Genomic DNA, 51,626 nt, shown 5'->3' on the forward strand with positions numbered 1-51,626 from the left:
CGACCTGCTGCCGCAGTCGAAGGCGCTGCTGCGCCACCGCGCGCACGCGACCGGCATCGAGCTCGTGGAGCTGCCGCTCGCCGACCTCGCCCCGGCCGACCTGCCCGAGTCGTTCGGCGTCATCGCCCAGCTGCCCGGCGCATCCGGCCGCGTGTGGGACGCGAGCGGCATCTTCGACGCGTCGACCCGCATGGGCGGCGTGCCCGTCGCTGCCGCCGACCTGCTCTCGCTCGCGCTCATCGAGGCACCCGGGCAGCAGGGCGCCCGCATCGCGGTCGGCTCGTCGCAGCGCTTCGGCGTGCCGATGGGCTTCGGCGGACCTCACGCAGGCTTCATGGCCGTCGCCGACTCGCTCACCCGGCAGCTGCCGGGTCGCCTCGTGGGCGTCTCGGTCGACGCCGACGGCTACCCCGCCTACCGGCTCACGCTGCAGACGCGCGAGCAGCACATCCGCCGCGAGAAGGCGACGAGCAACATCTGCACCGCGCAGGTGCTGCTCGCCGTGATGGCGTCGATGTATGGCGTCTACCACGGCGCCGAGGGCATCACGGCGATCGCCGACGGCGTCCACGGCGTCGCGACGCGCTTCGCGCGGGCGGCGCGCGACGCGGGCGTCGAGCTCGTGCACGACGCGTTCTTCGACACGGTGCGGATCCGCGTCCCCGGCCGGGCCGCGCAGCTCCAGACGACCGCGGCCGACGCGGGGGTGCTCGTGCACCGCGTCGACGACGACACCCTGCACGTGAGCTTCGACGAGACGTGGATCGAGGACGTCGACGCGTTCCGGCTGCTGCTCGAGGCGCTCGAGATCTCGGAGGCGCCGAGCACCGACCTGGGCGGCGGCAGCGCCATCCCCGCCTCGCTCGAGCGCCGGAGCGCGTTCATGCAGCACGAGGTGTTCCGCACCCACCGCTCGGAGACGCAGCTCATGCGCTACGCGAAGATGCTCTCCGACCGCGACTACGCGCTCGACCGCGGCATGATCCCGCTCGGCTCGTGCACGATGAAGCTCAACGCCGCCGCCGAGATGGAGGCCATCACCTGGCCCGAGTTCTCGCAGCTGCACCCGTACGGTCCGCTCGAGGACGCCGAGGGCACGCTCGCGCTCATCGACCAGCTGAGCGACTGGCTCGCGCGCATCACCGGCTACGACACCGTCTCGCTGCAGCCGAACGCGGGCGCGCAGGGCGAGCTCGCGGGGCTCATGGCGATCCGCGGCTACCACCGCTCGCGCGGCGAGGAGCACCGCGACGTCGTGCTCATCCCGGCGTCGGCGCACGGCACGAACGCGGCGTCGGCCGTGCTCGCCGGCTGCCGCGTCGTCGTGGTCGCGACCGGTGCCACGGGCGACGTCGACATCGCCGACCTCGAGGCGAAGATCGGCACCCACGCGGGCGACCTCGCGGCGCTCATGATCACGTACCCGTCGACGCACGGCGTCTACGAGTCGGGCATCCGTCGCATCACCGAGCTCGTGCACGCCGCCGGCGGCCAGGTGTACATCGACGGCGCGAACCTCAACGCCCTGCTCGGCCACGCGACCTTCGGCGACATGGGCGGCGACGTCTCGCACCTCAACCTGCACAAGACGTTCTGCATCCCGCACGGCGGCGGCGGCCCCGGCGTGGGCCCCGTGGCGGCCAAGGCGCACCTCGCGCCGTTCCTGCCGCGCGACCCGCGCGAGGAGGGCGAGCTCGTCGACGGCCTGCTCGTCGGCGCGAACCCGATCTCGGCGGCGCCGTGGGGCTCGGCCTCGATCCTGCCGATCTCGTGGGCGTACGTGCGCATGATGGGCCTCGACGGACTGACGAAGGCAACGGCGAGCGCGGTGCTCGCGGCGAACTACGTCGCCGCGCGCCTGCGCGAGCACTTCCCGGTGCTCTACAGCGGTGCCAATGACGCCGGCGAGCACGGCCTCGTCGCGCACGAGGTCATCCTGGACCTGCGTCCGCTCAAGGAGGCGACCGGCGTCACGAACGACGACGTCGCGAAGCGGCTCGTCGACTACGGCTTCCACGCCCCGACGATGTCGTTCCCGGTCGCGGGCACGCTCATGGTCGAGCCGACCGAGTCGGAGGACCTCGCCGAGATCGACCGCTTCATCGACGCGATGATCGCGATCAAGGGCGAGGCCGACGCCGTCGGTCGCGGCGAGGTGCCGCTCGCCGAGAGCGCGCTGCGCCGGGCGCCGCACACCGCGGGATCGATCGTGCACGGCGAGTGGGAGCGGCCGTACTCGCGCGAGCACGCCGTGTTCCCGGTGCCGGGGGTCGAGCGCGCCAAGTACTGGCCGCCGGTCGCCCGCGTCGACCAGGCCTACGGCGATCGCAACATCGTCTGCAGCTGCCCGCCCGTGGAGGCGTTCGCCTGATGCCGGCACCGGCACGTCCTGCGGTGCGCCGCGCCCTGCTGGCGACAGCGGGCGCGGCAGCCGCGGCGATGCTGCTGGCAGCGTGCGGCCCGCAGGTCGAGCCGCGCGTGGAGCCCGGCTCGAGCGTCGAGGTTGCGTGGTCGGGCGAGCTGACCTCCGCGAACGCCGCGAGCGTCGCGGGGCGCACGCCCGGCAACCTCGACGTCGCCGCGATGACCCGCGCGGCCTTCGCGACCGTCGGGGCCGACGGCGAGGTGCGCGAGGACCCGTCGTTCGGCACCGCCTCGATCGTCGCCGACAGCCCCCTGACCGTGCGCTACGACCTCGCCGACGGCATCCGCTGGTCCGACGGCGTGCCGATCGACGCGGCCGACCTCATGCTCGCGTGGGCGGCCGCGTCGAACGCGCTCTCGACGCCCGACCTCGAGCTCGACGAGCTGCGCGGCGCCGACGGCGCGCTCGAGCTGCCCGAGGCGACCGTGTGGTTCGACACGGCCTCGCCCGGCGGGCTCGCGCGGGCGACGGAGGTGCCGCTGCGCGACGACTGGGCGCGGTCGATCGATGTGCGCTTCGCGCAGCCCGTGCCGGACTGGCGCACGGCGCTCGACGTCGCCGTGCCGGCGCACGTGCTCGGCGAGCGGGTCTTCGGCGTCAGCGACCCCATGGAGGCGAAGCAGCGCGTGCTCGACGCCATCGACCGCGCCGATCCGCTCGCGCTCTCCACGCTCGCGGCGGCCTGGAGCACCGAGCTGCGGGTCGATGCCGCCGCGCTCGACGATGCCGCGCGCATCTCGAGCGGTCCCTACCGGCTCGAGTCGGTGCAGGGCGGCCGCGTCGAGCTCGTCGCGAACGACGCGTACGTGGGCGCGCAGCTGCCGCAGGTCGAGCGGATCGCGCTCGCCTCGACGGCCGACGACGCCGCGGCGCTCACGGGCCTGACGGCCGGCGAGCTCGACGTCGCGACCATCCGCCCCACCGACGCCGACCGGTCGGCGATCCGCGACCTCGACCGCGACGACGCGACGCTCTCGACGGCGGGCGACGGCACCCGCTGGGAGCTCGTGCTGCGCGCCGACCGCGCCCCGCTGCAGCCGGTCGAGGCGCGCCGCTCGTTCCTGCACGCGATCGATCGCCGCGGCATCGCCGAGGCGGCGCTCGGGGAGGCAGCTGCCGACGCGACGAGCGTCGATGCCGTGCTCTTCCGCCCCGGCACCCGCGTCTACGAGTACGCGCTCGAGGATGCCGGCTTCCCGCAGGCCTTCGGCGGCGCCGACGAGGAGCTCGCCGCCGCAGAGCGCGACGCGCTCGGGATCGCGGCGGGCACCGAGCTGTGCGTGCGGTACGACCGCGCGGATGCCTTCGCCGCGGCCGCGATCCCGGCCATGGCAGCGCAGGCCGCGCTCGCCGGCTGGGGCGTGCGCGACTGCGGCGTCGACGACCTCGACGAGGGGCTCGCGCAGGACGACTGGCACGCCGTGCTGCGGCTCGTGCCGGCGCCCGCCGATGCGGCGCAGGTCGCGGAGCGCTGGCGCGCGGGCGGGCTGACCGCCGTGTCCAACCCCGCGCGCGAGACGCTGCTCGACGAGGCGCTCGCGACGGCCGAGCAGGATGCGCTCGAGCAGACGCTGCTCGAGATCGAGGCGTCGCTCGTGGCCGACGCGGTCGTGCTGCCGATCCTCGAGCCCGAGCAGCTGACGATCAGCGCCGCGGGCGTCCAGGGCGTCTCGCCCCGGCCCGGCCACGCATCCCTCACCTGGAACGCGTGGGAGTGGGCCGTCGAGACCCCCTGACCCCCCGCCCGACCCTGGGTGGTCACGACACGCCGCGCGGGCGCCGCGGGGTGGTCACGACACGCCGTCTCGCCCGACCCGGTGACGGCGTGTCGTGACCACCCGGCTAGCCGAAGAGCTGCGGGAAGGTCGCGTAGGCCCAGGGGTAGCCGACGAAGACGGCGACGTCGATGAGGGTGTGCGCGACGACGAGCGGCACGAGCCTGCCGGTGCGCGCGTAGAGCCAGCCGAACAGCACGCCCATCGCGACGTTGCCGAACAGCGCCGGCACGCCCTGGTAGAGGTGGTAGACGCCGCGCAGCAGGGCCGCCGCCAGGATGATCGGCCACATGCCCCAGCCGAGCCGCTTCAGCCGCTCGAAGACGTAGCCGATCACGATCACCTCCTCGGTGAGGCCGGCCCGCAGCGCCGAGAGCAGCAGCACGGGCACCGTGAACCAGTGGGCGTCCAGCGGCGAGGGCACGACGTCGACCGTGAGGCCGAGCTGCCGGCCGACGAAGTACAGCGCGATGCCGGGGATGCCGATGACCGCGACGAGCGCGACCCCCGAGAGCACGTCGCGCACGGGCCGCGCCGCGTCGATCCCGAGCGCCCCGAGGTGCGGCCGCCGCGACCGCCACAGCAGCCAGCACACGAGCGCGACCGGCACCAGATCGAGGAAGATCCCCGTCAGCTGGTAGAGCAGGTCGAGCCACGCGCGGTCCGACCGCGCCGGGTTGAGCGCGACCTGCTGCTCGCCGATGGGCGCCGCCCGGGTGTTGAGGTCGACGAACTGCAGCACCGACCACAGCGCGCTCGCGCCGAGCGACAGCAGCAGCACGATCGCGAGCTCTGCGACGAGGCGCCGCTGCGACGGCACGGGGGCGGCCCCTGCGGGCGGCAGCGGATGCGCCCCGGGCACGGGCGGGGGAGCGGGCAGGGGCGGATGCACGCACCCACGGTACGGGCCCGAGGCCGTGGGACGTGTTGGCACCAACTTGGTAACGATCGTGTTGCCCGGCGCGCCCGTCTGGAGGCCCGTGCATACACTCTGGGTATCCAACGAGCAGTGCGGCTCATGCGGCCGCGTGCTCACCTTGCACAGGAGGAAATCAGTGACAGACATGAACAGGCGTCGCGGTCGCGCGCTCGCCGGGCTGGCCATCGGCACTGCCGCTATGGTCGCGCTCGCGGGCTGCACCACGTCCACGCCGGCCCCCTCGGAGTCGGGCTCCGCCGCACCCGGTGCGGGCACCGGCGGCACGATCAGCGTCGCGCAGACCAACGCTGTGACCGCCCTCACCTCGGCGACCCCGGACACCAACCTCAACACCAACGGCATGGTCGACTACCTGACCGGCAACGCGACGGGCCCCGGCTCGTTCCTCTACGTCGACAGCGAGTTCAACGTCGTGCCCGACGAGACGAACGGCACGATCGAGCTCGTCAGCGAAGAGCCGCTGGTCGTCCAGTACACCCTCGACCCCGAGGCTGTCTGGTCCGACGGCACGCCGATGACGACGACCGACATGCTCCTGGCATGGGCGATCGGCTCCGGCTGGTTCGACGACGCGACGCTCGACGAGGAGACGGGTGAGGTCACGCAGGGCAACCAGTACTTCCAGCTCGCTGGATCGACTGCAGGCCTCGACACGACCGAGTTCCCCGAGATCGACGCGGAGGCTGGCACGCTCACGCTGACCTACGGCGAGCCGTACGTCGACTGGAACCTCGTCAACCTGATCGGCAAGCCCGCGCACGTGTTCGCCGAGGCCGCTGGCTTCGCCGACACCGACGAGCTCGCCACCTTCCTCGAGGAGACGCCCGCCGGTGACCCGGCAGCGCCCGCAGCCGCGAACGAGCAGCTCTCGGCCATGGCCGAGCTGTGGAACACCGGCTACAACATCACCGCGATGCCCGAGGACGAGAACCTCCTCGTCTCGGCCGGCATGTGGGTCGTCAAGGACTTCCAGGCCGACGACGGTGGCTTCATCTCCTTCGAGCCGAACCCCGAGTGGCGCGGCGAGATGAGCCCGTCCTTCGACGAGCTGATCATCCGCTTCATCGGTGACCCGAACGCGCAGATCACGGCCCTCCAGAACGGCGAGGTCGACATCATCGAGCCGCAGCCGTCCGCTGACACGATCGCGGCGATCGAGGCCTTCGGCGGCACCCTCATCCAGGGTCCGCAGCTGTCCTACGACCACCTCGACCTGACGATGGACTCCGAGGTCTTCTCCGACCCCGTCGTCCGTGAGGCCTTCCTCAAGACGATCCCGCGCCAGGCCATCCTGGAGTCGATCATCACGCCCATCCAGCCCGACGCCGAGGTCCTCAACTCGCAGCAGTTCGTCCAGAACCAGCCGCAGTACGAGGACGCGGTCGCGGCCAACGGCTACGCCGACTTCGCCGAGCCCGACATCGAGGGCGCTCGCGAGCTCCTCGCCGGTGCCACGCCGACGGTCAGCATCCTCTACAACACGAACAACCCGAACCGCGTGGACTCGTTCCAGCTCATCCAGGCGAGCGCGCAGGAGGCCGGCTTCGTGATCGAGGACGCCGGTTCGCCTGACTGGTCGAGCCTGCTGGGCAGCGGCACCTACGACGCGTCCATCTTCGGCTGGATCTCGCCCGGTGTCGGCTACGCGAGCCTGCCGCAGATCTGGCAGACCGGTGGCGGTGGCAACTACAACGGCTACTCCAACGCCGAGGTCGACGCCCTCGCCGACGAGTCGCAGGTCACCATCGGTGACGAGGAGCGACTGACCGAGATCCAGATCGAGATCGACCGCCTGAGCCGCGAGGACTTCTACGGCCTCCCGCTCTTCCAGGTCCCCGGCCTGGTGGCGACCAACGGCACCGTCGACGGCGTCGTGTACAACGGCGGCCAGACCGGCGCCATCTGGAACACGTGGGAGTGGACGCCCGTCAGCTAGTCTGACGGTCACCAACTCGATGTGAGTTCGACCCGGCCGTGATTGCCGGGACCTCGGTCCCGGCAATCACGGCCATCCCATGTCCGTCCCTCGACCGCGCAGCCACAAGCCACGCGATCTCCGATCGATCGGAGCTGTCCGAGCCGTGCTCAGCTTTGTCGTGAGGCGCATCATCGCCTCCATCCTCACTCTTCTCGTGGCCTCGTTCCTCATGTACGTGCTCGCCGCGAACTCGGGCAACCCGCTCGAAGACCTCCAAGCCTCCAACGCGCCGAACGCGCAGCAGCTGATCGGCGCGCGCATCCAGCGCCTCAGCCTCGACGTGCCGCCGCCGCTGCGCTGGTTCGGCTGGCTCGCCGGTGCCGCCGGCTGCCTCGTGCCGTTCGGCACGTGCGACCTGGGCGTCGACCTCAACTTCACCCCCGTGACCCAGCTGCTGCCGGGCGCCATCTCCTCGACGGTGAGGCTCGTGGCGGCGTCGACGATCCTCGCGATCCTGCTCGGCGTGATCACGGGCATCGTCTCGGCGCTGCGGCAGTACTCGGCGTTCGACCTCGTGATGACGTTCGTGAGCTTCTTCCTGTACTCGCTGCCGTCGTTCCTCGTCGCGGTGCTCCTCAAGGAGTTCATCGCGATCGACTTCAACAACTGGCTCTCGAGCGGCGACTCGAGCTTCGGCATCGTGCCGACGGTCGTCATCGCGCTCGTGCTCGCGTTCATCCTGCAGGCGATCGTCGCCGGCTCGATGCGCAACCGGCTCATCACCTTCGGGGTGTCGGCCGCTGCCACCGTCGCCGTGCTCGTCTACATGGACGCGTCGAACTGGTTCCAGATGCCGGGCCTCGGCGCGGTCGGCCTCTTCCTGCTGATCGGCGGCGTCGTCTTCGGCATCGTCGCGCTGCTGGCCGGCTTCAGCCACAAGCGCGCGCTGCTCGGTGCCGTCATCGCGGGCGTCCTCGCCTACGTGTCGTACTTCCTGCTGCAGCCGCTGTTCGCGATCTCGACGATCTGGACGGTCATGATCCTCGTGCTCGCCGTGCTCGCGGTGTGCTTCGTGGTGGGCTGGCTCATCGGCGGACCGGACCGCAGCCTCGTGATCCGCGTGTCGATGCTCGTCGGCTTCATCGCCTTCCTGCTCGTCGTCGCCGACCGCTTCCTGCAGGCATGGCCGGGCTACATCTCGCACCCGCGAATCAACAACCGTCCGATCGCGACGGTCGGCGAGGCGACGGTCGGGCTGCAGGGCGACATGTGGTTCATGGGGCTGGATGCGTTCACGCACTTCCTGCTGCCGACCATCTCGCTCACGCTCATCTCGTTCGCCGGGTACACGCGCTACGCGCGCGCCGGCATGCTCGAGGTGCTCAACCAGGACTACATCCGCACCGCGCGCGCGAAGGGCCTGTCGGAGCGCACGGTCGTCACGCGCCACGCGTTCCGCAACATGCTCATCCCGATCACGACGATCGTCGCGGCCGACATCGGCGCGCTGCTCGGCGGTGCGATCATCACCGAGCAGGTCTTCGCGATCAGCGGCATGGGCTCGCTCTTCGCGAGATCGCTCGGACCGGTCGACGTGAACCCGATCATGGGCTACTTCCTGGTGATCGGCATCACGGCGATCCTGTTCAACTTCATCGCAGACCTGAGCTACGCGCTCCTCGACCCGAGAGTGAGGGTGAAGTGACGACCGTGGCACCCGACAACGGCAAGACCCAAGAGCACACCGTCGGCCAGAGCCAGAGCCGCGTCATCCTGAACCGCTTCGTGCGGAACAAGACGGCCATGGTCTCGCTCGTGCTGCTGCTGCTCACCTTCGTGTTCTCGGTCTCGGCGATCGGGCTCGGCCCGATCCCCGGCTGGTGGAAGTACGACTACGTGACGCCGGGCGCGCCCTTCGACAACGGCCGGCCCACACTGTCGCTCATCCCCGGTGAGGGCTTCGGCCTGGGCGAGCACCCGTTCGGCCAGAACCGCATCGGCGTCGACTACTTCGCGATGACGATGCGGGGCGTGCAGAACTCGTTCCTCGTCATCATCCTGCTCGCGGGCGTCGCGACGACGCTCGGCACGGTCGTCGGCGCGCTCGCCGGCTACTACCGCGGCTGGATCGACGCGATCCTCATGCGCATCACCGACGTCTTCATCGTCATCCCCGCGATCGTCGTCGGCGCCGTGGTGGGCCGCATGACGGGCGGGCTCGGCGTGCAGTTCCTGGCCATCACGCTCGGCCTCGTCACGTGGATGGGCATCGCGCGACTCGTGCGCGCGGAGTTCCTGTCGCTGCGCGAGCGCGAGTTCGTCGAGGCCGCTCGCGTCGCGGGCGCGTCGGACATGCGCATCATCTTCAAGCACATCCTGCCGAACGCGATCGGCGTCGTCATCGTGGCGGCGTCGCTCATCGCGGCGGCGGCGATCCTGCTCGAGACGGCGCTCAGCTTCCTCGGCTACGGCATCCGCGCACCCGAGTCGTCGCTCGGCCTGCTCGTGTCGCAGAACCAGTCGGCCTTCGCCACCCGGCCGTGGCTCTTCTGGTTCCCGGCCGCGTTCATCGTGCTGCCCGCGCTCATGATCAACTTCGTCGGCGACGGCCTGCGTGACGCGTTCGACCCGCGCCAGAAGCGCTTCTCGGTGCGTCGCACCAAGGAGCTGCCCGAGGGTGCGGAGCAGCGCCAGTGACGCTAGACGAGCAGCGGCACGGTCGACGCGAGCACGGGACCGAGCACGAGGGCGGCAGCGCGCGCCCAGTGCACGGTGACGGGCACCGCGATCGCGTCCGCGTCGGCGCTCCGGTCGGCGCGCTCCGCCCAGCGCCTGCGCACGAGCGCGGCGGCGTCGCCGGACTCCGTGCCGGGAAGGTCGCCGACGCGCACGCCCGTGTCGAGCGGGCTGCGGGGGGCGCTGCGGTCCTCGTCGCGCGAGCGACGAGCGGCGCGGCGCGCGGCGAGCGCGCCGGGCTGCGGCGCGACCCACACGGGCCAGCTGCGACCCGGCGTGAAGAGCGTCAGCGCGTACTTCGTGTCGACGTGGATGAGCGCATCCCACACGACCTCGATCGTGCGGAGCGGGTTCCGGATGCGCGACGCGCGGTCGTCGACGACGAGCGCGGGCGCCCACAGGAACACCAGCACCGCGTAGCCGAGCCACAGGGCGACGATCGCCGCGGCCACCGCGCCGCGCGGCTCGGACTGCAGCACGAGCAGCCCGCCGATCGCCGCGATGAGCGCCCAGCACGCGATCGCCGCACCGCGGTTCACGCGAGAATGGATGGTCACCGTATGCAGATCGTCGTTCGCCACAGCTTCATCGTCGCAGGCGCCTCGTCGCGCGACGACTCCGACACCCCGCTGCAGGAGGCGGCATGACAACCCACACCAGCACTGACAGCCCCGCCCTGCAGATCACCGGCCTCAGCGTCGACTTCGCCGTCGACGGCTACTGGGTGCCCGCCGCTCGAGAGGTCTCGTACGAGATCGGCAAGGGCGAGGTCGTCGCCGTCGTCGGCGAGTCCGGCTCCGGCAAGAGCGTCTCGTCGATGGCGATCCTCGACCTGCTGCCCAAGAACGCCCGGGTGCGCGGCTCGATCAAGCTCGACGGCCAGGAGCTCATCGGCATCACCCCGGCAGAGATGCGAGAGGTGCGCGGCAACCGCGTCTCGGCGATCTTCCAGGAGCCGATGACGGCGCTCAACCCGGTCTTCACCGTGGGCTTCCAGATCATGGAGGCGCTGCGCATCCACCGCAGCATGTCGCCGAGCGACGCGAAGGCGCGCGCGCTCGAGATGCTCGACCTCGTCGAGCTGCCAGACGCGATGAAGGCGTTCAAGTCGTACCCGCACCAGCTCTCGGGCGGGCAGCGGCAGCGCGCGATGATCGCGCAGTCGCTCGCGCTCGACCCCGAGCTGCTCATCGCCGACGAGCCCACCACGGCGCTCGACGTCACGGTGCAGGCCGAGATCCTCGAGCTCATGCGCGACCTCAAGGACCGCCTCGGTTCGGCCGTGCTGCTCATCACGCACGACATGGGCGTGGTCGCCGACCTCGCCGACTGGGTCGTCGTCATGGAGCAGGGCCGCATCGTCGAGCAGGGCCCGGTGCGCGAGATCTTCGCAGCGCCCAAGGCCGCCTACACGCAGATGCTGCTCGCCGCCGTGCCGCGGCTCGGCCAGGGCAGCGGCGAGGGCGAGGCGATCGACCTCACGGCGTCGCTCGCGCTCGTCTCGAACGAGGAGGTCGTCGACGAGGAGCTCGCGCAGCGGGTCGAGGCGAACGCCCGTGCCGCGCAGCAGGCGAAGCAGGCGCAGGCCGCCGTGTCGAAGGCACCGCCCGTGCTCGTGCTCGAGGACGTCGCGATCGAGTACGGCAAGAAGGGCAAGCTCGGCACCTTCCGGGCGGTCGACGGCGTCTCGCTCGAGATCCACGCGGGGGAGGTGCTCGGCCTCGTCGGCGAGTCGGGCTCCGGCAAGTCGACGATCGGTCGCGCGGCCATCGGCCTGCAGCCGATCGCCGAGGGCCGGCTCGAGGTCGCCGGCGTCGACATCTCGAACATCGACCGGAAGATCGCGCGCAGCCTCAACCGCAAGGTCGGCATCGTCTTCCAGGACCCGTCGTCGTCGCTCAACCCGCGACTGCCGATCGGCGAGTCGATCGGCGAGCCGATGTACCTCGCGAAGATCCACCGGGGCAAGGCGCTCGACAAGCGCGTCGAGGAGCTGCTCGACGCGGTGCGCCTGCCGCAGGCGTACCGCAACCGCTTCCCGCACGAGCTCTCGGGTGGCCAGAAGCAGCGCGTCGGCATCGCTCGCGCGCTCTCGATGAGCCCCGAGCTGCTCGTCGCCGACGAGCCGACGAGCGCGCTCGACGTCTCGGTGCAGGCGACCGTGCTCGAGCTGCTCAAGGAGCTGCAGCGCGAGCAGGGCTTCGCGTGCCTCTTCATCAGCCACGACCTCGCGGTCGTCGACCTGATGAGCGACCGCATCGCGGTCATGCACCACGGCAAGATCGTGGAGCAGGGCACGCGCGACGCGATCCTGCGGGCGCCCGAGCAGCCGTACACGCAGCGGCTCATCGCCGCGATCCCGGTGCCCGACCCCGACCAGCAGGCCATCCGCCGCGGCCTGCGGCAGCAGGTGCTGCTGCAGACGGCGCAGGAGTCGCCCGAGACCGACGTCCCCGCCGCGGCGGACCCGGATGCCCTCGTCGAGGAGCGCAAGGACGTGCAGGCCGTCGAGGACGAGCGCAACATCTGACGCAGCACCCTCTCGACACGACGGCCGCGGTCGCCCGCTACACTGGGCGCCGCGGCCGTTCGTCGCGCAATCCCCCATTGGAAGGCACCTGCATGCCGATCGCCACGCGATCAGACCTCCGCAACGTGGCGATCGTCGCCCACGTCGACCACGGAAAGACCACCCTCGTCGACGCGATGCTGACGCAGACCGGTTCGTTCGGTGCGCACGACACGCACGACGAGCGGGCGATGGACTCGAACGAGCTCGAGCGCGAGAAGGGCATCACGATCCTCGCCAAGAACACGGCGATCCGGTACGAGGGCGCGCACGCGACCGACGGTCCGGTGACGATCAACGTCATCGACACCCCCGGTCACGCCGACTTCGGCGGCGAGGTCGAGCGCGGCCTGTCGATGGTCGACGGCGTCGTGCTGCTCGTCGACGCGTCCGAGGGCCCGCTGCCGCAGACGCGCTTCGTGCTCCGCAAGGCGCTCGAGGCGAAGCTCCCCGTCATCCTGCTGGTCAACAAGACCGACCGGCCCGACGCCCGCATCGACGACGTCGTGAGCGAGAGCCAGGACCTGCTCCTCGGCCTCGCCTCCGACCTCGCGGACGACGTGCCCGACCTCGACCTCGACGCCGTGCTCGACGTGCCCGTCGTCTACGCGTCCGGCAAGGCCGGCCGCGCGTCGACGAGCAAGCCCGACAACGGCTCGCTGCCCGACAGCGACGACCTCGAGCCGCTCTTCGAGGCGATCCTGCGGCACATCCCGATGCCGACGTACGACGACGAGGCGCCGCTGCAGGCGCACGTGACGAACCTCGACGCATCCCCGTTCCTCGGCCGCATCGCGCTGCTGCGCGTCAAGGCCGGCATCATCCGCAAGGGCCAGACGGTCGCGTGGGTGCGGCACGACGGCGAGGTGCAGAACGTGCGCATCACCGAGCTGCTCGAGACCAAGGCGCTCGACCGCGTGCCGGCCGAGAGTGCGGGCCCCGGCGACATCATCGCGGTCGCGGGCATCCCCGACATCACGATCGGCGAGACGCTCGCCGACCCCGACGACGTGCGGCCGCTGCCGACCATCACGGTCGACGAGCCTGCCATCTCGATGACGATCGGCACGAACACGTCGCCGCTCGCGGGCAAGATCAAGGGCTCGAAGCTCACCGGCCGCATGGTGAAGGACCGCCTCGACCGCGAGCTCATCGGCAACGTGTCGCTGCGCGTCGTCGACATCGGCCGCCCCGACGCGTGGGAGGTGCAGGGCCGCGGCGAGCTCGCGCTCGCCATCCTCGTCGAGCAGATGCGACGCGAGGGCTTCGAGCTCACCGTCGGCAAGCCGCAGGTCGTCACGCGCAGGATCGACGGCGTGCTGCACGAGCCGTTCGAGCACCTCACGGTCGACGTGCCCGAGGAGTACCTCGGCGCGGTGACGCAGCTGCTCGCCGCCCGCAAGGGCGTCATGGACGGCATGCAGAACCACGGCACCGGCTGGGTGCGCATGGAGTTCGTCGTGCCGAGCCGCGGCCTCATCGGCTTCCGCACGGAGTTCATGACCATCACGCGCGGCACCGGCATCGCGAACGCGATCGCGCACGGCACGCGCCCCTGGGCCGGTGCCATCACGACGCGCAACAACGGCGCGCTCGTCGCCGACCGTACGGGCGTCGCGACGCCGTTCGCCATCATGGCGCTGCAGGACCGGGGCGTGTTCTTCGTGCAGCCCGGTGACGACGTCTACGAGGGCATGGTGGTGGGCGAGAACGCTCGCGCCGACGACATGGACGTCAACATCACCAAGGAGAAGAAGCTCAACAACATCCGGTCGTCGACCGGTGAGGAGCTCGAGCGCCTGACGCCGCCGCGGCAGCTGTCGCTCGAGGAGAGCCTCGAGTGGGCGCGCGACGACGAGTGCGTCGAGGTGACGCCGCACAACGTGCGCATCCGCAAGGTGAACCTCGACGCGGTCACCCGCGGCCGCGAGGCGAGCCGCCTGAAGAAGCAGGGCTGACGCGCCGGACGGCCCCTCCCGCCTCGAGCGGGAGGGGCCGTCCGCGTACCCGCGCCGCTCAGGCGTCGCTGCGCGCGAAGCGCACGGCCGCTGCCGACGCCGCGGCCGCAGTCCAGGCGAGCAGGCCGAGCACGCTCGGCAGCAGGGTCGCCCACGCGCCGTCCTCGACGGGCACGAACAGCCGGGCGCCGAGCGCCGTCGGGAGCAGCGTGGCGAGCCTCGCGCCGATGACGGGCACGAGCTGCACGATGCCCGGCAGGACGAGCAGCAGCACGAGCACCGCGCCGACGGCAGCCGCGCTGCTGCGGAACAGGAACGCGACCGCGGTCGAGATCGCGCCGACGAGCGCGAGGTAGAGCGCGCCGCCGAGCACGACCTGCACGACGACCGGCCCGAGCGCGGTCGGCGCGACGCCTAGCGCTCGGAACGCCGGCTCTGCGATGCCGAACGACGCGAGCCCGGTCGTCAGCCCGAGGGCGAACGAGAGCGCGGTCGAGGCGATGAGCTTCGCGCCGAGCACGAGCGATCGGCGGGGGACCGCCGACAGCGTCGCGGCGATGAGGCCCGTGCCGCGCTCGCTGCTCACGACGAGGGCGCCGAGCACCCCGACGAGCGCAGGCGCGAACAGCATCGCGAAGCCGATCGCGCCGAGCGTCGGCACCGGTCCGAACGTCTCGGCGACGAGCCGGTCGACGTCGACGCCCGGTTCGGTCTCGGCCGAGAAGAGCCCCACGGCCATGAGGCCGGTGAAGCCCGCCGAGAGCACGACGGCGAGGATGGCCGCCCAGCGCGTCGAGCGGATGCTGCCGAGCTTGATGCGCTCGGCGCGCAGCACGTCGCCGAGTCGGGTGCGCCGGGGGATCCCGGCGGTCAGGGCGGTCATGGCTTCCTTCTCTCTCGAGCGCCGGTCACGCGGCCGGCAGCGCGCCGGCCTGGTACTCGACGGCGCGGTGTGTAAGTGCGAGGTACGCGTCCTCGAGGGTGTCGACCCGGGTCTGCGCGAGCAGGTCGGCGAGCGACCCCTCGGCGAGCAGGCGGCCGCGGCCGAGGATGACGATCCGGTCGGCGGTGTGCTCCATCTCGCTCATGAGGTGCGAGGAGAGGAGCACCGTGCGGCCCTCGGCGGCGAGCTCGCGCAGCAGCTGCCGCACCCAGATGACGCCGTCGGGGTCGAGGCCGTTGATCGGCTCGTCGAGGATGAGCGCGCGCGGGTCGCCGAGCAGCGCGCCGGCGATGCCGAGGCGCTGCGCCATGCCGAGCGAGTACGTGCCCGCGCGCCGCTTCGCGACGCTCCCGATGCCGGTGAGCTCGATGACCTCGCGCACGCGGCGGTCGTCGATGCCGTTGGTCGCCGCGAGCGCTCGCAGGTGGTCGAGCGCGCTGCGCCCGGGGTGGACGCTGCGCGCGTCGAGCAGGACGCCGAGCGACCGCATCCCCGACGCATGCTGCGCGATGGGAGCGCCGTCGACGCGCGTCTCGCCGCGGTCGGGTCGGACGAGCCCGGCGATCGCGCGGAGCGTCGTCGTCTTGCCCGATCCGTTGGGTCCGAGGAAGCCGGTGACGACTCCCGGGGGCGCCGTGAACGACAGGTCGTCCACGGCGGTGGTCTCACCGAATCGCTTGGTGAGGTGCTGCACTTCGATCATTGCGTGCTCCTGGTGCTGCTCAGTGAAGATGCGTGCGTCCGCACCTTCTTTCGTGTGCGTGTGCACGTTACTACTTAGGTGCGTCTGCACGCAATGGGGTATCGTGCGGCCATGAGCTCGGAGACGGATCGCGCCTGGGAGGCGCTCATGCGCGTGCACGCGAAGCTCGTGCCGCGCTTCGATCGCGAGATGCAGGCGGCGACGGGGCTGCCCCTCACGTGGTACGACGTGCTGCTCGAGCTCCACACGGCCGGCTCGCGCCTCACGATGTCGGAGCTCGCAGGTCGGGTCGTGCTGAGCCGCACCCGGGTGAGCAGGCTCGTCGAGGAGCTCGTGCGCGCGGGCCTCGTCGCGCGCGAGCCGAACCCCGACGACGGCCGCAGCTCGTTCGCCGTGCTCACCGACGAGGGTCGCCGCCGCCTGCGCGAGGCCGCGCCGATCTACGTCGGCGCGATCGACCGCGATGTCGGCACGCCCGTCACCGCCGCGCAGCTGCGGCAGGTCGCCGAGACGCTCGAAGCCATCCTCGCGGCGGACTGAGAGCGCCCGCGCTGTCGTGCCGCGCCGTCATCCCGCGCCGTCACGCCGCGTCACATCCGTGCGCGCGCGTGGGGCGGCCCGTAGCGTCGAGGCATGGTCGGAGCAGGGGAGTCGCGTCTGCGGATCGTCGCGGTGAGCGGCAGCCTGCATCGCCCGTCGTCGACGACCGCGCTCGTCGGGGCGCTCGCCGCCGCGGTGGCCGAGCGCGTCGACGCGGAGGTGCGCCTCCTCGAGCTCGCGCACCTGGGCCCGCTGCTCGGCGGCGTGCTGTCGCGCGAGGCGCTGCCGGCCGAGGCGGAGGAGGCGCTCGTCGCGATCGAGGGGGCCGACCTGCTCGTCGTCGGCAGTCCCGTCTACCGCGCGAGCTTCACCGGCCTGTTCAAGCACCTGTTCGACTTCGTGGGGCAGCACGCGCTCGTCGACACCCCGGTGCTGCTCGCGGCGACGGGTGGCTCGCACCGGCACGCGCTCACGATCGAGCACCAGCTGCGGCCGCTCTTCGCCTTCTTCCAGGCGCTCACGCTGCCGGTCGGCGTCTACGCCGCGAGCGAGGAGTTCGAGGACGGCCGCGTGCGCTGCCCGGAGGTGCTCGACCGCATCGAGGCGGCGGCGGTCCGCGCGCTGCCATACCTGGGCATGGTGCGCGCGCGGCCCGCCGCCGGGCGTCAGCGCGCGGCGGTCAGCTCGTTGGGCGCGCCGTCGAGCGTCGTCTCGGCGGTCACCGCGAGCGAGTGGGCATCGAGCGCGAGCACCCGCTGGGTCGCGGGGTCGGTCACGTAGAGCGTGTGGTCTGACGCGACGAGCGTCGGGCGGGGCTGCTGCCAGTCGAGCGGCTCCTCCCAGGGCTCGACGACCTGCACGCGCTGCGTCACGGCACCCGTCGCCGGGTCGATGACGTGCACGGCGCCGTCGGTGCCCAGCACGAGGGCCTCGCCGTGCGGACCGCGGGCGAGCGAGCGGAAGCTGTAGCTCGTGCCGAGCTCGACGAGCCGCAGCTCGGCCGTGGCGGTGTCGATGAGCGAGACGCGCGTGGGCCGCTCGAGCTCGGCATCGCGCTCGCCCTTGTAGTCGCCGAGCACGACGGTCGAGTCGCCGTGGCCTCGCACGTTGCCGATGCGGCCGTAGGCGTCGGGTGCCGCGATGTGCGTGAACGCGCCGTCCTGCAGCACCACGACGCCGTCCTCGCAGCCGAGCAGCACGGCGTCGTCGGCCGCGACCGCCTCGCCGTGCACGCCCGGGCACGCGTCCGTGCGCGCGAGCTCGTCGCCCGCGCCCGAGCGCAGCACGACGGTCGAGCGGGCCTCCTCCGTGCCCTCGGTCGTGACGAGGCCGCCGGTCTCGAGCCGCACCGCGACGCCGTGGTGCGCATCCGGCACGCTCGTCTCGCGCCGCTGCTCGGCGCCGTCGAGCAGCGAGTCGGAGTCGAACGTCACGATCTCGCCCGTGCCGTCGTCGAACAGTGCGGTCGTGCCGGCATGGACGGTGACGTGACCGGGGTGCTCGGCGGGGAACGCGATGTCGCCGAGCGTCGGCTCGACGGCGTGGAAGTGCTCGTGGTCGCCGTGGGCGGCGATCTCGACGCCCGTGTCGAGCACGCGGAACCCTCCGGGCGCGGTGACGAGGATCGAGCGGTCGTCGCCGGCCGCGTGCAGCCGGAGGAAGCCGTCGAGCTCGAGCTCGGAGACCGGCTCGAGGCTCGCGGCGTCGAGCACGGCGATGCCGCCGGGCACGGTGACGGCGATGCGGCTCGCGGCGACCTCGACCGACGCCGGCGCCTCGCCCTGCGTCGGCGCGGGCGACGGGTCGGGGGTCGACGGTGCGGAGGGGGCTGCGGCGCAGGACGCGAGGAGGGCGATGGACAGGGGGACCGAGGCGAGCGTCAGGGCTCGGCGTTGGGTGGTGCTCATGCCGTCAACCTAGCGGAATGAAAATCATTCTCAAACTGGACCGTGCCGTCGCGTCATCGACGAGCGGCGCGCGGTGGTTGGATGGGGGGAATGGACCCCCGCCTCGAGCGCGTGCTCTTCGTGCACGCGCACCCCGACGACGAGACGCTCTCGACCGGCGCTGCGATCGCCGCTGTCGCCGCCGGTGGCGGCGATGCCGTCGTCGTCACCTTCACGCTCGGCGAGCGCGGCGAGGTGCGCGAGGAGCGGCTCGCCGACGTCGAGCAAGTGGGGGTCGGCGAGGTGCGCCGCGCCGAGCTCGAGGGAGCGCTGCGCGCGCTCGGCGCACGCGGGCGCCGCATCCACGGCTGGGACGACTCCGGCATGGCGTGGCACGAGAACGGCGTGGCGGGCGCCGCACCCGATGCGCCGCCCACGTCGATGAGCAAGGCCGACCCCGACGACCTCGCGGATGCGCTCAGCACCGTCATCGAGGAGGTCGACCCGACGTCGATCGTCACGTACGACGCCGACGGCGGCTACGGGCACCCGGACCACGTGGCCGCGCACCGCGCATCCGTCATCGCCGCGCGCCGCTACGACCTCCCGCTCTACGTGCGCTCCAAGCGTGCGGGCGATGCCGCGTTCGCGCTCGAGCCCGTGCGCGACCGGGTGCTCGCGGCGCTCGGCGCCCACCGCTCGCAGCTCGTCGTCGAGGACGGCGACGTGCTGCACGTCGGGGGTCAGCGCCGCCCGCTCGACGAGGTGGAGCACTACACGCTCATCGAGACGCGGCCGCGCCGCCGCATCCGCTGGGGCCTCCGCATCGGCACGCTGCTCGCCGGCATCGTCGTCGGCGCGGTCGGCACGTTCTCGCACCAGCAGGTGCCGTGGGGCATCGCGCTCTCGCTGCTCGCGGCGACGGGCCTCATCGTGGGCGTGCGCGCCGCGTCGGGCTCGCGGCAGCTGACGCTCGCGGCGGTGCTCGGGATCATCGGGGTCATCGCGCTCGTCGCGATCGACCCGCTCGGCCGGGGCGCGTTCGGCACGGAGCGCGCGCTCGTGCCGGCGAACCTGCCCGGCTGGCTGTGGACGCTCGTGCCGGCCGCGGTGTCGTTCGTCGCGCTGGCGTGGCCGGACGCGGAGGCGATGCGGCGGATTAGGATGGCTTCGAAGACCGCCACGGAAGGGGACCGGAGATGACGTATGTGATCGCGCTCCCGTGCGTCGACCTCAAGGACCGCGCGTGCGTGGACGAGTGCCCGGTCGACTGCATCTACGAGGGCCAGCGGATGCTCTACATCCACCCCGACGAGTGCGTGGACTGCGGCGCGTGCGAGCCCGTCTGCCCCGTCGAGGCCATCTTCTACGAGGACGACACGCCGGAGGAGTGGGCCGAGTACTACGAGGCCAACGTGCACTTCTTCGACGAGATCGGCTCGCCCGGCGGCGCCGCGAAGGTCGGCGTGCTGCAGTTCGACCACCCGATCGTGGCCGCGCTGCCCCCGCAGGCGCAGACCGCGCCGTAGTCGCGTGGCACTGCTGCCCGACTTCCCCTGGGACACGCTCGCCGGGGCCAAGGGCCGCGCCGCGCAGCACCCGGACGGCCTCATCGACCTGAGCGTCGGCTCGCCCGTCGACCCCACCCCCGAGCTGCTGCAGCAGGCACTGCGCGAGGCGACCGACGCGCACGCCTACCCGACGAACTGGGGGACCCCGGCGGCACGGCACGCGATCGTCGACTGGTTCGCGCGCGTGCGCGGCGTGCCGGGGCTCGACGAGCGGGGCGTGCTCGTGACGATCGGCTCGAAGGAGCTCGTCGCCGGGCTCCCGCTGCAGCTCGGCCTCGGGGCGGGCGACGCGGTCGTGCACCCGTCGGTCGCCTACCCGACCTACGACATCGGCGCCCGCATGGCGGGCGCGACGCCCGTGCGCGCCGACGACCCCGACGACTGGCCGGCGACGACGCGGCTCGTCTGGCTCAACTCGCCGTCGAACCCGACCGGCGACGTGCTCGGGGTGGATGCGCTGCGCCGCGTCGTGCGCGCCGCCCGCGAGCGGGGGATCGTCGTCGCGAGCGACGAGTGCTACGCGCTGCTGCCGTGGACGGTCGACGAGGCGCCCTCGGTCCTCGACCCGCGCGTGACGGACGGCGACCTCTCGGGGCTCGTCGCCGTCTACTCGCTCAGCAAGCAGTCGAACCTCGCCGGCTACCGGGCTGCGTTCATCGCGGGCGACGTCGACGTCGTCCAGCGCGTGCTCGCCGTGCGCAAGCACCTCGGGCTCATGGCGCCGAGCCCCGTGCAGCACGCCCTCGCCGTCGCGCTCCGCGACGCGAACCACGTCGACGAGCAGCGGGAGCGCTACCGAGCCCGCAGGGCGCGGCTGCTGCCCGCGCTCGAGGCGCGCGGCTTCGACGTGCGCTCCGACGCGGGCCTCTACCTCTGGGCGACGGACGGCACCGACGCGCTCGCGCAGGTCGACGCGCTCGCGGCGCTCGGCATCCTCGCGGCGCCCGGCAGCTTCTACGGCGACGCGACGCGCGTGCGCGTCGCGCTCACCGCATCCGACGACGACATCGCACGGGCTGCGGCGCGCCTGCGAGCGTGACCGGCTCGCGCGTGCGAAGGGCCGTGGCAGAGCGTCCGCCGACGATCGGTAGGCTGTCCTGGTGACGACAGAGGACACCGCTACGCAGCCCGCCGCTTCCGTCGAGGAGCGGGCTCCCCGCACCGTGACCCTGCAGCATGACGGCCGCTCGACAGAGCTCGACGTGCTGGAGGCCTCGGACGGCCGCTCCGCCATCGATGTGTCGAAGCTCACGCGCGACACGGGGCTCACCGCCCTCGACTACGGCTTCGTCAACACCTCGGCGACGCGCAGCGCGATCACGTACATCGACGGCGACGCCGGCATCCTGCGCTACCGCGGCTACCCCATCGAGGAGCTCGCCGAGCAGAAGACCTTCCTCGACGTCGCGCACCTGCTCATCCACGGCGAGCTGCCGAACGAGGACGAGCTCGCCGCCTTCGACCACAGCGTGCGCCGCCACACGCTGCTGCACGAGGACCTTCGCCGCTTCTTCGACGCGCTGCCGCGCGACGCGCACCCGATGAGCGCCCTCTCGAGCGCCGTGAGCGCCCTCTCGACCTACTACGAGCACGACCACGACCCGCGCGACCCCGAGAAGGTCGACAAGCAGACCATCCGGCTGCTCGCGAAGATGCCCGTGATCGCCGCGTACGCGCACAAGAAGTCGATCGGCCAGGCGTTCCTCTACCCCGACAACTCGCTCTCGTTCGTCGAGAACTACCTCAAGCTCAACTTCGGCATCCAGGCCGAGGAGTACGTGCAGAACCCGGTGATGGTGCGCGCGCTCGAGCGCCTGCTCATCCTGCACGCCGACCACGAGCAGAACGCGTCGACCTCGACCGTGCGGCTCGTCGGCTCCACCGACGCCAACCTGTTCGCGTCGGTCTCCGCAGGCATCCACGCGCTGTCCGGCCCACTGCACGGCGGGGCGAACGAGGCCGTCCTCTCGATGCTGCGCGGCATCCGCGACTCGGGCGAGGGCGTCGAGCGCTTCGTCGAGCGCGTGAAGCGCAAGGAGCAGGGCGTGAAGCTCATGGGCTTCGGGCACCGCGTCTACAAGAACTACGACCCGCGCGCGAAGCTCGTGAAGGCATCCGCCGAGGAGGTGCTCGCGCAGCTCGGCGTGCGCGACCCGCTGCTCGACATCGCGCAGGAGCTCGAGCAGGTCGCGCTCGCCGACGACTACTTCCGCGAGCGCAAGCTCTACCCGAACGTCGACTTCTACACCGGCGTGATCTACAAGGCGATGGGCTTCCCCGAGCGGATGTTCACGGTGCTGTTCGCGATCGGCCGGCTGCCCGGCTGGATCGCGCACTGGCGCGAGATGATGCTCGACCCGCAGACGAAGATCGGCCGCCCGCAGCAGCTGTACGTCGGCCCGGTCGAGCGCCACATCTGAGCCGCCGGCTCTCCACCCCTCACCCCGCCGCCTGCGCGGCCACCATCCTGGAGCAACCGTGACCCGCACCATGCAGGCGAAGCCGACGGGCGCCGTCGACCGCTTCTTCAAGATCAGCGAGCGCGGCTCGAGCGTCTCGCAGGAGGTGCGCGGCGGCCTCGTCACGTTCTTCGCGATGGCGTACATCATCGTGCTGAACCCGCTCATCATCGGCGGCTTCTCGCCCGAGCAGGCCGCGACCGACGTCGAGGGCGGTTGGCTGCCCAACGACCAGGTGGCGGCCGTCACGGCCCTCGTCGGCGGTCTCATGACGCTCGCGATGGGCCTCATCGCGAACGTGCCGTTCGGGCTCGCCGCGGGGCTCGGCATCAACTCGTTCCTCGCGTTCGGCCTCGTCGGCGAGCTCACGTGGCCCGAGGCGATGGGGCTCGTGCTCATCAACGGCGTCATCATCGTCGTGCTCGCCGCCACGGGCCTGCGCCGCATGATCTTCGACGCGGTGCCGCCCGCGCTCAAGAGCGCGATCGCCGTCGGCATCGGCCTCTTCATCGCGTTCATCGGATTCGTCGACTCCGGCTTCGTGCGCTCGACCGGCACCGCGTCGCCGCCCGTGCAGCTCGGCGACGGCGGCTCGATCACGTCGCTGCCGACGGCCGTCTTCGTCATCGGCGTCGTGCTCATGGGCGTCCTGCTCGCGCTCCGCGTCAAGGGCGCGCTGCTCATCGGCATCGTCGTCACGACGGTGATCGCGATCATCCTCGAGTCGATCTTCAAGGTCGGCCCCTCGCTCGGGCAGAACCTCGACGCGTGGAACCTCAATGCGCCCGCGCTGCCCACGAGCATCGTCGCGCTGCCCGACCTCTCGCTCGTCGGCCAGGTCTCGTTCGGGTCGTTCGAGCGCATCGGCGTGCTCGCCACGACGATGTTCATCTTCACGCTCGTGTTCATGAACTTCTTCGACGCGATGGGCACGATGACCGGGCTCGCGCGCCAGGCGGGCCTGTCGACGCCCGACGGCCAGTTCCCGGGCCTCAAGCGCGCCCTCATCGTCGAGGGCTTCGGCGCCGTCGCGGGCGGCGGCGCGAGCGCCTCGTCGAACACCGTGTTCGTCGACTCCGCAGCGGGCGTCGGCGAGGGTGCCCGCACGGGCCTCGCGTCGGTCGTCACCGGCCTGCTGTTCCTCGCGGCGATGTTCCTCACGCCGCTCACGCAGATCGTGCCGCTCGAGGTGGCCGCGGCGACGCTCGTCGTCGTCGGCGCGATGATGATGGCGCAGATCGCCGACATCGACTTCACCGACTTCCGCGTCGCGCTGCCCGCGTTCCTCACGATCGTCGTGATGCCGCTCACGTACAACATCGCGAACGGCATCGGCGTCGGCTTCGTCGCCTGGGTCGTCGTCAACGCGGTCTCGGGGCGCGCGAAGCAGATCTCTCCGCTGCTGTGGGTCGTCGCGGCGCTCTTCGTCGTCTTCTTCGTGCGCGGTCCGCTGCAGGCGCTCATCGGCTGAGCCAGGCCGCAGGACCGGGCACACATCCATCCCGGCATCCTTCGCCCCGGGCTGCTGCCCGTCACAGCGGGAGGCGATCGCACGGCCAGAGGCGCGCATCGCCTCGGCCTGGGACGGCGCACGCCCCGACCCGACGATCCCTAGATCGCCCGCGACACCTGCGCGAGCAGCTCGGGGCCCCGACGGTCGAGCGCGGCGCCGCCGAAGCGGATGCCGAGCCACACCGAGATGCCGCCGAGCAACAGCGAGACCGCGAGGCTCAGCCAGCTGAGCCACGGGATCCAGTAGGCAGCGATGGCGAGCCCCACGTACGGCGCCCCGACGATCGCGAGCAGCGGGAACGCGAGCGCGAGGCCCGCGAGCGACTGCACGCCGCCCGACGAGCCGCGACCGAGCGGGTTGGCGCCCGGCGGGGGTGCCTCGCCCGGCAGGTAGGCGGCGAGCCACAGCAGCGCACCGCTCAGCAGCGCGAAGGTTCCGACGCCGAGGCCGATGCTCGCGGGCAGCAGCTCCCACCGTCCGGCCGCCGCGGTGGAGAGGAAGGCCGTCAGCACGATGACGGGCACGTAGACGATGCCGATCCCGAGCAGCCGCCCGGCACGGTCCTGCGCGCCGCGCACGCCGGCGAGCAGGTGCCAGGAGAAGGCGCTCGCGTCGTACGCGGTGTCGATCTGCACGACGCTCCCGGCGATCATCGCCATGAGCATCGGCACGAAGACGAGCGGCTCGCGCGGCATGTCGTCGCCGACGAGCTGCACGCCCGCGATCACGGCGGGCAGCATGAGCACGGCGATCACGTTGAGCAGGTGGCGCACGTCGCGGCGGCGGTAGCGGATGCTCCTGGCCGCGATCGCGCCGACCGGCGTCGCGGGGAGCAGGCGGTCGAGCATGCGGCCCTCGCGCACGCGGCCGCCGCCGCGCAGCACGATCGGGTTGGTCAGGCGCTCCTCGAGCAGCCGGCCCCAGCCCCACCAGGCGATCGCGATGGTCGCGAGGGCGATCGCGAGCTTCGCCGCGGCCTCGAGCCACGCGCCGGAGGCGACGGCGTGGGGGAGCGCGAACGCCGCGCCGATCGGCGTCCACCCGATGATCTCGGCGGCCGTGACGATGGCCGCGCCGAGGTCGCCGAGCGCGCGCACGCCGACGGCGATGCTCTGCATCGCGAAGGTGAAGCCGACGATCGCGACGAGCAGCAGGATCGCCATCGCGTCGCGCGCCCGCTTGCTCGCGAGCTGGCGAGCGAGCAGGTCGGCCGTCACTCGCGCGACGAGCAGCACGGTCGCGACGGCGATCGGGAGCGCGACGATCGCGGTGATGAGCGCCGGCGCCGAGGTCGACCAGACGATGAGCAGCGTCGCGAAGGCGAGCACCGGCACGATGCCCCAGACATCGAGCAGCTGCGCGGCGAGCAGACCGCGGCGCAGCTGCCGCGGCCGCACGGGCAGCAGGCTGAACCGCTCCGCCGCGAGCGGGTCGCTCGTGCCGATGAGCACGGAGATCGCCGCGAGGCCGACGACGAGGCCCGCGCCGACGAGCACCGCGGCAGGACCGCCGAGCTCGGGCGCGAGCGCGCGCAGGGCGATCGCGCCGACCGCCGTCATGCCGAGCAGCGACAATCCGCCGAGCACGCTCACGACGAGCGCGACGATGGCCCAGGGGCTGCGCCGCAGGGTGCCGAGCAGCAGCCGGTACCTCAGCGCGATGAAGTGCGCAGCCACGCGAGCCCCTCCGTCCCGCTCGGGCGCTGCCCGACCATCTGCACGAAGCGCTCCTGCAGGCTCGCGCCGCCGCGCACCTCGTCGAGCGTGCCGGTCGCGATCAGTCGGCCGTCGGCGACGACCGCGACGTGGTCGCACAGCGACTCCACGAGCTCCATGACGTGGCTCGAGAGCACGACGGTGCCGCCCGAGGCGACGAAGCCGCGCAGGATCGCGCGGATCGCCTCGCCCGAGACGGGGTCGACGGCCTCGAAGGGCTCGTCGAGCACGAGCAGCCGAGGGGCGTGGATGAGCGCGCACGCGAGCGCGATCTTCTTGCGCATGCCCGCGGAGTAGTCGGCGACGACCGTGCCGGCGGTGTCGGCGAGCCCGAGCGCATCCATGAGCTCCGCCGACCGCGAGACGACGTCCGCCTCCGGCATCGAGCGCAGCAGGCCGTTGTAGCGCAGCAGCTCGGCGCCCGTGAGGCGGTCGAACAGGTGCACGCCGTCGGGCAGCACGCCCGTGATGGCCTTCGCGCCCGCCGGGTCGCGCCACACGTCGTGGCCGAGCACCGCGGCGGTGCCGTGATCGGGCCGCAGGAGCCCCGTCGCCATCGAGAGCGTCGTCGTCTTGCCCGCGCCGTTCGGGCCGACGAGGCCGAACATCGAGCCCTGCGGCACGACGAGGCTCAAGCCGTCGACCGCGACCTTCTGCCCGAAGCGCTTCGCGAGCTGCACGAGCTGCAGGGCCGGCGTCGCGCTCGGGGCGGCCGGCGCGGGACCGGGCATCGTGGAGGGCATCGGCGGGGGTGTCGGGGCAGGCTGGGCGGCGGACTCGAAGGTCATGGCAACAGCCTGTCAGCGACGGCTGGACGACGCATCCGCCGCGGGAATGACCGCTGCCTCCGCCGCGCAGGGGAGGGGAGCGGCCCGCACCCTGCGGGTCAGTGCAGCAGCGCGTTGAGCTCGACGCCCCGACCGTCGCGCGCGACGACCTCGACGGCGCCGGTGACCGAGTTGCGGCGGAAGAGCAGCCCTGGGCTGCCCGAGAGCTCGATGGCCTTGACGGTCTCGCCCGACGGCACGAGCGTGACCTTCGTGCCGGCCGTGACGTAGAGGCCGGCCTCGACGACGGAGTCGTCGCCGATCGAGATGCCGACGCCCGCGTTCGCGCCCAGCAGCACGCGCTCGCCGAGCTGCACGCGCTCCTTGCCGCCGCCCGAGAGCGTGCCCATGATCGAGGCGCCGCCGCCGATGTCGGTGCCGTCGCCCACGACGACGCCCTGCGAGACGCGACCCTCGACCATCGAGGTGCCGAGCGTGCCGGCGTTGAAGTTGACGAAGCCCTCGTGCATGACGACGGTGCCGGGCGCGAGGTGGGCGCCGAGGCGGATGCGCGAGGCGTCGCCGATGCGCACGCCGTCGGGGATGACGAAGTCGGTCATGCGCGGGAAGCGGTCGACGAGCTGCACCTGGATGCCGGCGCGCTGCAGCCGCACGCGGTGGCGGGCGGCCCAGTCGGGGTCGACGGCGCCGGCGTTCGTCCACGCGACGACGGGCAGCGCGGCGAAGATGCCGTCGAGGTTGATCGAATTGGGCTGCACGAGCCGGTGGCTCAGCAGGTGCAGTCGCAGGTAGGCGTCCTCCGTCGACGCGGGCGGCGCATCCAGGTCGATCTCGACGTGCCGGTGCTCGAGCACGACGCCGCGCTCCGGTACGGGGCCGGCCTGGTCGCCCAGGTCGCCGCCGCCCATCCACGCCTCATCGCCGCTCGCCGCGCCGAGCGCGGGCGAGGGGAACCACGCGTCGAGCGCCCGCCCGTCGAAGACGGTGACGAGCGCATGTCCGTGTGCGGGGCGAGCCATGCTCCAAGTCTAGGCTTGGGCCCATGACTGCCCTCTCGCTCGACCTGACCGCCACGAGCGTCGAGCTGACGCGCGTGCTGTGCGACATCGACTCCGTCTCCGACAACGAGGGCCCGCTCGCCGACGCGATCGAGGCCGCGGTGCAGGCCGTGCCGCACCTCACCGTCACGCGCGTGGGCGACACGGTCGTCGCGCGCACCGAGCTGGGGCGCGAGCGCCGGGTCGTGATCGCCGGGCACATCGACACCGTGCCGATCAACGGCAACGTGCCCTCCCGCGAGGTGGAGGTCGAGGGCGAGCCGCACCTGTGGGGCCGCGGGACCGTCGACATGAAGGCGGGCGTCGCGGTGCAGCTGAAGCTCGCCGCCGAGCTCGCCGAGCCCATCGTCGACCTCACGTGGATCTGGTACGACCACGAGGAGGTGGGGGAGGAGCTCAACGGGCTGCGACTGCTCGCCGCCGCGCACCCCGAGCTCATGCAGGGCGACTTCGCGATCCTCGGCGAGCCGTCGAACGGGCACATCGAGGGCGGCTGCAACGGCACGCTCCGCGCCGAGATCCGCACGCGCGGCGTGCGCGCGCACTCGGCCCGATCGTGGGTGGGCCACAACGCGATCCACGACGCCGCCGAGGTGCTCCAGGTGCTGCAGTCGTACCGGCCGCGCACGATCGACGTCGAGGGGCTCGCGTTCCGCGAGGGCCTCAACGCCGTCATGATCTCCGGCGGGGTCGCGACGAACGTCATCCCCGACGAGTGCATCGTGCAGGTGAACTACCGCTTCGCGCCCTCGCGCTCGCTCGAGGAGGCGACGGCGCACGTGGTCGACCTCTTCGAGGGCTTCGAGGTGCGCGTCGTCGACGCCGCGCCCGGCGCGCGACCGGGGCTCGACGACGCGCTCGCGCGCGAGTTCATCGCGGCCGTCGGCGCGACCCCGCAGCCGAAGTACGGCTGGACCGACGTCGCGCGCTTCTCGGCGCTCGGCATCCCCGCGGTGAACTTCGGCCCGGGCGACCCGTCGAAGGCGCACGCCGACGACGAGTCGGTGCCGATCGCGCAGATCATCGCGACCGAGGAGAGCCTCCGGACGTGGCTCTCGCCGGCCTGACCGAGCGCCGTCCGCTCGGCGCGGGCGGCTCGGGCGCAGGTGTCGAGCGCTGGTGGCTGTGGCCCGCGGCGCTCTGGCTCGTCTCCCGGCTGATCAGCACCGCGTTCCTCGCCGCCTTCGCGGGCCGCCAGGAGCAGAGCTCGTGGACGCCCGCGGGCCCCGGCCTGCTCGACTACTCCACGATGTGGGATGCCCACTGGTACTTCATCGTGTCGGTCGCAGGCTACCCGGCAGAGCTGCCGCTCGACGACGAGGGCCACGTGGGCGAGAACGCGTGGGCGTTCATGCCCGTCTACCCGATGGTTGCGCGGCTGCTCACCGCGGTGGGGCTGCCGTGGGAGGCGGCGGCGGTGCTCGTCTCCGTCGCGGCGTCGCTCGCGTTCGCGCTGGTCGCCTACCGGCTGTTCGCCGACATCGCCCCCGGCCGGGAGCGCTTCGCGCTCGCGATCGTGCTGCTGTCGCCCACGGCCCCCGTCTTCCAGCTCGGCTACGCGGAGCCGCTCTTCCTGCTGCTGCTCGCGGGCGTGCTGCTCGCGTGGCGGCTGCGCGCGTGGCCGTGGCTGTGGGTGCTGCTGCCCGTGCTCTCGCTCACCCGCCCTGGCGGGCTCGCCTTCGCCCTCGCGCTCGGGCTGTGGTTCCTCATCCGCCTCTCGCGCGACCGCGCATCCTTCCCCGCCGATGAGCGACGGATGCTCGTGGGGCTCGGGGCGTGGAGCGCGCTCTGGGGCTTCGGCTGGCTCATCGCGTGCACCCTCGTCACCGGCAGCACGAGCGCGTACCTCGAGACCGAGCTCAGCTGGCGCTCCGCCTACATCGGCAGGCAGGAGCTCGTGCCGCTCACGCCGTGGCCGATCGGGCTCGAGTGGTGGTTCGGCGCGTGGTGGCCGCTCTGGCTCGTCGGCATCGTGGCAGCGGCGGTCGCGCTGCTCGCGGGGCCGTGGCGCACGGGCGTCGCGCTCGAGCCGCGGCTCTGGACGATCGCGTACCTGCTCTACCTCGCGGCGGTGTGGTTCCCGCAGTCGTCGACCTGGCGGCTGCTCATGCCCATCTTCCCCGCGGCCGCGCTGCTCGCGGCCCTGCGCCCGACGTGGGTGAGAGCGCTCCTGCTCGGTGCGTGCATCGTGCTGCAGCCGGTCTGGATCTGGTTCTGCTGGCACGTGGACGGCGCCGACTGGACCGTGCCGTAGCCGCGAGCCGCGCGCGCTACCACTGCTGTCAGTGGGTCGCCATCGAAAAAGCCCGCACGAGAACGTGAGACAATAGCGGCAGCAGAGAACCGAAAGGGGTGCCTCTATGGCCGCCATGAAACCACGCACCGGAGATGGACCGCTCGAGGCCGTCAAGGAGGGTCGGGTCATCGTCGTCCGCGTCCCTCTCGAGGGCGGCGGACGCCTCGTCGTCTCCGTCAACGACGCCGAGGCTGCAGCGCTGCACAAGGCGCTGGGCGAGGTCGTCGTCACCGCCTGAGCACGTCTGGCCCACGGGCTGACTGAGAGGGGGCCGATCCATGGCGGATCGGCCCCCTCTCGCTGTCTCGGGGCGCGCGCAGGCGCGTCGCGGAGACCAGTGCTGCGGTCTAGCGCTGTGGAGCGGGCGGCTCGGGCTTGCGCACGATCTGGAGCAGGCCGTCGCCGACGGGCAGGACGGCGGCCTGCACGGCGTCGCTCGTCGAGAGCTCCTTGAGCAGCGCGCGCACGTCGGCGACGGCGTCGTCGCGCTGCGCGGGGTCGGCGACCTTGCCACCGAGCAGCGCATGGGCGACGAGCACGGAGCCGCCGACGCGCACGAGCGCGAGGGCGTGCTCGACGTACTCGAGCATCCCCGCCTGGTCGGCGTCGAGGAAGACGATGTCGTAGCTCGCCTCGTTCATGCGGGGGAGCACGTCGCGCGCCTTGCCCGTGATGAGGCGGGCGCGCGTCACCGGGATGCCGGCCTTCGCGAACGCCGCGCGCGCGTGCTGCTGGTGATCGAGCTCGGTGTCGATCGACGTGAGCGTCGCACTGGGAGCGCCGCGCAGCAGCCACAGGCCGCTGACGCCCGCGCCCGTGCCGACCTCGAGGATCGCGGCGGCCTGCGTCGACGCGGCGACCGCGGCGAGCTGCGCGCCGACGGCGGGCGCGATGGGCGTGATGCCGAGCTCGACGGAGGCGTCGCGCGCGGCGGTGAAGACCTCGTCCTCGCTCGCGAGGTCGTCGAGGTACTTGGCGATGAGCGATTCAGTAGGCACGGTTCCTCCGTCCACGACCCTAGCCGTGCGGTGCGAGCGCCGCCTCCAGGCTCGCCGCCGAGTCGTGCTCGACTACCCTGGAGCTGTGTCCCTCGCAGGCATCACCCTCGACAAGCTGCTGCTGATCGCAGTGCTCGCGGCCATCCTCATCGGCCCCGAGCGGCTGCCCGCGCTCGCGGAGAAGCTCGGCGCCCTCGTGCGCGGCCTGCGCGACCTCGCCGGCGGAGCGAAGGAGCGGATGCGCGAGGAGATGGGCCCGGAGTTCGACGAGGTCGACTGGCGCCGGCTCGACCCGCGGCAGTACGACCCGCGCCGCATCGTCATGGATGCGCTGCGCGACGACCCGAAGCCCGCGGACTTCGCGGCCGCCGCGGCGGCATCCTCGGTCGCGACGGTCTCGGGCCTCCCCACCCGCGACGCGGGCCCCATGCGCTTCGACGACGAGGCCACGTAACCGCCCGCCGCCGAGCGGCGTCTCCCGCGCCTGAGTGGTCATCTCCGCGTCTGAGTGGTCATCTCCGCGCCTGAGTGGTCAATCCCGCGCTTGAGTGGTCACTTCCACGCTTGAGTGGTCAATCCCGCGCTTGAGTGGTCACTTCTGCGCGTCAGTGGTCACGTCCGCGCTTGAGTGGTCACTTCTGCGCGTCAGTGGTCGATCCTGCAGCTCAGTCGGGCAGTCGCCAAGGTGGAGAGGGCACGCAAGCCTGGATGCCAGAGACGCACCGGGCGGTACGGTCCTTCGACTACGCACCCGTGTCCCACTCCGGTCGCGTCGCCCGCTCATTGCATCCTTGACCATCCCGGGTGCGCCGCACATCCGGAGCAGCGACCGCTCACGTGCGGGAGTGACCAGTCACGCGTGCGAGTGACCACTCAGGCGCAGGAGTGACCACTCAGGCGCAGGAGTGACCACTCAGGCACGGGAGTGACCAGTCGGACGCGGAAGTGACCACTCAGGGGCGGGGAGGCCCGTCAGGCCGGGGCGAAGGGGAGGGGGCGGCCCGCGATCGGGCGGGTGCCTCGCAGGGCCTCGGCGAGGGCGATGATCGCGGCGGCCGCGGGATCGGTCGGCTCGGTCGCCACGACCGGAGCGCCCTCGTCGCCGCCCTCGCGGAGCGCGACCGAGAGCGGGATGCGCGCGAGCAGCGGCACGTCGAGCCGTCGCGCCGCCTCGTCGCCGCCGCCCGCGCCGAAGAGCTCGAGGATCGAGCCGTCGGGCTGCGCGAGCCCCGCCATGTTCTCGACCACGCCGAGCACCTGCTGACCCGTCTGCCGCGCGACCTCCGCGGCGCGCTCCGCGACGTCGGCCGCCGCGCGCTGCGGCGTCGTCACGACGAGCACCTGCGCGTGCGGCAGCATCTGGCCGAGCGAGATCGCCACGTCGCCGGTGCCGGGCGGCATGTCGATGAGCAGCACGTCGAGGTCGCCCCACCAGACGTCGGTGACGAACTGCTGCAGGGTGCGGTGCAGCATCGGCCCGCGCCACGAGACGGAGCGGTTGCCGTCGACGAACATGCCGATCGAGACGAGCCGCACGCCGTGCGCCTCGGGCGGCATCATCATGTCGCCGACGCGCGTCGGCTTCGCGTCGCAGCCGAGCAGCGCCGGGATCGAGTAGCCGTGCACGTCGGCGTCGATCACGCCCACCGCGAGTCCGCGCGCGGCAAGCGCGACCGCGAGGTTCGCGGTCACGGTCGACTTGCCGACGCCGCCCTTGCCGCTCGCGATCGCGATGATGCGCGTGAGCGTGTCGGGGCCGAACTGCGCGGGCCGCGAGCCGCGCAGCCGCTCGACGAGGGCCTGGCGCTTCGCGGGGTCCATGATGGCGACCTCGACCGCCACGGCATCGACGCCCGGCACCGACGCGGCCGCCTGCCGCACATCCGCCTCGATCCGGTCAGCGGCGGGGCATGCCGCGACCGTCAGCTCGAGGCGGATGCGCGCGACGCCCGCGTCGATCGTCGCGGCCGGGATCATGTCGAGCTCGACGAGCGGCCGGCGGATCTCGGGATCGATGACGGTGCCGAGCGCGCGCTCGAGCAGGGGGTCGATCAAGACGCGGGCTCGCGCCGCTCGTCGAGGTCGTCGACGAAGCTCCGGAGCTCGGCGCGGATGAACTCGCGCGTCGCCATGTCGCGCATCGCCATGCGCAGCGCAACGACCTCGCGCGCGAGGTACTCGGTGTCGTTGAGGTTGCGCTCGGCGCGCAGCCGGTCCTGCTCGATCTGCACGCGGTCGCGGTCGTCCTGGCGGTTCTGCGCGAGCAGCAGCAGCGGCGAGGCGTACGACGCCTGCAGGCTCAGCACGAGCGTGAGCAGCGGGAAGCCCTGGTCCTGCGGGTCGAACTGCGCGTCGGCGGGCGCGATCGAGTTGTAGCCGAGCCAGAAGGTGACGAAGATCGTCATCCCGATGAGGAAGGCGGGCGTGCCCATCGCGCGGGCGAACGACTCGGTGAAGCGGCCGAAGCGATCCTGCGACTTCGGCATCGTGAAGCGGCGGCGGGCCTTGGGCCGCGCGAACTGCTCGTCGCGGTCAGCCATGCGAGTCCTCCTGCGCGCGCCAGTCGGCCGGCAGCAGGTGGTCGAGCACGTCGTCGATCGTGACGACGCCCACGAGCCTGCCGGCGGTGTCGACGACCGGCACCGAGACGAGGTTGTAGGCGGCCATCTGCCGCGTCACCTCCGCCGCGGTGTCGCTCGTGAGCACGGGCTCGATCTGCTCGTCGAGCAGCGTGCCGACGCGCTCGTTCGGCGGGTACCGGAGCAGCCGCTGGAAGTGCACCATGCCGAGGTAGCGGCCGGTCGGGGCCTCGTAGGGCGGGAGCGTCACGCACACCGCGGCCGCGAGCGCCGGGGCCACCTCGTGGCGGCGCATGAGCGCGAGCGCCTCGGCGACGGTGCCGTCGGAGGCGAGGATGATCGGCTCGGTCGTCATGAGGCCGCCCGCTGTGTCGGCGCCGAACGCGAGCAGCATGCGCACGTCCTCGGCCTCATCCGGGTCCATGAGGTCGAGCAGCGCCTCGCCGCGGTCGGTCGACATGTGCGCGATGAGGTCGGCGGCGTCGTCGGGCTCCATCTGGTCGAGCACGTCGGCGGCGCGGTCGTCCTGCAGCGCGTTGAGGATCTCGATCTGCCGATCCTCGTGCATCTCCTCGAGGATGTCGGCGAGGCGGTCGTCGGACAGGTCCTCGGCGACCTCCATCATGCGCTGCTGCGGCAGGTCGAGCATGGCGGATGCGGCGTCGGCGGCCGCGAGCTCGTCCAGCGAGGCGAGCAGGTGGTCGGTGTCGTGCTCCGCGTCGGACGCGTGCTGCACCTCGGTCCAGCGGGCGAGCGTCGTCGGTCCCTTGCCGAACGGGCCGACCTTGGGCTTGCGGAGGAAGAGCTCGTCGACCTCCCACTCGCCCGGTCCGCGCTCGGCGATCGAGAGGTCCTCGACGATCGCGGGGGAGCCGTCGCGCAGCGTCACGGTGCGGCCGAGCACATCGGCGAGCAGCAGCCGCTCGCCGCCGCGCTGGCGGAACCGTCGGTCGCTGATCGCGGAGGCGATGAGCTGGCCGCCGCCGATCGACAGCACGCGGCCGATCGAGAGGAAGACGCGCGTGCGGCCGCGGTCCTCGACGACGAGTCCGACGACGCGCGGGGATGCCGCGACGCGCGGCACCGTCACGACATCGCGCACCTTGCCGATCCGCTCTCCAGCGGGATCGAAGACGCCCGCGCCGGCGAGGCGCGCGACGAACACGGTGGGTGCGCTCATGGCGTCCAACGTACCGCCCGGCACCCCCGGTCGAGGTGTGACGCCGAGAGCGAACCGCCCGGAGGCGCCGCCGCGGCGCATGGGAGACTGGGGCCGTGAGCATGTTCCAGCGATCCGCCAGCGGCGACCAGCATCTGCCGCGCGGTGTCGTCGTGGCCTCCTACGAGACCTACGACCAGGCGCAGGCCGCGGTGGCGAAGGTGTCGGGCGCGCAGGCCGAGATCGCGGGGCTCGCGATCATCGGCAACGACCTCAAGCTCGTCGAGCGCATCGTCGGCCGGCTCACGTGGGGCAAGGTCGCGCTGCAGGGCGCGATGCGCGGCCTCGGCTTCGGCGCGTTCATCGGCCTCGTCTACCTGCTCTTCGTGCCCGAGGCGATCGCGTCGGTGCTGCTGTTCCCGGCGCTCGGCATCTCGTTCGGCATCCTCCTCGGGCTCACCTCGCACGCGATGACGCGGCGCAAGCGCGACTACGCGTCGGTGCAGCAGGTGCTCGCGGCCCGCTACGACGTCGTCGCGCCGCAGGAGACGGCGGGCAAGGCGATGCACATCATCGGCCAGCGCGAGGATGCCGCGGTGCCGTCGCCGCCCGCGCCCACGTCGGCGGGCCAGCAGCCGCCCGCGCCGCCAGCGCCGCGCTGAGGCGCCGCGGCGTCAGCGCCCGTCAGCGTCGGCGTCAGCGCTCCTCGGCGTCGCTGACCTCGAGGATCTCGAGCATGACCTCGCGCGAGATCGGCGCTCGGACGCCCTCGCGCCACTCGTCGATCGTGCAGCGGAGGCCGAGGCCATCGAGGTGCTCGAGCGTGCGCTGCAGCCGCGGCACGACCTCGATGTGGTCGCTGCCGAAGAGCGCCGCCGTGTACACGGGCTCACCCGCGCGGATCGCGTCGCGCAGCTCGACGCTCGAGCGACCGGTGATGCGGTAGAGCGACTGCAGCACGCCGCTGCCGAGGTCGGGCGATCCGTCGATCGTGAGCGAGATGGCGGTGTCGGAGGCGTGCACGGCTCCATAAGACCACACCGCGCCAGCACATCCAGTCGCGCGGTCAGGCGAGCGCGCGCGAGGTGCGCGCGGCCGTCTGCACCGCATCCGTCACGAGGTCGAGCAGCGGCGACGAGAGGTTCCAGCGCTGCCACCACAGCGGCACCTCGACGCCCGACTCCGCGAGCTGCACGAGCGAGCCGTCGGCCATGCCGGCCTCGAACTGGCCGGGCAGCAGCATGCCCCAGCCGAGCCCCATGCGCACGGCCTCGGCGTACTCGGCGGATGCGGAGATGACGTGCCGGGGCGCGTCGGCCCTCGCGCCGTGCCGGTGCGCGAACCGCGACTGGAGGGTGTCGTGGCGGTCGAAGTCGACGATCGGCGCCGCCTCGAGGGCAGCGCGCGAGAGGCCGTCGGCGAACCAGCGCTCGGCGAATCCGCGCTCGGCGACGGCGATGTAGCGCATCCGTCCGAGCGGCGACGCGATGCAGCCGGCGACCGGCGCGCGCTGCGAGGTGACGGCGCCCATGACGGTGCCGTCCTCGAGCAGCTGCGCGGTGCGCTCCTGATCCTCGCGGTGCAGCTCGAACGTCACCGACCGCGCTGCCGCGACGGCGGAGAGCGCGGGCATGAACCACGTGATGAGGGAGTCGGCATTGACGGCGAGCGGCACGCGCTGCGCGGCAGCGTCGGTGCCGAGCGCGACGCGCGCGTCGTGCTCGAGGAGCGCGAGCTGGCGCGCGAGCCGCACGAGCGCCTCGCCCGCCTCCGTCGCGCGCACGGGCTTCGTGCGCTGCAGCACGACGCGGCCGACCCGCTGCTCGATCGTGCGGATGCGCTGGCTCACCGCGCTCGGCGTGACGCCGAGCTGCACCGCCGCTCGGTCGAGCGTGCCGGCGTCGACGGCGGCGGCGAGCGTGCGCAGCAGCTCGAGGGGGAGGTCCATTCGCTGATCCTAGATGAAGCACTGCTTACGATGCTGCAGGATCATGCGCTGGACTGCATCTGGTGTCGCGCGTAGCGTCGTCGTCATGGACCAAGGGATCGTCGCGCTGCTGTCGGGCTTCGGGCTGTGCCTCGGCCTCATCCTGTCGATCGGCGCGCAGAACGCCGTCGTGCTGCGACAGGGCCTGCGCCGCGAGCACGTCGGCATCGTGGTGATCGTGTGCGTCGTGAGCGACGCGGTCCTGCAGCTGATCGGCGTCGCCGGCGTCGCCTCGCTCGTGACGGCGCACCCGTGGCTCGAGACGATCGCCCGCTGGGCAGGCGCCGCCTTCATCGTGGGCTTCGCGCTCCTGAGCGCCCGGCGCGCGTGGCGCGGCGGCGGGTCGCTCGAGGCGGCGCCCGACGCGCAGCCCGAGGACGCGCAGCCCGAGCCGTCGGGGAGCGGCGCGCAGGTCGCGACGCGCCGCCGCAGCGGTCGGCTCGCGACCCTCGCGACGATCCTCGCCGTCACCTGGCTCAACCCGCACGCGATCGTCGAGACGACCGTCGTGCTCGGCTCGGTCGCCGCGACGCACGGCGACGCGCGGTGGTGGTTCCTCGCGGGCGGCATCGCGGCGAGCACGCTGTGGTTCGTCGGCTTCGGCTACGGCGCGCGCTTCCTCGCGCCGCTGCTGCGCACGGAGCGCGCCTGGCGCATCCTCGACGGCGGCATCGCGATCGTCATGCTCGTGATCGCGGTCACGCTCGTGCTCGGCTGAGCCGGGCGAGCGCCGCCCGCGCGGGTCAGCGCTCGCGCACCTCGCGCATCCACGCCTCGACCTCGTCGGCCGTGCGCGGGATGGCCGCGGAGAGGTTGCGGGCGCCGTCGGCGGTGACGACGATGTCGTCCTCGATTCGGATGCCGATGCCGCGCAGCTCCTCGGGCACCGTCAGGTCGTCGGCCTGGAAGTAGAGGCCGGGCTCGATGGTGAAGACCATCCCCTCGCGCACGATGCCGTCGTGGTAGAAGTCGCGCCGCGCCTGCGCGCAGTCGTGCACGTCGAGGCCGAGGTGATGGCTCGTGCCGTGCACCATCCAGCGGCGGTGCAGCTGCTGGTCGGGCTCGAGCGATTCCTCGGCCGAGATGGGCAGCAGCCCCCACTCGGCGGTGCGTCGCGCGATGACCTCCATCGCGGCGGCGTGCACCTCCTTGAAGACGATGCCCGGGCGCACGATCGCGAAGGCCGCGTCGGCCGCCTCGACGACCGCGTCGTAGACGCGCCGCTGCACCTCGCTGAAGGTGCCCGAGATCGGCAGCGTGCGCGTGATGTCGGCGGTGTAGAGGCTGTCGACCTCGACGCCCGCGTCGAGCAGGATGAGGTCGCCCTCGCGCACGACGCCGTCGTTGCGCGTCCAGTGCAGGTAGCACGCGTGGTGGCCGGATGCCGCGATCGTGTCGTAGCCGACCGCGTTGCCGTCGAGCCGCGCGCGCCGGTGGAACGCGCCCTCCACGACGCGCTCGCCGCGCTCGTGCCGCGTTGCCTCGGTGAGGTCGGCGATCACGTCGTCGAAGCCGCGCGCGGTCGCGTCGACGGCGGCCTGCACCTCGGCGAGCTCCCAGGCGTCCTTCACGAGCCGCAGCTCGCTGAGGTCGCGAGCGAGGGTGTCGCCGTCGGGGTTCGCGTCGCCGAGGCGGGCCTCGACCTCGGGGTCGGCGCCCGTGACGACGAGCGTCGAGCCGTCGGCCTCGAGCGCCTCGTCGAGCGCGCCGAGGTCGGCGGTCGCGAGCCCCAGGTCGGCGGCGACGTGCTCGAGCGACGGTCGCGGGCCCACCCAGAACTCACCGATCGCGGGGTTCGCGTAGAACTCCGTCGTGCCGCGCCCCGCCGGTCCGCGGAAGTACAGCGTCGCCTCGTGGCCGGAGCCAGCGGGCTCGAGCACGAGCACCGAGTCGGGCTCCGCATCCGAGCCCCAGCCGGTCAGGTACGTGAAGTCGGCATGCGCGCGGAAGGGGTAGTCGGTGTCGTTCGAGCGCACCTTGAGCGATCCGGCCGGGATGACGAGCCGCACGCCCGGGTGCATCGCCGACAGCCGCGCACGCCGCTCGGCCGCGGGCGCGGCAGCGGGGCGCGCGTCGGGCGTCGTCGCCTCGCGCTCCGCCCAGCCCGACTGGATGTGCTCCGTGAACGCCGTCGAGGTCGGCGTCGTCGAACGGTTGGTCGTGCTCTGCGTGCTCGTGCTCTGCGCTGTCGTGCTCTGCGTGGTCGTGCTCTGCGTCGTCGTCGGCTCACTCATGCCGGCCATCCTCCCACCGCGCGGACGTGCGTGGGCGCCCCGGTTGCGTCAGCCGCGCGCCGGGCGCGGGTTGCGGTCGGCGTAGAGGGCGGAGAAGAAGCCGAGCGGCGTGCCGCCCTCGTCGGGTCCGCGCTCGCGGAACTCGTCGAGCAGGGCGAAGAGCCGCTCCTCGAACTCCGCGCGGTGCGCGTCGTCGAGCCGCATCCCCATCCACGACGCGTCGAGCTCGTCGGGGGAGAGGCCCTCGATCTGCTGCAGGAAGGTCTCGACGAGCACGGGCGAGCCGCCCGGCATCGACGTGCGCCACGACAGCCCGGTCGCGCGGTACGGCACCTCGCGCGCGCCACCCGCTCCGGCGCGCTCGGGCTCGGCCGCGAGGAAGCCGTTCTGCACGAGCGTGCGCACGTGGTGGAGCATCGTGCCGGGATTGACGTCGAGCAGCTCGGCGAGCTCCTTGTTCGTGCGCGACTCGAACGCGCACAGCCGCAGCGCGCGCAGGCGCAGCGGCGAGCTGAGCGCTCGCGCCATCGCCTGCGCTCGGGCGTCGGTGTCGTCCGCTCGCAGCTCGATCCGCTCGTCGCCCATGCCGCCACACTAGCCGACTGATTGACAACGCTCAATCGACGGCGCACACTGATCGACATGTCCCAATCACAGGCCGCGCCGACGCGGGTGCACCGCTCGTTGTGGCGCGACGGCAACTTCCTCACGATGTGGAGCGGACAGGCGCTCGCGCAGCTCGGCTCGCAGGTGACGGAGCTCGCGATCCCGGTGCTCGCGGTGCTGCTGCTCGGCGCCACCGAGCTCGAGGTCGGGTTCCTGGGCGCCGCCGGGGTCGCCGCCTTCCTCGTCGTCGGCCTGCCCGCGGGGGCGTGGATCGACCGCATGCGCAAGCGCCACGTCATGATCTGGGCGGATGCCGTGCGTGCCGTCGCGCTCGCGGCGCTGCCGCTGCTGTGGTGGGCGGGCGTGCTCGAGATGTGGCACCTGTACGCCGTCGCCCTCGTGGTGGGCGTCGCGACCGTGTTCTTCGACGTCTCGTACCAGAGCCTCATCCCGTCGCTCGTGCGGCCGGCGCAGATGGCGGAGGCGAACGGCAAGCTCGAGGCGACCTACCAGGTCGCGAACATCGGCGGCCCGGCTGTGGGCGGCTGGCTCATCGGCATCGTCGCGGCGCCGGTCGCGATCCTCGCGACCGTCGGCACCTACGCGGCCTCGGCCGTCGCGCTGCTGCTGACGCGCGATCACGAGGAGCCGCGCGCCGCCGACGACCGCGCACCGATCCTGCGCGAGATCGGCGAGGGCATGCGCTGGGTGTTCGGCAACCCGCTGCTACGCCGCATCGTGATGACGACCGGCGTCTTCAACTTCTCGAGCACGCTCTCGTTCACGCTGCTGCCGATCTTCCTGCTGCGCGAGCTCGGCTTCATCCCGGCGGCGATGGGCGTGGTCTTCTCGCTCGGCGCCGTCGGCGGGCTCGCCGGCGCGATCGCGACCCCGCACATCGTGCGGCGGATCGGTGAGGCGCGAGCGATCCCCGTCAGCGCGATCGCGTTCAGCGTCGTCGCGTGCCTGCTGCCGCTCGCCGCCGCGTTCCCCACGATCGCGTTCCCGCTGCTCGTGGTCCAGTTCTTCGTCGCGAGCGCCACGGTGCTGCTCTACAACATCACGCAGGTCACCTTCCGCCAGCGCATCACGCCGGCCCGACTGCTCGGCCGCATGAACGCCTCCATCCGCTTCTGCGTCTGGGGCGTCATGCCGCTCTCCGCGCTCGCGGCGGGCGCGCTCGGCACGTGGCTCGGCGTCGTGCCGGCGATGTGGATCGGCGCGATCGGGCAGGTGCTCTCGGCGGTCTTCGTCGTCGTGGGCCCCTTCTGGGCGCTGCGCGCGCTGCCCGACGCGACCGACTGACCCGGGGCGCACGCAGGTGCGCCTCGTACCCTGATGGGATGCATGTGCCCACGCCCGCAGGCGTCGCCGAGTGGCGAGCAGCCGCCGACACCGCCGACGACGCGGTCGTCGCATCCCACGTCGACGGCGACCACGTGCTGCTGCTGCGCCGCTGGCGGCGCGAGGGCGCGCCGGTCCTGCTGCTCGTGCACGGCATCGGCATGGGCCAGCAGTACTTCGGGCTGCTGCGCGAGGCGCTCTCGGCCGAGCTCGACGTCATCGCCCTCGACCTGCCCGGCTTCGGCGACTCTCCCGAGCCTGCCGAGAGCCTGCCGATGCCCGAGCTCGCCGACCTCGTGGCGGATGCGCTGCGCGCCATGGTCGACGCGCCGATCGTCGCGCTCGGGCACTCCATGGGCACCCAGGTCGTCGCCGAGCTCGCCGCTCGGCATCCCGACCTCGTGCGGCGCGTGGTGCTCATCGCACCGACCGTCAACCCACGTGAGCGCAGCGGCTGGGTGCAGGGGCTGCGGCTGCTGCAGGACCTCGCGAACGACCCGCCCATCGTCGCCCTCGTCGGGGCGCGGATGTACCTGCAGACCGGTGCGCGCTGGTACCTGCGCAAGCTCCGCTCGATGCTCGAGCACGACCTGCGCGACGTGCTGCCGCGCGTCGCGCAGCCGACGCTCGTCATCCGGGGCGACGAGGACCGGGTCGTGCCTGCGGACTGGGCCTCGCAGGTGCGCGACCTGCTGCCGGACGGCGAGCTGCGGATCGCGCGCGGCAAGGGCCACGAGGCGATGGTGACCGCGGCAGAGCCGGTCGCGCGCATCGTGATGGAGTTCGCGCGATGATCCCCGGCGAGGTCGCCGTGTGGGCGCGCGACTACCTGTTCGCCGCCCGCATGCACCTGCGCGGCAACCTCGACCCCCGGCCGCCCTCGCTCTCGGGCCCGCCCGGCGCGCGGGTGCACGTCGTGCTCATCCCCGGCGTCGTCGAGCGCTGGCCCTTCATGGAGCCGCTCGGCCGCAGGCTCGCCGAGGCCGGCATGGGCGTGCACTTCGCGCCGGAGCTCGGCCGCAACCTCGCGCCGGTGCTCGAGTCGGTGCCCGTCGTGGGCCGCGTCGTCGACGCGGTCGCCGCCGCGCATCCGGCCGCGAAGGTCGTGCTCGTCGGCCACTCGAAGGGCGGCCTGATCGGCAAGCGGCTCATGGTCGAACGGGCACTGCACCCGCAGCAGCCGCAGCCCACGGGGCTCGTGGCGCTCGCGACGCCCTTCGCCGGCTCGACGCGCGCCTGGATGGTGCGCGGCGCGGCGATCCGCGAGTTCGACCCCTCGAACGCGATGCTGCGCGCGCTCGCGGCCGAGCGCAGCGCCGACGCGCGCATCCACGTCGTGCTGCCGCGCATCGATCCGCACGTGCCCGGCAACGAGGTGCCGGAGGGGATGCAGGGGGTGCGGCTGCGCGCGAGCGGCCACTTCCGGCCGCTCGCGACGGCCGAGGCGGCCCAGGCGGTGCTGCGGGCGATCGACGCGCTCGCGCGCGCCGACGCCTGATCGCGGTCAGCCCGACTGCGAGCCCTCCGCGGGAGCGTCCGTGGGCGTCGGCGTGGGCGTCGGCGTCGGGCTCGGGATGGACGGCGGCTGCTGCCCGCACTGCGTCAGCATGGCCGAGCCCGCCGAGAGCGTCTCGATGGAGCCCACGGCGACGAGCCTCGTCGCCCCGAGGCGCTGCACGTCGCGCATGACCGCGTCGTGGTTGTGGCACAGCCGCGGCGCGAGGTAGAGCGTCGACCCGTTCGCCGCGGCGAGCTGCGCGGCCGCGAGCCCGTCCGGGAAGGTCTCGCCCGAGGCCATGTAGACGCGGGAGCCCGCGACCGAGGGCGTGAACGCGGCGTTGACGAGCGCGCTCGTCTCGTAGCGGTCGGTGCCGCCGAAGCGCGCGACGGTCGCGCCCGGCCGCTGCGCGAGGCGCTCCTCGATCGCGGTCGAGACGGAGGTCGGGCCGCCGGCGATCGCGAAGCCCGAGACCGCGCCGAGTCGGTCGAGGGCCGTCGCCGACCACCAGTCGGCGTCGGCGTGCGCGAGCACGATCGCGTGACCATGGCGCGCGGCGATCGCGGATGCGCTCAGCGCGTCGGCGAAGCTCCAGCCGTCGACGATCCAGACGCGGTCGACGGCCCTCGTCTTCCGCATGCGCTCGAGCAGCAGGAGCGACGTCTCGACGCGGTCGGCGCCCGCGACGCGCTCGATCCTCGCGCCCGGCACGGTGGTGCGCACGGCGGCCTCGACCGTGCCGTTGATCGACGGCATCCCGCCGACGATCACGATCGTGGAGGGCCGCAGCGCGGCGAGCCGGGCGCGGGTGGGCTCGCGCAGCGTGCCGCTGTCGGTGAGCAGCAGGTGGGCGCCCGCCGCCGCCGCGACCGGGGCTGCCGCGAGCGCATCGGGCGAGACGACGCCCGACGCGAGGAAGACCGTGCTGCTGCGCTGGTCCGGCATGCGCTCGGAGATCATGCTCGAGGTCGCGAAGCGATCGGCGCCGCCGATGCGCTCGAACGTATAGACCGCGGCGGATGCGGGAGCGGCGGCCGTCCACGCCAGCAGCGCGGCCATCCCGAGGGCGGTGACGGCGGCGAGCGCCGAGCGGCCGTGGCGGCGTCGAGCGTGCATGGAGCCCTTCGGGGTGGTTCGGCACGCGGCGGCCGAGTGCTGACGATGTGTCACTAGGGTAGGGGTACAGCGCGATCCTCCCGGTTCGCTCACCGCTCGAGGACCCGCTCCATGCTCCAGCTCCCCGCCCTGCGCGCACTGCTCGCCGCTGCCGTCGTCTCGCTCGTCGCCGTCACCTCCGCCGTCGCGGCACCGACGGCGCAGGCCGCGCCCCAGCTCCCGGCAGCGCAATCGCCTTTGGGACAGGCTCCCGCGGGGCAGGCGACGGAGGTGCGGACGCCCGCGGCAGCGCCCGCCCCCGCCGTCGTGCAGTGCTACGGCGACAGCATGCTCGACGCCCTGTGCCGCCCCGCTCCGCAGGCGCTCGGCGCGACGATGCCGGGCGTCGAGCTGCACAACTTCGCGATCGGCGGCATGACCTCGACCTCCATCGCGATCGCGGCCGGGCTGCACCAGCTCTCGCTCTCGCGCCCCGCCGTCATCCCTGCATCCGGCTTCGTCGAGCTCGCCGAGCCCATCGGCCTCGTGGAGTCGGCGCAGCTCACGGGTCGGGTCGTGATGCGCGCATCCATCAACGGCGTCGAGGGGCTGCTGAACCACCGCCCCGACCTGTCGCAGCCGTGGCGCTTCGAGCGCGAGGGGCAGGGCGCGGCGGTCGCGGTGCCGGTCGGCACGCCCATCCAGTCGCTGCAGCGGCCGCGCGCCGGCGCCGCCTCGATCGTCTGGGCGGGCACGAACAACCTCGAGCGGCCCGACCGCGTGCTGCAGGACGTCGCCGCGATCGTCGAGGCGCACCAGTCGGTCTCGGATGCGCCGATCTGGGTCGTGTCGGTGACGCCCGCGTGGAGCGACCGCTGGAGCGAGCGCGGCCGCAACCGCGTCGAGATCAATGCGCAGCTCGAGCGCTGGTACGGCCAGCGCTACATCCCGCTCGACGAGTACCTCGCGAACGGCGCCCTCTACGAGGCGGGCATCGAGCCGACTCGAGCCGATCGCGACGCGGTCGAGCAGGGCTTCAACCCGCGCTCCTTCTGGCTCAACGAGCACGACCTCACGCACTTGAACTTCCCCGGCCAGATGGCCGCGGCCCGACTCCTCGACCGCTTCGTCACCAAGGGCGCGACCCTCGACTCCGTGCGTGCGCGGTTCGACGCGATCTCGACGATGGATGCCGCGGTGAGCGGCTCGAGCGTGACCGTCTCGGGGTGGGCGGCCGACCACTCCGACCTCTTCCGGTCGATCCAGGTCGGCGTGACGATCGACGGGCGGTGGATGGGCGCGACGCTCGCGGACCTGCCGAGCGACCACCTGTTCGCGTACGGCATCCCCGGTCGCCACGGCTACTCCTGGCGGTTCGACGGGCTCTCGCCCGGCGAGCACCTCATCTGCTCCGTCGCGGTCGGCTTCGGCGCCGGGGAGGATCACTTCCCGCCGTGCCGCACCGTCACGGTCGCCGCGAGGCAGCAGACGACGAGCGCCGACGCCGCCTCCGGATCCGCGTCCGCATCCGCACCCGCATCCGCACCGGCGACCCGGGCGTACGAGTGGACGCTCGAGGAGGCCGACCGATCGCTCGCGGTCGCCGTGCAGCTCGACGGCCGCTGGCACACCGCCGTCCGCGTCGACGCTGCCGCCGCGGCAGGCTCGGGCGAGTCCACGGTCTGGGCCGCGCTCCCGCGCCCCTAGGAGCCGCGCCCCTGGGAGTCGCGGCTCAGCCCGTCTGCCGCAGCTGCACGAGCACGGGCCGGTGGTCGGTGCCGACGTCGTCGAGGCCCGTGAGCACGCGCGCCGCGATCGGCTCCCAATCGGGGGTCGCGACGACGTGGTCGATCTGCGCGCCGAGCCACGGCGGCGCCCATGTCGGCCAGCTGCCGACGGCGCCGGCGCCCACCTGGCTCGCAGCGTCGCGGCACGTGCCGAGGTCGCCGCCGTCGACGCCGAGCGACGCCCAGTGGTCGAGCGTCGAGTTGAAGTCGCCCGCCATCACGACCGACGCGGAGCCGTCGCACAGGCCGGCGACGAACTCGAGGTCGGCGCGCCAGTTGCGCATCTGCTGCGGCACGGGCGCGACCGGATGCGTCGACACGAGCACGGGGCCGTCGCCGTCGTCGGGTCGGGCGACGACCGTCGGCAGCGTGCGCGTGCCGCCGACGGACGGGTCGGTCGTGTACTCGCCGAGCGCGGCGGAGATGAGCAGGGTCGTGTTGAGCGCGCCGTAGGCGGGGGAGTAGCCGGTCGTGTGCACCCAGAAGGGGTTGCCGCGCTCGCGCAGCAGCTCGGCCACCCGCACGCCGAGCGGGAGGGTCGTCTCGGGCAGCATCACGACATCCGCGCCCGTCTCGTCGATGACGCGAGCGACCTCCTCGGCGCCCGGCTCGTCGCCGAGCGTGTTCCACGTCAGCACCACGAGGTCGGCGCCGTCGCCGTCGATCGACTGCGACGCATCGACGCCGCGCGACACGTGCACGCCGCCGGAGACGAGCGAGAACACGAGGAGCAGCGCGACGACGCCGAGCACGAACGGGCGCACGCGCCGCCAGCCGACGAAGCACAGGAAGACGAGCGCGAGCACGAGCGCGATCCCGACGACGCCGATCCGCATCGACACGACCTGCGCGACGATCGGCGCCTGCTCGAGCCCGAGCGCCTGCGGCCACGCGGCGACCGCGAGGCACGCCGCGATGACGATGGCGAGCAGCCAGCCGAGGATCGGGAGCACATCCGGAGCGTAGGACACGGGGCCATGCACCGACTGTGGGACGCGGCCCGTGGAGGCCGTCGCGCGCACGCCGGAATAGGCTGGCGGGATGGAGCACGAGCCGGCGGACTGGATGCGCAGGGCGCCCATCGACCTGCACGCGCACTCGCGCGAGTCGGACGGCATGGATGCGCCCGGCGACGTCGTGCGCGCCGCCGCGGCCGCGGGGCTCGGCGTCGTCGCGCTCACCGACCACGACACCGTCACAGGCTGGCAGGAGGCCTCCGCCGCCGCGCTCGAGACGGGCGTCGCGCTCATCCCCGGCGTCGAGTTCTCGTCGCAGATCGGACCGGCGAGCGTGCACGTGCTCGGCTACCTGCTCGACCCCGAGGCGGGGGCGTTCGTGGGAGAGCGCGAGCGCATCCGGCTCGAGCGCGTCGAGCGCGCCGAGCGCATGGTGCACGCGATCGGTCGCGACTACCCGCTCACGTGGCAGCACGTCGAGGAGCACTCCGCGCCCGGTGCGACGATCGGCCGCCCGCACATCGCCGACGCGCTCGTGTCGCTCGGCATCGTGCCCGACCGCTCCGCGGCGTTCGAGGGCATCCTCCACTGGCAGGGCGGCTACTACCAGCCGCATCACGCGCCCGCGCCCGAGGAGGCGATCCGCATCATCCGCGACGCGGGCGGCGTCGCCGTGCTCGCGCATCCCGCCGCGCGCGGCCGCCCGGTGATGCGGATGGGCGTGCTCGGCGAGCTCGTCGACGCCGGGCTCGACGGCCTCGAGATCTGGCACCGCGACAACGACGAGCGCTCGCGGCAGCAGCTGCTCGCGGACGCCGAGCGCCTCGGCCTGCTCGTCACGGGCTCGAGCGACTACCACGGCACCGGCAAGCCCAACCTGCTCGGGGAGCACACGACCGCCCCCGAGGTGCTCGCCGAGATCGTGCGCCGCGCGACGGGCTCCGCGCCCGTCGTCCCGCTCGCCTGAACCGACGACGGGCGCCCGACGACGGGCGGCCGACGAGAGACGGCCGCGCGACGACGAACGGCCGCCCCGCGAGGGACGGCCGTTCGTGCGCTGCTGCTCTTGCGCTGCCGGTTCAGGCCTGCGCGGGCGGGGGCGTCCCTGCGCCGGAGCGGCGGCTGCGACGGCGACGGCGCGTCGGCGCCGTGTTGCCGTCGTGGTGCTCGGTGCCGCCGCCGTCGTGCGTGCCGCGTCCCTCGGGAGCGGTCGCCGCATCCGTCGACTGCGGAGCGCCGTCGCCACCACGACCGCGGCCGCGCGAGCGGCGCTGGCCGCCCTCGCTGCGCTCACCGCTGCGCTGGCCACCGCGCTCGCCGCTGCGGCCGCCGCGCTCGCCGCGGCCGCCGGGCGCCACGCCCTCGCGCTTGGCCTCCTTGTGCGGCGGCGTCGCGTGCAGGCGGCCCTTGACGCCCTGCGGGATGTTGAGGTCGGTGTAGAGGTGCGGGCTCGACGAGTACGTCTCCACCGGCTCCGGGCGGCCGAACTCGAGCGCGCGGTCGATGACCGACCACTTGTGGAGGTCCTCCCAGTCGACGAACGTGACCGCGATGCCGGTGCGACCGGCGCGGCCCGTGCGGCCCACGCGGTGCAGGTAGGCCATCTCGTCCTCGGGGATGGTGTGGTTGATGACGTGCGTCACGTCGTCGACGTCGATGCCGCGGGCGGCGACGTCGGTGGCGATGAGCACGTCCTTCTTGCCGGCCTTGAACGAGGCCATGGCGCGCTCGCGCGCCTCCTGGCTCATGTCGCCGTGCACGGCGGCGGCCTGGAAGCCGCGGTCGATGAGCTCCTCGGTGATGCGCGCGGCGGCGCGCTTCGTGCGCGTGAAGACGACGGTCTTGCCGCGGCCCTCGGCCTGCAGGATGCGCGCGATCACCTCGTCCTTGTCGAGCGCGTGCGCCCGGTAGACGACGTGCTCGATGTTGGCCTGCGCGATGGTGTCGTCGACGTCGGTCGCGCGGATGTGCAGCGGTCGCGACATGAAGCGGCGCGCGAGCGCGACGACCGGGCCGGGCATGGTGGCCGAGAAGAGCATCGTGTGCCGCACGGCCGGGACCTTCGAGAAGATCTTCTCGACGTCGGGCAGGAAGCCCAGGTCGAGCATCTTGTCGGCCTCGTCGAGCACGATCTCCTGCACGTTGGAGAGGTCGAGGATGCGCTGCTGCGAGAGGTCGAGGAGGCGCCCGGGGGTGCCGACGACGATCTGCGCGCCGGCCTTGAGCTGCTCGATCTGGCCCTCGTAGGCCTTGCCGCCGTAGATGGAGACGATCGTCGTCGGACGGTTGGAGGTGATGATCTCCATGTCCTCGGTCACCTGCACGGCGAGCTCGCGCGTGGGCACGACGATGAGCGCCTGGACGCCGGGCGCGGGCTCTGCACCGAGCCGCTGCGCGAGGGGCAGGCCGAACGCGAAGGTCTTGCCCGTGCCCGTCTTCGCCTGGCCGATGATGTCCTGGCCGGAGAGCGCGAGCGGGATGGTCTGGGTCTGGATGGGGAAGGGCTCGAGGATGCCGCGGTCGGCGAGCGCCTGGACCATGTCGGCGTCGATGGAGAGGTCTTGGAAAGTCAAGGGAGTGTTCCGCCTGTTCGTTTTGCTCGGGCCAGCCTACCGGCGGCATGCGGGAGCGGGGCGATTCGCGCCCATAGACTCCTGAGCGTGGTGAAGTGGTTCGACCGGACGCCGCGCGACGTGACGCGCCAGCTGCTCCGACAGCATCGCATGCCGGTCGTGGGCGATCGCGTGCTGCTGTCCGACGTGCGGCCCGCGCTCGTGCCCTTCGTCGGACAGGCGCTCGCGCTCGAGCTCGAGCTCGTCGCGAAGGCCGGCCGGGTGCTGGCCGACGCGCCGTCGCTCGAGGCGCGCATCGAGGTCGCGGAGGTCGTGCGCATCCACGCCGCCCGCGCGGCGGCGTTCGCCCGCATCCTCGAGACCGAGCCCGTCGACGCGGCCGACGCGATGCGCCCCTTCGCCGAGACCACCCGGTCGTTCGCCGACGCGATCGACGGCGCCGACTGGTACGAGCAGGTGCTCGCGCTGCACGTCGCGAGTGGACTGCTCGTCGACTTCTTCGTCGCGATCGCGCCCGGGCTGCCGGCCGACGATCGCGACGCGATGCTGCGCGCGCTGCGGAACGAGACGCCGCATCCGCTGCTCGTGGGCCTGCTCCAGCAGGCGATCGAGGCGACGCCGCGGCTCTCTGACCGGCTCGCCGTGTGGGGCCGCAGGATCGTGGGCGATGCGCTGCTGCAGATGTACCTGGCCGTCAACGGGCCCGACGACGCCGGTCGAGCCGTGCCGAGCCAGCCGCGGCTCGAGCCCGCGTTCAACGACATCGTCGCGTCGCACACGCGGCGCATGGACGAGCTCGGGCTGACCGCCTAGCGGCGGTGGACGAGGCTCAGGCGGATGCGCGCGTGAGTTCGGCGAGGTAGGCGGCGTCGGCGCGCTCGCGGCGGACCGGCAGCACGCGCGGGAGCACGAGCGCCACGACGAGCGCGGCCGCGAGGCTCGCGACCCAGAGCCACCCGTTGTCGCTCGACATGCCCGTCAGCCCGAGGATCGTCCAGACGATGCCGGCCGCCGCCGCCGATGCCGTGGGGTTGAGGAAGAGCCCCACCCACTGGCGTCCCGGCAGCAGGTAGCGCGCGACGAGGCCGATCGCCGCCCCCATGACCATCGGCACGAGGACGAGGATGGGCATCACGCGACGAAGCCGATCTTGCGCGTCGTCTCGCTGCCGATCTCGACGTAGGCGATCTGGCCGCTCGGGACGAGGTAGCGGCGGCCCTTGGCGTCGTCGAGCTTGAGGGGACCGGCCTCGAGGGCCGCCACCACCGCCGCCTCGATCTCCTGCGCGGTCTGCGCCGAGTCGAATGCGATCTCGCGAGCCGAGTCCTTGATGCCGATGCGGATGTCCATGCCTCTGAGGATAGGCGATCCGGCAGGGCGGTTCCGCCGCGTCCGCCGAGGGCGGAGCGACGGGCTGCGGTGCGGCGCCGAGGGGTGTCGGTGGCCGCCGATACCGTGGCGACGTGCCCGCACCGCGAACCCTGCTCGACCCCCTCGAGGTCGCCGTCCCCGAGCGGTCCGCCTCGCTCGACGCCTCGCAGGAGGCGGTGCTCGCCCTGGCCGAGGGCTCGTCGGCCATCGTGCTGGGCGTCTCGGGCTCCGGCAAGACGACGACGCTCGTCGAGCTCGCCGCCGACCGTCTCGCGCGCGGGCTCGACCCCGCCGCGCTGCTCGTCGTCGCGGGCTCCCGCCAGGCGGCGACTGCGCTGCGCGACCGGCTCGCGCGGCGCACGGCGCTCGTCACCCCGGGTCCGCTCGCGCGCTCCATGCCGTCGTTCGCGCACGCGGTGCTCACCGCCGAGGCGCTCTCGGCGGGCCGTGCGGCGCCGCAGCTGCTGTCGGGCGCCGAGCAGGACCGCATCATCGCCGCCATGCTCGCCGGCCACGCCGACGACGCCGCAGCCGGTGCGCCGAGCGGCCCCGCGTGGCCCGAGCACCTGGGTGCCGAGGTGCGCGAGCAGGCCGGATTCCGGGCCGAGCTGCGCGAGCTGCTCGCGGCCGCCGACGAGCGGGGCATCACGGCCGAGGCGCTCGCGCGCCGCGGGCAGGAGCGGGGCATGCCCGAGTGGGTCGCCGCCGCCGCCTTCAAGGACGAGTTCGACCGGCTGCAGCGGCTCGAGCGCCGCGGTGCCGACGCGGTGACCGCGGCATCGCTGCTGCGGCGGGCGGCGCGGGCGATCGCGACGGTCGACGAGGCCGCGCTGCCCACGCTCGTGCTCGTCGACGACGCGCAGGAGCTGACCGAGGGCGCGGTCGTGCTGCTCGAGGCGCTGCGCGGGCGCGGGGCGACGGTCGTCGCCTTCGGCGACCCCGACACGACCACCGGCGGCTTCCGCGGCGCCGACCCGACGCTGCTCGCGCAGCTGCCGTCCCGACTGGGCTTCGCCGACCAGTCCGGGCATCGCCTCGAGCTCGCGCTCGACCACCGGCACGGCCCGGCCGTGCGGGCGCTCGCGGGGCGCGTCGCCGAGGGCATCGGCACGGCCCTCGCCGGCACCCAGCGCGCAGCCCGCGCCGCGGGCTGCGCCGACGCGGTCGAGCTGCACCTGACCGCATCCGTCGACGACCAGGCGCGGCGCATCGCCCGCCTCGTGCACGAGCGGCGCGCGGCGGGGGTGCCGCACGACGGCATCGCCGTCGTCACCCGCACGGGCCGGGCGGCGAGCGAGCTCGCCTCGCTGCTCTCCGCCCTCGACGTGCCGGTCGCCGCGAGCGGGCCGAGCCGGCTGCGCGACACCGAGGTCGTCGACGCGCTCGTGCAGGTGCTCGCCGTCGCCACCGGCCGCCGCGAGCTCACGGCCGAGCTCGCGGAGCAGCTGCTGCGCAGCGACCTGCTGGGCCTCGACGCGCTCGCGGTGCGGCGGCTGAAGCGCGCGCTGCGCCACCGCATCATCGCCGAGGGCGGCGAGGTGCACGTGCCGGGTGCCGAGCTCGTGCGCGAGGCGGTGCTCGCGCCCGTGCTGCTCGAGGGGCTCCGCGGCGCGCGCCAGGGCGTCGACGCGGCGCGGCGGGGGGCC

Annotated in this window: 48 protein-coding genes; 27 read left to right on the forward strand and 21 right to left on the reverse strand. The window is 72.9% G+C overall.

All coding sequences use genetic code 11. The features are described from left to right. A partial coding sequence (gene gcvP / locus ABD106_RS00060; protein WP_343916105.1) for an aminomethyl-transferring glycine dehydrogenase occupies positions 1 to 2,371 on the forward strand: 2,371 nt, incomplete at its 5' end. Further along, a complete protein-coding gene (locus ABD106_RS00065) occupies positions 2,371 to 4,161 on the forward strand; it encodes an ABC transporter substrate-binding protein (protein WP_343916107.1) in 1,791 nt (596 codons plus the stop codon). The genes gcvP and ABD106_RS00065, both read left to right, overlap by 1 nt. A gap of 106 nt (positions 4,162 to 4,267) precedes the next feature. On the opposite strand, the gene ABD106_RS00070 is transcribed toward ABD106_RS00065, so the two are convergent. Next, on the reverse strand, positions 4,268 to 5,092 hold the full coding sequence (locus tag ABD106_RS00070) for a CPBP family intramembrane glutamic endopeptidase (RefSeq protein ID WP_425545692.1): 825 nt from the start codon (positions 5,090 to 5,092) through the stop codon (positions 4,268 to 4,270). Positions 5,093 to 5,264: 172 nt separating this feature from the next. Between ABD106_RS00070 and ABD106_RS00075 the strand changes: the two genes are divergently transcribed. The 3 genes from ABD106_RS00075 (at position 5,265) to ABD106_RS00085 (ending at position 9,755) form a co-directional block, all read left to right on the forward strand. Further along, on the forward strand, positions 5,265 to 7,076 hold the full coding sequence (locus ABD106_RS00075) for an ABC transporter family substrate-binding protein (RefSeq protein ID WP_343917813.1): 1,812 nt from the start codon (positions 5,265 to 5,267) through the stop codon (positions 7,074 to 7,076). Positions 7,077 to 7,221: 145 nt separating this feature from the next. Next, complete coding sequence (locus tag ABD106_RS00080; protein ID WP_425545693.1) at positions 7,222 to 8,763, forward strand: ABC transporter permease; 1,542 nt, start codon at positions 7,222 to 7,224, stop codon at positions 8,761 to 8,763. 5 nt (positions 8,764 to 8,768) lie between these two features. Continuing rightward, positions 8,769 to 9,755 carry an ABC transporter permease gene (locus ABD106_RS00085; RefSeq protein WP_343916111.1) on the forward strand — a complete coding sequence of 329 codons (987 nt, stop codon included), beginning with the start codon at positions 8,769 to 8,771 and terminating at the stop codon, positions 9,753 to 9,755. 2 nt (positions 9,756 to 9,757) lie between these two features. On the opposite strand, the gene ABD106_RS00090 is transcribed toward ABD106_RS00085, so the two are convergent. Next, positions 9,758 to 10,351, reverse strand: coding sequence for a PH domain-containing protein (locus ABD106_RS00090; RefSeq protein ID WP_343916113.1), 594 nt, complete (start codon positions 10,349 to 10,351; stop codon positions 9,758 to 9,760). Positions 10,352 to 10,437: 86 nt separating this feature from the next. On the opposite strand from ABD106_RS00090, the gene ABD106_RS00095 reads away from it, so the two are divergent. Together ABD106_RS00095 and typA are read left to right on the forward strand one after the other, a co-directional pair. Next, positions 10,438 to 12,324 (forward strand): ABC transporter ATP-binding protein, encoded by a 1,887-nt coding sequence (locus tag ABD106_RS00095; RefSeq protein WP_343916115.1) that lies wholly within the window; start codon positions 10,438 to 10,440, stop codon positions 12,322 to 12,324. A gap of 92 nt (positions 12,325 to 12,416) precedes the next feature. Next, on the forward strand, positions 12,417 to 14,321 hold the full coding sequence (gene typA / locus ABD106_RS00100) for a translational GTPase TypA (RefSeq protein WP_343916117.1): 1,905 nt from the start codon (positions 12,417 to 12,419) through the stop codon (positions 14,319 to 14,321). 58 nt (positions 14,322 to 14,379) lie between these two features. On the opposite strand, the gene ABD106_RS00105 is transcribed toward typA, so the two are convergent. Together ABD106_RS00105 and ABD106_RS00110 are read right to left on the reverse strand one after the other, a co-directional pair. Beyond that, positions 14,380 to 15,204, reverse strand: coding sequence for an ABC transporter permease family protein (locus ABD106_RS00105; protein WP_343916119.1), 825 nt, complete (start codon positions 15,202 to 15,204; stop codon positions 14,380 to 14,382). A gap of 25 nt (positions 15,205 to 15,229) precedes the next feature. Next, positions 15,230 to 15,967 carry an ABC transporter ATP-binding protein gene (locus tag ABD106_RS00110; RefSeq protein WP_343916121.1) on the reverse strand — a complete coding sequence of 246 codons (738 nt, stop codon included), beginning with the start codon at positions 15,965 to 15,967 and terminating at the stop codon, positions 15,230 to 15,232. A gap of 111 nt (positions 15,968 to 16,078) precedes the next feature. Between ABD106_RS00110 and ABD106_RS00115 the strand changes: the two genes are divergently transcribed. Both ABD106_RS00115 and msuE read left to right on the forward strand, forming a co-directional pair. Next, positions 16,079 to 16,507, forward strand: a complete 429-nt coding sequence (locus ABD106_RS00115; protein WP_343916123.1) for a MarR family winged helix-turn-helix transcriptional regulator — start codon at positions 16,079 to 16,081, stop codon at positions 16,505 to 16,507. Between the two features lie 93 nt (positions 16,508 to 16,600). Further along, positions 16,601 to 17,287, forward strand: coding sequence for an FMN reductase (msuE, locus tag ABD106_RS00120; protein ID WP_343916125.1), 687 nt, complete (start codon positions 16,601 to 16,603; stop codon positions 17,285 to 17,287). On the opposite strand, the gene aztD is transcribed toward msuE, so the two are convergent. After that, on the reverse strand, positions 17,173 to 18,414 hold the full coding sequence (gene aztD / locus ABD106_RS00125) for a zinc metallochaperone AztD (protein WP_343916127.1): 1,242 nt from the start codon (positions 18,412 to 18,414) through the stop codon (positions 17,173 to 17,175). The two genes, msuE and aztD, sit on opposite strands and share 115 nt — an antisense overlap. Before the next feature lie 90 nt (positions 18,415 to 18,504). On the opposite strand from aztD, the gene ABD106_RS00130 reads away from it, so the two are divergent. The 5 genes from ABD106_RS00130 to ABD106_RS00150 all read left to right on the forward strand — a co-directional run bounded on the left by ABD106_RS00130 (position 18,505) and on the right by ABD106_RS00150 (position 23,894). Beyond that, on the forward strand, positions 18,505 to 19,596 hold the full coding sequence (locus tag ABD106_RS00130; RefSeq protein ID WP_343916129.1) for a PIG-L family deacetylase: 1,092 nt from the start codon (positions 18,505 to 18,507) through the stop codon (positions 19,594 to 19,596). Continuing rightward, entirely contained in the window at positions 19,593 to 19,922 is a 330-nt protein-coding gene (fdxA, locus tag ABD106_RS00135) for a ferredoxin (protein WP_343916131.1), read from the forward strand. The genes ABD106_RS00130 and fdxA overlap by 4 nt, the downstream gene beginning before the upstream one ends. Positions 19,923 to 19,926: 4 nt before the next feature. Beyond that, positions 19,927 to 21,003 carry a succinyldiaminopimelate transaminase gene (gene dapC / locus ABD106_RS00140; RefSeq protein ID WP_343916132.1) on the forward strand — a complete coding sequence of 359 codons (1,077 nt, stop codon included), beginning with the start codon at positions 19,927 to 19,929 and terminating at the stop codon, positions 21,001 to 21,003. 130 nt (positions 21,004 to 21,133) lie between these two features. Then, the gene (locus ABD106_RS00145) at positions 21,134 to 22,384 is read left to right on the forward strand and encodes a citrate synthase (RefSeq protein WP_425545712.1); all 1,251 of its coding nucleotides are present in this window, start codon (positions 21,134 to 21,136) and stop codon (positions 22,382 to 22,384) included. 70 nt (positions 22,385 to 22,454) lie between these two features. Beyond that, positions 22,455 to 23,894, forward strand: coding sequence for an NCS2 family permease (locus tag ABD106_RS00150; RefSeq protein WP_343917815.1), 1,440 nt, complete (start codon positions 22,455 to 22,457; stop codon positions 23,892 to 23,894). Between the two features lie 140 nt (positions 23,895 to 24,034). Here the strand turns inward: ABD106_RS00150 and ABD106_RS00155 are convergent, their stop codons facing one another. From ABD106_RS00155 to ABD106_RS00165, 3 genes are all read right to left on the reverse strand, one after another. Beyond that, on the reverse strand, positions 24,035 to 25,612 hold the full coding sequence (locus ABD106_RS00155; protein ID WP_343916135.1) for a hypothetical protein: 1,578 nt from the start codon (positions 25,610 to 25,612) through the stop codon (positions 24,035 to 24,037). Continuing rightward, on the reverse strand, positions 25,588 to 26,439 hold the full coding sequence (locus ABD106_RS00160) for an ABC transporter ATP-binding protein (protein WP_425545694.1): 852 nt from the start codon (positions 26,437 to 26,439) through the stop codon (positions 25,588 to 25,590). The genes ABD106_RS00155 and ABD106_RS00160 overlap by 25 nt, the downstream gene beginning before the upstream one ends. 98 nt (positions 26,440 to 26,537) lie before the next feature. Further along, complete coding sequence (locus tag ABD106_RS00165) at positions 26,538 to 27,458, reverse strand: tetrahydrodipicolinate N-succinyltransferase N-terminal domain-containing protein (RefSeq protein ID WP_343916136.1); 921 nt, start codon at positions 27,456 to 27,458, stop codon at positions 26,538 to 26,540. Positions 27,459 to 27,481: 23 nt separating this feature from the next. Here ABD106_RS00165 and dapE point away from each other — a divergent pair, with 23 nt between their 5' ends. From dapE to ABD106_RS00180, 3 genes are all read left to right on the forward strand, one after another. Further along, on the forward strand, positions 27,482 to 28,564 hold the full coding sequence (gene dapE, locus ABD106_RS00170) for a succinyl-diaminopimelate desuccinylase (protein WP_343916138.1): 1,083 nt from the start codon (positions 27,482 to 27,484) through the stop codon (positions 28,562 to 28,564). Beyond that, positions 28,546 to 29,751: a hypothetical protein gene (locus ABD106_RS00175; RefSeq protein WP_343916140.1), complete on the forward strand. Its 1,206-nt coding sequence runs from the start codon at positions 28,546 to 28,548 to the stop codon at positions 29,749 to 29,751. Before dapE ends, ABD106_RS00175 begins: the two co-directional genes overlap by 19 nt. Before the next feature lie 106 nt (positions 29,752 to 29,857). Continuing rightward, positions 29,858 to 30,031, forward strand: a complete 174-nt coding sequence (locus tag ABD106_RS00180) for a DUF3117 domain-containing protein (RefSeq protein WP_123698332.1) — start codon at positions 29,858 to 29,860, stop codon at positions 30,029 to 30,031. A gap of 109 nt (positions 30,032 to 30,140) precedes the next feature. Here the strand turns inward: ABD106_RS00180 and ABD106_RS00185 are convergent, their stop codons facing one another. Next, the gene (locus tag ABD106_RS00185) at positions 30,141 to 30,791 is read right to left on the reverse strand and encodes an O-methyltransferase (protein ID WP_343916143.1); all 651 of its coding nucleotides are present in this window, start codon (positions 30,789 to 30,791) and stop codon (positions 30,141 to 30,143) included. 85 nt (positions 30,792 to 30,876) lie between these two features. Here ABD106_RS00185 and ABD106_RS00190 point away from each other — a divergent pair, with 85 nt between their 5' ends. After that, positions 30,877 to 31,245, forward strand: a complete 369-nt coding sequence (locus tag ABD106_RS00190; RefSeq protein ID WP_343916145.1) for a twin-arginine translocase TatA/TatE family subunit — start codon at positions 30,877 to 30,879, stop codon at positions 31,243 to 31,245. 518 nt (positions 31,246 to 31,763) lie between these two features. Here the strand turns inward: ABD106_RS00190 and ABD106_RS00195 are convergent. Genes ABD106_RS00195 through ABD106_RS00205 form a run of 3 tightly spaced genes read right to left on the reverse strand, consistent with a single transcriptional unit; the run spans position 31,764 to position 34,550 of the window. Next, positions 31,764 to 32,846 (reverse strand): Mrp/NBP35 family ATP-binding protein, encoded by a 1,083-nt coding sequence (locus ABD106_RS00195; RefSeq protein ID WP_343916147.1) that lies wholly within the window; start codon positions 32,844 to 32,846, stop codon positions 31,764 to 31,766. After that, positions 32,843 to 33,331: a DUF1003 domain-containing protein gene (locus ABD106_RS00200; RefSeq protein WP_343916149.1), complete on the reverse strand. Its 489-nt coding sequence runs from the start codon at positions 33,329 to 33,331 to the stop codon at positions 32,843 to 32,845. Before ABD106_RS00200 ends, ABD106_RS00195 begins: the two co-directional genes overlap by 4 nt. Beyond that, positions 33,324 to 34,550, reverse strand: a complete 1,227-nt coding sequence (locus ABD106_RS00205; RefSeq protein WP_343916151.1) for a magnesium transporter MgtE N-terminal domain-containing protein — start codon at positions 34,548 to 34,550, stop codon at positions 33,324 to 33,326. The genes ABD106_RS00200 and ABD106_RS00205 overlap by 8 nt, the downstream gene beginning before the upstream one ends. A 101-nt stretch (positions 34,551 to 34,651) precedes the next feature. Here ABD106_RS00205 and ABD106_RS00210 point away from each other — a divergent pair, with 101 nt between their 5' ends. Beyond that, entirely contained in the window at positions 34,652 to 35,191 is a 540-nt protein-coding gene (locus ABD106_RS00210; RefSeq protein ID WP_343917820.1) for a YflT domain-containing protein, read from the forward strand. A 34-nt stretch (positions 35,192 to 35,225) separates the two neighbouring features. On the opposite strand, the gene ABD106_RS00215 is transcribed toward ABD106_RS00210, so the two are convergent. Together ABD106_RS00215 and ABD106_RS00220 are read right to left on the reverse strand one after the other, a co-directional pair. Then, positions 35,226 to 35,552, reverse strand: a complete 327-nt coding sequence (locus ABD106_RS00215) for a hypothetical protein (protein ID WP_343916153.1) — start codon at positions 35,550 to 35,552, stop codon at positions 35,226 to 35,228. A 43-nt stretch (positions 35,553 to 35,595) separates the two neighbouring features. Further along, the gene (locus tag ABD106_RS00220; RefSeq protein ID WP_343916155.1) at positions 35,596 to 36,477 is read right to left on the reverse strand and encodes a LysR family transcriptional regulator ArgP; all 882 of its coding nucleotides are present in this window, start codon (positions 36,475 to 36,477) and stop codon (positions 35,596 to 35,598) included. An 85-nt stretch (positions 36,478 to 36,562) separates the two neighbouring features. Here ABD106_RS00220 and ABD106_RS00225 point away from each other — a divergent pair, with 85 nt between their 5' ends. Next, on the forward strand, positions 36,563 to 37,234 hold the full coding sequence (locus ABD106_RS00225; protein ID WP_343916157.1) for a LysE/ArgO family amino acid transporter: 672 nt from the start codon (positions 36,563 to 36,565) through the stop codon (positions 37,232 to 37,234). Positions 37,235 to 37,259: 25 nt separating this feature from the next. On the opposite strand, the gene ABD106_RS00230 is transcribed toward ABD106_RS00225, so the two are convergent. Beyond that, positions 37,260 to 38,750, reverse strand: coding sequence for an aminopeptidase P family protein (locus ABD106_RS00230; RefSeq protein ID WP_343916159.1), 1,491 nt, complete (start codon positions 38,748 to 38,750; stop codon positions 37,260 to 37,262). Between the two features lie 48 nt (positions 38,751 to 38,798). Next, entirely contained in the window at positions 38,799 to 39,335 is a 537-nt protein-coding gene (locus ABD106_RS00235) for an ArsR/SmtB family transcription factor (RefSeq protein WP_343916161.1), read from the reverse strand. Between the two features lie 57 nt (positions 39,336 to 39,392). On the opposite strand from ABD106_RS00235, the gene ABD106_RS00240 reads away from it, so the two are divergent. Genes ABD106_RS00240 through ABD106_RS00250 form a run of 3 tightly spaced genes read left to right on the forward strand, consistent with a single transcriptional unit; the run spans position 39,393 to position 42,198 of the window. Next, positions 39,393 to 40,661, forward strand: coding sequence for an MFS transporter (locus tag ABD106_RS00240; RefSeq protein ID WP_343916163.1), 1,269 nt, complete (start codon positions 39,393 to 39,395; stop codon positions 40,659 to 40,661). 38 nt (positions 40,662 to 40,699) lie between these two features. Beyond that, positions 40,700 to 41,494 carry an alpha/beta fold hydrolase gene (locus tag ABD106_RS00245; protein ID WP_343916165.1) on the forward strand — a complete coding sequence of 265 codons (795 nt, stop codon included), beginning with the start codon at positions 40,700 to 40,702 and terminating at the stop codon, positions 41,492 to 41,494. After that, positions 41,491 to 42,198, forward strand: coding sequence for a lipase family protein (locus tag ABD106_RS00250; RefSeq protein WP_343916167.1), 708 nt, complete (start codon positions 41,491 to 41,493; stop codon positions 42,196 to 42,198). The genes ABD106_RS00245 and ABD106_RS00250 overlap by 4 nt, the downstream gene beginning before the upstream one ends. A gap of 6 nt (positions 42,199 to 42,204) precedes the next feature. Here ABD106_RS00250 and ABD106_RS00255 read toward each other — a convergent pair whose 3' ends face one another. Continuing rightward, the gene (locus ABD106_RS00255) at positions 42,205 to 43,314 is read right to left on the reverse strand and encodes a cell wall-binding repeat-containing protein (RefSeq protein WP_343916169.1); all 1,110 of its coding nucleotides are present in this window, start codon (positions 43,312 to 43,314) and stop codon (positions 42,205 to 42,207) included. Between the two features lie 111 nt (positions 43,315 to 43,425). Between ABD106_RS00255 and ABD106_RS00260 the strand changes: the two genes are divergently transcribed. Beyond that, a complete protein-coding gene (locus tag ABD106_RS00260) occupies positions 43,426 to 45,000 on the forward strand; it encodes an SGNH/GDSL hydrolase family protein (protein WP_343916171.1) in 1,575 nt (524 codons plus the stop codon). 25 nt (positions 45,001 to 45,025) lie between these two features. Here ABD106_RS00260 and ABD106_RS00265 read toward each other — a convergent pair whose 3' ends face one another. Next, the gene (locus tag ABD106_RS00265; protein ID WP_343916173.1) at positions 45,026 to 46,033 is read right to left on the reverse strand and encodes an endonuclease/exonuclease/phosphatase family protein; all 1,008 of its coding nucleotides are present in this window, start codon (positions 46,031 to 46,033) and stop codon (positions 45,026 to 45,028) included. A gap of 88 nt (positions 46,034 to 46,121) precedes the next feature. On the opposite strand from ABD106_RS00265, the gene ABD106_RS00270 reads away from it, so the two are divergent. Beyond that, positions 46,122 to 47,003: a PHP domain-containing protein gene (locus ABD106_RS00270; protein ID WP_343916175.1), complete on the forward strand. Its 882-nt coding sequence runs from the start codon at positions 46,122 to 46,124 to the stop codon at positions 47,001 to 47,003. Positions 47,004 to 47,115: 112 nt separating this feature from the next. Here the strand turns inward: ABD106_RS00270 and ABD106_RS00275 are convergent, their stop codons facing one another. Then, positions 47,116 to 48,609 carry a DEAD/DEAH box helicase gene (locus tag ABD106_RS00275; RefSeq protein WP_343916177.1) on the reverse strand — a complete coding sequence of 498 codons (1,494 nt, stop codon included), beginning with the start codon at positions 48,607 to 48,609 and terminating at the stop codon, positions 47,116 to 47,118. An 87-nt stretch (positions 48,610 to 48,696) separates the two neighbouring features. On the opposite strand from ABD106_RS00275, the gene ABD106_RS00280 reads away from it, so the two are divergent. After that, positions 48,697 to 49,422 carry a ferritin-like fold-containing protein gene (locus tag ABD106_RS00280; protein ID WP_343916179.1) on the forward strand — a complete coding sequence of 242 codons (726 nt, stop codon included), beginning with the start codon at positions 48,697 to 48,699 and terminating at the stop codon, positions 49,420 to 49,422. Positions 49,423 to 49,438: 16 nt separating this feature from the next. Here ABD106_RS00280 and ABD106_RS00285 read toward each other — a convergent pair whose 3' ends face one another. Together ABD106_RS00285 and ABD106_RS00290 are read right to left on the reverse strand one after the other, a co-directional pair. Further along, entirely contained in the window at positions 49,439 to 49,741 is a 303-nt protein-coding gene (locus tag ABD106_RS00285) for a hypothetical protein (protein ID WP_343916181.1), read from the reverse strand. Continuing rightward, entirely contained in the window at positions 49,741 to 49,959 is a 219-nt protein-coding gene (locus ABD106_RS00290; RefSeq protein ID WP_343916182.1) for a DUF3107 domain-containing protein, read from the reverse strand. Before ABD106_RS00290 ends, ABD106_RS00285 begins: the two co-directional genes overlap by 1 nt. Positions 49,960 to 50,072: 113 nt before the next feature. On the opposite strand from ABD106_RS00290, the gene ABD106_RS00295 reads away from it, so the two are divergent. Next, positions 50,073 to 51,626, forward strand: a 1,554-nt coding sequence (locus ABD106_RS00295) for a UvrD-helicase domain-containing protein (protein ID WP_343916183.1), incomplete at its 3' end; no start/stop codon positions are given.

Origin of the sequence: Agrococcus citreus (assembly GCF_039527715.1) — a bacterium.
Taxonomy (GTDB): Bacteria; Actinomycetota; Actinomycetes; order Actinomycetales; family Microbacteriaceae; genus Agrococcus; species Agrococcus citreus.

Bases quoted from the DNA above. Each gene is read 5' to 3' on its own strand.
- ABD106_RS00065 (WP_343916107.1), top strand. From the start codon at position 2,371: ATGCCGGCACCGGCACGTCCTGCGGTGCGCCGCGCCCTGCTGGCGACA.
- ABD106_RS00075 (WP_343917813.1), top strand. From the start codon at position 5,265: ATGAACAGGCGTCGCGGTCGCGCGCTCGCCGGGCTGGCCATCGGCACT.
- ABD106_RS00095 (WP_343916115.1), top strand. From the start codon at position 10,438: ATGACAACCCACACCAGCACTGACAGCCCCGCCCTGCAGATCACCGGC.
- typA (WP_343916117.1), top strand. From the start codon at position 12,417: ATGCCGATCGCCACGCGATCAGACCTCCGCAACGTGGCGATCGTCGCC.
- ABD106_RS00105 (WP_343916119.1), bottom strand. From the start codon at position 15,204: ATGACCGCCCTGACCGCCGGGATCCCCCGGCGCACCCGACTCGGCGAC.
- ABD106_RS00110 (WP_343916121.1), bottom strand. From the start codon at position 15,967: ATGATCGAAGTGCAGCACCTCACCAAGCGATTCGGTGAGACCACCGCC.
- ABD106_RS00115 (WP_343916123.1), top strand. From the start codon at position 16,079: ATGAGCTCGGAGACGGATCGCGCCTGGGAGGCGCTCATGCGCGTGCAC.
- msuE (WP_343916125.1), top strand. From the start codon at position 16,601: ATGGTCGGAGCAGGGGAGTCGCGTCTGCGGATCGTCGCGGTGAGCGGC.
- aztD (WP_343916127.1), bottom strand. From the start codon at position 18,414: ATGAGCACCACCCAACGCCGAGCCCTGACGCTCGCCTCGGTCCCCCTG.
- ABD106_RS00130 (WP_343916129.1), top strand. From the start codon at position 18,505: ATGGACCCCCGCCTCGAGCGCGTGCTCTTCGTGCACGCGCACCCCGAC.
- fdxA (WP_343916131.1), top strand. From the start codon at position 19,593: ATGACGTATGTGATCGCGCTCCCGTGCGTCGACCTCAAGGACCGCGCG.
- ABD106_RS00150 (WP_343917815.1), top strand. From the start codon at position 22,455: ATGCAGGCGAAGCCGACGGGCGCCGTCGACCGCTTCTTCAAGATCAGC.
- ABD106_RS00160 (WP_425545694.1), bottom strand. From the start codon at position 26,439: ATGACCTTCGAGTCCGCCGCCCAGCCTGCCCCGACACCCCCGCCGATG.
- ABD106_RS00165 (WP_343916136.1), bottom strand. From the start codon at position 27,458: ATGGCTCGCCCCGCACACGGACATGCGCTCGTCACCGTCTTCGACGGG.
- dapE (WP_343916138.1), top strand. From the start codon at position 27,482: ATGACTGCCCTCTCGCTCGACCTGACCGCCACGAGCGTCGAGCTGACG.
- ABD106_RS00180 (WP_123698332.1), top strand. From the start codon at position 29,858: ATGGCCGCCATGAAACCACGCACCGGAGATGGACCGCTCGAGGCCGTC.
- ABD106_RS00200 (WP_343916149.1), bottom strand. From the start codon at position 33,331: ATGGCTGACCGCGACGAGCAGTTCGCGCGGCCCAAGGCCCGCCGCCGC.
- ABD106_RS00205 (WP_343916151.1), bottom strand. From the start codon at position 34,550: ATGAGCGCACCCACCGTGTTCGTCGCGCGCCTCGCCGGCGCGGGCGTC.
- ABD106_RS00210 (WP_343917820.1), top strand. From the start codon at position 34,652: ATGTTCCAGCGATCCGCCAGCGGCGACCAGCATCTGCCGCGCGGTGTC.
- ABD106_RS00220 (WP_343916155.1), bottom strand. From the start codon at position 36,477: ATGGACCTCCCCCTCGAGCTGCTGCGCACGCTCGCCGCCGCCGTCGAC.
- ABD106_RS00225 (WP_343916157.1), top strand. From the start codon at position 36,563: ATGGACCAAGGGATCGTCGCGCTGCTGTCGGGCTTCGGGCTGTGCCTC.
- ABD106_RS00230 (WP_343916159.1), bottom strand. From the start codon at position 38,750: ATGAGTGAGCCGACGACGACGCAGAGCACGACCACGCAGAGCACGACA.
- ABD106_RS00235 (WP_343916161.1), bottom strand. From the start codon at position 39,335: ATGGGCGACGAGCGGATCGAGCTGCGAGCGGACGACACCGACGCCCGA.
- ABD106_RS00240 (WP_343916163.1), top strand. From the start codon at position 39,393: ATGTCCCAATCACAGGCCGCGCCGACGCGGGTGCACCGCTCGTTGTGG.
- ABD106_RS00245 (WP_343916165.1), top strand. From the start codon at position 40,700: ATGCATGTGCCCACGCCCGCAGGCGTCGCCGAGTGGCGAGCAGCCGCC.
- ABD106_RS00250 (WP_343916167.1), top strand. From the start codon at position 41,491: ATGATCCCCGGCGAGGTCGCCGTGTGGGCGCGCGACTACCTGTTCGCC.
- ABD106_RS00255 (WP_343916169.1), bottom strand. From the start codon at position 43,314: ATGCACGCTCGACGCCGCCACGGCCGCTCGGCGCTCGCCGCCGTCACC.
- ABD106_RS00260 (WP_343916171.1), top strand. From the start codon at position 43,426: ATGCTCCAGCTCCCCGCCCTGCGCGCACTGCTCGCCGCTGCCGTCGTC.
- ABD106_RS00270 (WP_343916175.1), top strand. From the start codon at position 46,122: ATGGAGCACGAGCCGGCGGACTGGATGCGCAGGGCGCCCATCGACCTG.
- ABD106_RS00285 (WP_343916181.1), bottom strand. From the start codon at position 49,741: ATGCCCATCCTCGTCCTCGTGCCGATGGTCATGGGGGCGGCGATCGGC.
- ABD106_RS00290 (WP_343916182.1), bottom strand. From the start codon at position 49,959: ATGGACATCCGCATCGGCATCAAGGACTCGGCTCGCGAGATCGCATTC.